General features: G+C 72.1%; 56 protein-coding genes and 2 tRNA genes (1 of these 58 cut by a window edge). 36 read left to right on the top strand and 22 right to left on the bottom strand.

Features of this window, described 5'->3' with window-relative positions; all coding sequences use genetic code 11:
• Positions 1-3: 3 nt before the first annotated feature.
• The 3 genes from AB0I15_RS40225 to AB0I15_RS40215 form a co-directional block, all read right to left on the bottom strand.
• Positions 4-825, bottom strand: a complete 822-nt coding sequence (locus AB0I15_RS40225) for an alpha/beta hydrolase (protein WP_358108058.1) — start codon at positions 823-825, stop codon at positions 4-6.
• 84 nt (positions 826-909) lie between these two features.
• Positions 910-2,208 carry an MFS transporter gene (locus tag AB0I15_RS40220; RefSeq protein WP_358108055.1) on the bottom strand — a complete coding sequence of 433 codons (1,299 nt, stop codon included), beginning with the start codon at positions 2,206-2,208 and terminating at the stop codon, positions 910-912.
• Positions 2,205-3,125 (bottom strand): alpha/beta hydrolase, encoded by a 921-nt coding sequence (locus AB0I15_RS40215; RefSeq protein ID WP_358108052.1) that lies wholly within the window; start codon positions 3,123-3,125, stop codon positions 2,205-2,207. The genes AB0I15_RS40220 and AB0I15_RS40215 overlap by 4 nt, the downstream gene beginning before the upstream one ends.
• A 124-nt stretch (positions 3,126-3,249) precedes the next feature.
• On the opposite strand from AB0I15_RS40215, the gene AB0I15_RS40210 reads away from it, so the two are divergent.
• From AB0I15_RS40210 to AB0I15_RS40190, 5 genes are all read left to right on the top strand, one after another.
• A complete protein-coding gene (locus AB0I15_RS40210) occupies positions 3,250-5,976 on the top strand; it encodes an AAA family ATPase (RefSeq protein ID WP_358108049.1) in 2,727 nt (908 codons plus the stop codon).
• The gene (locus AB0I15_RS40205) at positions 5,976-6,173 is read left to right on the top strand and encodes a hypothetical protein (protein ID WP_358108047.1); all 198 of its coding nucleotides are present in this window, start codon (positions 5,976-5,978) and stop codon (positions 6,171-6,173) included. The genes AB0I15_RS40210 and AB0I15_RS40205 overlap by 1 nt, the downstream gene beginning before the upstream one ends.
• A gap of 105 nt (positions 6,174-6,278) precedes the next feature.
• Complete coding sequence (locus AB0I15_RS40200) at positions 6,279-8,861, top strand: AAA family ATPase (protein ID WP_358108044.1); 2,583 nt, start codon at positions 6,279-6,281, stop codon at positions 8,859-8,861.
• A gap of 75 nt (positions 8,862-8,936) precedes the next feature.
• Positions 8,937-9,785 carry a hypothetical protein gene (locus AB0I15_RS40195; protein ID WP_358108041.1) on the top strand — a complete coding sequence of 283 codons (849 nt, stop codon included), beginning with the start codon at positions 8,937-8,939 and terminating at the stop codon, positions 9,783-9,785.
• A 52-nt stretch (positions 9,786-9,837) separates the two neighbouring features.
• Positions 9,838-9,975 (top strand): hypothetical protein, encoded by a 138-nt coding sequence (locus AB0I15_RS40190; protein ID WP_358108038.1) that lies wholly within the window; start codon positions 9,838-9,840, stop codon positions 9,973-9,975.
• Between the two features lie 16 nt (positions 9,976-9,991).
• Here the strand turns inward: AB0I15_RS40190 and AB0I15_RS40185 are convergent, their stop codons facing one another.
• The gene (locus AB0I15_RS40185) at positions 9,992-11,185 is read right to left on the bottom strand and encodes a cytochrome P450 (RefSeq protein ID WP_358108035.1); all 1,194 of its coding nucleotides are present in this window, start codon (positions 11,183-11,185) and stop codon (positions 9,992-9,994) included.
• Positions 11,186-11,284: 99 nt separating this feature from the next.
• On the bottom strand, positions 11,285-12,271 hold the full coding sequence (locus tag AB0I15_RS40180) for an aldo/keto reductase (protein ID WP_358108032.1): 987 nt from the start codon (positions 12,269-12,271) through the stop codon (positions 11,285-11,287).
• Positions 12,272-12,448: 177 nt separating this feature from the next.
• Here AB0I15_RS40180 and AB0I15_RS40175 point away from each other — a divergent pair, with 177 nt between their 5' ends.
• The gene (locus tag AB0I15_RS40175; protein WP_358108029.1) at positions 12,449-13,168 is read left to right on the top strand and encodes a helix-turn-helix domain-containing protein; all 720 of its coding nucleotides are present in this window, start codon (positions 12,449-12,451) and stop codon (positions 13,166-13,168) included.
• 57 nt (positions 13,169-13,225) lie between these two features.
• Here the strand turns inward: AB0I15_RS40175 and AB0I15_RS40170 are convergent, their stop codons facing one another.
• The gene (locus AB0I15_RS40170) at positions 13,226-14,224 is read right to left on the bottom strand and encodes a glycoside hydrolase family 11 protein (protein ID WP_358108026.1); all 999 of its coding nucleotides are present in this window, start codon (positions 14,222-14,224) and stop codon (positions 13,226-13,228) included.
• 292 nt (positions 14,225-14,516) lie between these two features.
• Between AB0I15_RS40170 and AB0I15_RS40165 the strand changes: the two genes are divergently transcribed.
• The 5 genes from AB0I15_RS40165 to AB0I15_RS40145 all read left to right on the top strand — a co-directional run bounded on the left by AB0I15_RS40165 (position 14,517) and on the right by AB0I15_RS40145 (position 18,934).
• Positions 14,517-15,425 carry an ABC transporter ATP-binding protein gene (locus AB0I15_RS40165; RefSeq protein ID WP_358108023.1) on the top strand — a complete coding sequence of 303 codons (909 nt, stop codon included), beginning with the start codon at positions 14,517-14,519 and terminating at the stop codon, positions 15,423-15,425.
• A gap of 16 nt (positions 15,426-15,441) precedes the next feature.
• Complete coding sequence (locus tag AB0I15_RS40160; RefSeq protein WP_358108020.1) at positions 15,442-16,146, top strand: ABC transporter permease; 705 nt, start codon at positions 15,442-15,444, stop codon at positions 16,144-16,146.
• 2 nt (positions 16,147-16,148) lie between these two features.
• The gene (locus tag AB0I15_RS40155) at positions 16,149-17,357 is read left to right on the top strand and encodes a sensor histidine kinase (protein WP_358108017.1); all 1,209 of its coding nucleotides are present in this window, start codon (positions 16,149-16,151) and stop codon (positions 17,355-17,357) included.
• Positions 17,350-17,991, top strand: coding sequence for a response regulator transcription factor (locus AB0I15_RS40150; protein WP_358108014.1), 642 nt, complete (start codon positions 17,350-17,352; stop codon positions 17,989-17,991). Before AB0I15_RS40155 ends, AB0I15_RS40150 begins: the two co-directional genes overlap by 8 nt.
• Positions 17,992-18,091: 100 nt before the next feature.
• Positions 18,092-18,934, top strand: coding sequence for an NAD(P)H-binding protein (locus AB0I15_RS40145; RefSeq protein WP_358108011.1), 843 nt, complete (start codon positions 18,092-18,094; stop codon positions 18,932-18,934).
• Here AB0I15_RS40145 and AB0I15_RS40140 read toward each other — a convergent pair.
• Complete coding sequence (locus AB0I15_RS40140; RefSeq protein ID WP_358108008.1) at positions 18,917-20,122, bottom strand: hypothetical protein; 1,206 nt, start codon at positions 20,120-20,122, stop codon at positions 18,917-18,919. The two genes, AB0I15_RS40145 and AB0I15_RS40140, sit on opposite strands and share 18 nt — an antisense overlap.
• A gap of 30 nt (positions 20,123-20,152) precedes the next feature.
• Complete coding sequence (locus AB0I15_RS40135) at positions 20,153-20,479, bottom strand: sigma factor (protein ID WP_358108005.1); 327 nt, start codon at positions 20,477-20,479, stop codon at positions 20,153-20,155.
• Positions 20,480-20,715: 236 nt separating this feature from the next.
• Here AB0I15_RS40135 and AB0I15_RS40130 point away from each other — a divergent pair, with 236 nt between their 5' ends.
• Positions 20,716-21,480 carry an AfsR/SARP family transcriptional regulator gene (locus AB0I15_RS40130; RefSeq protein WP_358108088.1) on the top strand — a complete coding sequence of 255 codons (765 nt, stop codon included), beginning with the start codon at positions 20,716-20,718 and terminating at the stop codon, positions 21,478-21,480.
• Complete coding sequence (locus AB0I15_RS40125) at positions 21,480-21,899, top strand: S26 family signal peptidase (protein ID WP_358108003.1); 420 nt, start codon at positions 21,480-21,482, stop codon at positions 21,897-21,899. Before AB0I15_RS40130 ends, AB0I15_RS40125 begins: the two co-directional genes overlap by 1 nt.
• On the opposite strand, the gene AB0I15_RS40120 is transcribed toward AB0I15_RS40125, so the two are convergent.
• The 4 genes from AB0I15_RS40120 to AB0I15_RS40105 all read right to left on the bottom strand — a co-directional run bounded on the left by AB0I15_RS40120 (position 21,785) and on the right by AB0I15_RS40105 (position 25,174).
• A complete protein-coding gene (locus AB0I15_RS40120) occupies positions 21,785-23,776 on the bottom strand; it encodes an ABC transporter ATP-binding protein (RefSeq protein ID WP_358108000.1) in 1,992 nt (663 codons plus the stop codon). The two genes, AB0I15_RS40125 and AB0I15_RS40120, sit on opposite strands and share 115 nt — an antisense overlap.
• Positions 23,773-24,336 carry a hypothetical protein gene (locus AB0I15_RS40115; protein ID WP_358107997.1) on the bottom strand — a complete coding sequence of 188 codons (564 nt, stop codon included), beginning with the start codon at positions 24,334-24,336 and terminating at the stop codon, positions 23,773-23,775. Before AB0I15_RS40115 ends, AB0I15_RS40120 begins: the two co-directional genes overlap by 4 nt.
• 16 nt (positions 24,337-24,352) lie before the next feature.
• The gene (locus tag AB0I15_RS40110; RefSeq protein WP_358107994.1) at positions 24,353-24,868 is read right to left on the bottom strand and encodes a MauE/DoxX family redox-associated membrane protein; all 516 of its coding nucleotides are present in this window, start codon (positions 24,866-24,868) and stop codon (positions 24,353-24,355) included.
• Between the two features lie 75 nt (positions 24,869-24,943).
• Complete coding sequence (locus tag AB0I15_RS40105; protein ID WP_358107991.1) at positions 24,944-25,174, bottom strand: hypothetical protein; 231 nt, start codon at positions 25,172-25,174, stop codon at positions 24,944-24,946.
• Between the two features lie 160 nt (positions 25,175-25,334).
• On the opposite strand from AB0I15_RS40105, the gene AB0I15_RS40100 reads away from it, so the two are divergent.
• Positions 25,335-26,015, top strand: a complete 681-nt coding sequence (locus tag AB0I15_RS40100) for a flavin reductase family protein (protein WP_358107989.1) — start codon at positions 25,335-25,337, stop codon at positions 26,013-26,015.
• Here AB0I15_RS40100 and AB0I15_RS40095 read toward each other — a convergent pair.
• Entirely contained in the window at positions 26,012-26,518 is a 507-nt protein-coding gene (locus AB0I15_RS40095) for an NUDIX domain-containing protein (RefSeq protein ID WP_358107986.1), read from the bottom strand. The two genes, AB0I15_RS40100 and AB0I15_RS40095, sit on opposite strands and share 4 nt — an antisense overlap.
• A gap of 80 nt (positions 26,519-26,598) precedes the next feature.
• Here AB0I15_RS40095 and AB0I15_RS40090 point away from each other — a divergent pair, with 80 nt between their 5' ends.
• Complete coding sequence (locus AB0I15_RS40090; RefSeq protein WP_358107983.1) at positions 26,599-27,687, top strand: hypothetical protein; 1,089 nt, start codon at positions 26,599-26,601, stop codon at positions 27,685-27,687.
• 6 nt (positions 27,688-27,693) lie between these two features.
• Here AB0I15_RS40090 and AB0I15_RS40085 read toward each other — a convergent pair whose 3' ends face one another.
• Both AB0I15_RS40085 and AB0I15_RS40080 read right to left on the bottom strand, forming a co-directional pair.
• Positions 27,694-28,437, bottom strand: coding sequence for an ABC transporter permease (locus AB0I15_RS40085; protein WP_358107979.1), 744 nt, complete (start codon positions 28,435-28,437; stop codon positions 27,694-27,696).
• Positions 28,418-29,371 (bottom strand): ATP-binding cassette domain-containing protein, encoded by a 954-nt coding sequence (locus AB0I15_RS40080; RefSeq protein WP_358107976.1) that lies wholly within the window; start codon positions 29,369-29,371, stop codon positions 28,418-28,420. Before AB0I15_RS40080 ends, AB0I15_RS40085 begins: the two co-directional genes overlap by 20 nt.
• 490 nt (positions 29,372-29,861) lie before the next feature.
• Here AB0I15_RS40080 and AB0I15_RS40075 point away from each other — a divergent pair, with 490 nt between their 5' ends.
• The 16 genes from AB0I15_RS40075 (at position 29,862) to AB0I15_RS40000 (ending at position 41,061) form a co-directional block, all read left to right on the top strand.
• Positions 29,862-30,824 carry a GH25 family lysozyme gene (locus AB0I15_RS40075; protein WP_358107973.1) on the top strand — a complete coding sequence of 321 codons (963 nt, stop codon included), beginning with the start codon at positions 29,862-29,864 and terminating at the stop codon, positions 30,822-30,824.
• Positions 30,825-30,865: 41 nt separating this feature from the next.
• Positions 30,866-31,384 carry an NlpC/P60 family protein gene (locus AB0I15_RS40070; protein WP_358107970.1) on the top strand — a complete coding sequence of 173 codons (519 nt, stop codon included), beginning with the start codon at positions 30,866-30,868 and terminating at the stop codon, positions 31,382-31,384.
• Positions 31,385-31,466: 82 nt separating this feature from the next.
• Complete coding sequence (locus tag AB0I15_RS40065) at positions 31,467-31,697, top strand: transposase (protein ID WP_358107967.1); 231 nt, start codon at positions 31,467-31,469, stop codon at positions 31,695-31,697.
• A 39-nt stretch (positions 31,698-31,736) separates the two neighbouring features.
• Positions 31,737-31,809: transfer RNA gene (locus AB0I15_RS40060), tRNA-Thr, on the top strand.
• Positions 31,810-31,907: 98 nt separating this feature from the next.
• Positions 31,908-33,038: a histidine kinase gene (locus AB0I15_RS40055; RefSeq protein WP_358107964.1), complete on the top strand. Its 1,131-nt coding sequence runs from the start codon at positions 31,908-31,910 to the stop codon at positions 33,036-33,038.
• Positions 33,031-33,690 (top strand): response regulator transcription factor, encoded by a 660-nt coding sequence (locus AB0I15_RS40050; protein WP_358107961.1) that lies wholly within the window; start codon positions 33,031-33,033, stop codon positions 33,688-33,690. The genes AB0I15_RS40055 and AB0I15_RS40050 overlap by 8 nt, the downstream gene beginning before the upstream one ends.
• A 54-nt stretch (positions 33,691-33,744) precedes the next feature.
• Entirely contained in the window at positions 33,745-34,464 is a 720-nt protein-coding gene (locus AB0I15_RS40045; RefSeq protein WP_358107958.1) for an ATP-binding cassette domain-containing protein, read from the top strand.
• The gene (locus tag AB0I15_RS40040) at positions 34,461-35,243 is read left to right on the top strand and encodes an ABC transporter permease (RefSeq protein WP_358107955.1); all 783 of its coding nucleotides are present in this window, start codon (positions 34,461-34,463) and stop codon (positions 35,241-35,243) included. Before AB0I15_RS40045 ends, AB0I15_RS40040 begins: the two co-directional genes overlap by 4 nt.
• A complete protein-coding gene (locus tag AB0I15_RS40035; protein ID WP_358107952.1) occupies positions 35,240-36,016 on the top strand; it encodes an ABC transporter permease in 777 nt (258 codons plus the stop codon). Before AB0I15_RS40040 ends, AB0I15_RS40035 begins: the two co-directional genes overlap by 4 nt.
• Positions 36,017-36,354: 338 nt before the next feature.
• Positions 36,355-36,428, top strand: a tRNA-Met gene (locus tag AB0I15_RS40030).
• A 71-nt stretch (positions 36,429-36,499) separates the two neighbouring features.
• Complete coding sequence (rpmG, locus tag AB0I15_RS40025; RefSeq protein WP_019632658.1) at positions 36,500-36,664, top strand: 50S ribosomal protein L33; 165 nt, start codon at positions 36,500-36,502, stop codon at positions 36,662-36,664.
• A gap of 313 nt (positions 36,665-36,977) precedes the next feature.
• Positions 36,978-37,427: a MaoC family dehydratase N-terminal domain-containing protein gene (locus tag AB0I15_RS40020; protein WP_358107949.1), complete on the top strand. Its 450-nt coding sequence runs from the start codon at positions 36,978-36,980 to the stop codon at positions 37,425-37,427.
• Between the two features lies 1 nt (position 37,428).
• Entirely contained in the window at positions 37,429-37,857 is a 429-nt protein-coding gene (locus AB0I15_RS40015; protein ID WP_358107946.1) for a MaoC family dehydratase, read from the top strand.
• A 102-nt stretch (positions 37,858-37,959) separates the two neighbouring features.
• A complete protein-coding gene (locus AB0I15_RS40010; protein ID WP_358107943.1) occupies positions 37,960-38,898 on the top strand; it encodes a hypothetical protein in 939 nt (312 codons plus the stop codon).
• A 322-nt stretch (positions 38,899-39,220) separates the two neighbouring features.
• Positions 39,221-40,258, top strand: coding sequence for a UDP-N-acetylmuramate dehydrogenase (locus tag AB0I15_RS40005; protein WP_358107940.1), 1,038 nt, complete (start codon positions 39,221-39,223; stop codon positions 40,256-40,258).
• 224 nt (positions 40,259-40,482) lie between these two features.
• Positions 40,483-41,061: a TMEM165/GDT1 family protein gene (locus AB0I15_RS40000; RefSeq protein ID WP_358107937.1), complete on the top strand. Its 579-nt coding sequence runs from the start codon at positions 40,483-40,485 to the stop codon at positions 41,059-41,061.
• Between the two features lie 48 nt (positions 41,062-41,109).
• Here the strand turns inward: AB0I15_RS40000 and AB0I15_RS39995 are convergent, their stop codons facing one another.
• Together AB0I15_RS39995 and AB0I15_RS39990 are read right to left on the bottom strand one after the other, a co-directional pair.
• The gene (locus tag AB0I15_RS39995) at positions 41,110-43,974 is read right to left on the bottom strand and encodes an AAA family ATPase (protein WP_358107934.1); all 2,865 of its coding nucleotides are present in this window, start codon (positions 43,972-43,974) and stop codon (positions 41,110-41,112) included.
• 90 nt (positions 43,975-44,064) lie between these two features.
• Positions 44,065-44,211 carry a hypothetical protein gene (locus tag AB0I15_RS39990; RefSeq protein WP_358107931.1) on the bottom strand — a complete coding sequence of 49 codons (147 nt, stop codon included), beginning with the start codon at positions 44,209-44,211 and terminating at the stop codon, positions 44,065-44,067.
• Positions 44,212-44,410: 199 nt separating this feature from the next.
• Between AB0I15_RS39990 and deoC the strand changes: the two genes are divergently transcribed.
• Genes deoC through AB0I15_RS39970 form a run of 4 tightly spaced genes read left to right on the top strand, consistent with a single transcriptional unit; the run spans position 44,411 to position 47,787 of the window.
• A complete protein-coding gene (deoC, locus tag AB0I15_RS39985) occupies positions 44,411-45,340 on the top strand; it encodes a deoxyribose-phosphate aldolase (RefSeq protein WP_358107928.1) in 930 nt (309 codons plus the stop codon).
• Between the two features lie 3 nt (positions 45,341-45,343).
• Positions 45,344-46,762 (top strand): aldehyde dehydrogenase family protein, encoded by a 1,419-nt coding sequence (locus AB0I15_RS39980; RefSeq protein ID WP_358107925.1) that lies wholly within the window; start codon positions 45,344-45,346, stop codon positions 46,760-46,762.
• On the top strand, positions 46,752-46,949 hold the full coding sequence (locus AB0I15_RS39975) for a hypothetical protein (RefSeq protein ID WP_358107922.1): 198 nt from the start codon (positions 46,752-46,754) through the stop codon (positions 46,947-46,949). Before AB0I15_RS39980 ends, AB0I15_RS39975 begins: the two co-directional genes overlap by 11 nt.
• Positions 46,942-47,787: an aldehyde dehydrogenase family protein gene (locus AB0I15_RS39970; protein ID WP_358107918.1), complete on the top strand. Its 846-nt coding sequence runs from the start codon at positions 46,942-46,944 to the stop codon at positions 47,785-47,787. Before AB0I15_RS39975 ends, AB0I15_RS39970 begins: the two co-directional genes overlap by 8 nt.
• On the opposite strand, the gene AB0I15_RS39965 is transcribed toward AB0I15_RS39970, so the two are convergent.
• Together AB0I15_RS39965 and AB0I15_RS39960 are read right to left on the bottom strand one after the other, a co-directional pair.
• Positions 47,678-49,222 carry an MFS transporter gene (locus tag AB0I15_RS39965; protein WP_358107915.1) on the bottom strand — a complete coding sequence of 515 codons (1,545 nt, stop codon included), beginning with the start codon at positions 49,220-49,222 and terminating at the stop codon, positions 47,678-47,680. The two genes, AB0I15_RS39970 and AB0I15_RS39965, sit on opposite strands and share 110 nt — an antisense overlap.
• A gap of 71 nt (positions 49,223-49,293) precedes the next feature.
• Complete coding sequence (locus AB0I15_RS39960) at positions 49,294-50,736, bottom strand: amidase family protein (RefSeq protein ID WP_358107912.1); 1,443 nt, start codon at positions 50,734-50,736, stop codon at positions 49,294-49,296.
• A 56-nt stretch (positions 50,737-50,792) separates the two neighbouring features.
• On the opposite strand from AB0I15_RS39960, the gene AB0I15_RS39955 reads away from it, so the two are divergent.
• Positions 50,793-51,974: a pyridoxal-phosphate dependent enzyme gene (locus AB0I15_RS39955; RefSeq protein WP_358107909.1), complete on the top strand. Its 1,182-nt coding sequence runs from the start codon at positions 50,793-50,795 to the stop codon at positions 51,972-51,974.
• Here AB0I15_RS39955 and AB0I15_RS39950 read toward each other — a convergent pair.
• The 3 genes in view from AB0I15_RS39950 to AB0I15_RS39940 are tightly spaced (each overlapping or abutting the next) and all read right to left on the bottom strand, a layout consistent with a single transcriptional unit that may run on beyond the window.
• Positions 51,964-52,602 (bottom strand): hypothetical protein, encoded by a 639-nt coding sequence (locus AB0I15_RS39950; protein ID WP_358107906.1) that lies wholly within the window; start codon positions 52,600-52,602, stop codon positions 51,964-51,966. The genes AB0I15_RS39955 and AB0I15_RS39950 overlap by 11 nt on opposite strands.
• Positions 52,599-55,040 carry an ATP-dependent helicase HrpB gene (gene hrpB, locus AB0I15_RS39945; RefSeq protein WP_358107903.1) on the bottom strand — a complete coding sequence of 814 codons (2,442 nt, stop codon included), beginning with the start codon at positions 55,038-55,040 and terminating at the stop codon, positions 52,599-52,601. Before hrpB ends, AB0I15_RS39950 begins: the two co-directional genes overlap by 4 nt.
• Positions 55,027-55,226, bottom strand: partial view of a helix-turn-helix transcriptional regulator gene (locus AB0I15_RS39940; protein ID WP_358107900.1) — the 3' portion only. The gene runs 154 nt beyond the window's last position; 200 of the gene's 354 nt are visible here — the last part of the coding sequence; its start codon lies beyond the right edge, outside the window; it ends in the stop codon at positions 55,027-55,029. Before AB0I15_RS39940 ends, hrpB begins: the two co-directional genes overlap by 14 nt.

The following is a 55,226-nucleotide window of genomic DNA, read 5'->3' as shown; positions in this document are numbered from 1 at the left end:
AACTCAGGAGTTCAGGAAGGCGAGCAGGTCGTCGCCGAACTCGCGCTCGAAGGCGCCGGTCAGGCCGTGCGGGGCACCCTCGTAGATCTTCAGGGTGGCGTCCTTGACCAGCTTGGCGCTCTCCAGCGCGGAGGCGACGACGGGCACGATCTGGTCGTCGTCGCCGTGCGCGATCAGGGTGGGTACGTCGAAGCGCTTGAGGTCCTCGGTGAAGTCGGTCTCGGAGAAGGCCCGGATGCAGTCGAGCGCGCCCTTGACGCCGACCTGCATGCTCCACAGCCAGAAGGCGTCGATGACGCCCTGTGACACCTGCGCCCCCGGCCGGTTGTAGCCGTAGAAGGGGACGGCCAGGTCCTTGTAGAACTGCGAGCGGTCGGCCGCGACACCGTTGCGGATGGCGTCGAACGCCTCGATCGGCAGGCCGTGCGGGTTGGCCTCGGTCTTGAGCATCAGCGGCGGCACCGCGCCCAGCAGCACGGCCTTGGCCACGCGGGAGGTGCCGTGCCGCCCGATGTAGCGCGTGACCTCGCCGCCGCCGGTGGAGTGGCCGACCAGGACCGCCTCGCGCAGGTCGAGGGTGTCCAGCAGGGCGGCCAGGTCGTCGGCGTAGGTGTCCATCTCGTTGCCGTGCCACGGCTGGCCGGAGCGGCCGTGGCCGCGCCGGTCGTGGGCGATGGCGCGGAAGCCGTGCGAGGCGGCCAGGTTGAGCTGGCCGTCCCAGGCGTCGGCGTTCAGCGGCCAGCCGTGGCTGAACACGACCGGTTGTCCCGTTCCCCAGTCCTTGTAGAAGATCTGCGTGCCGTCGGAGGTGCTCAGAACAGGCATCTCAGGTCCTTCCGAATCGGGTGTCGAAGGGATGTGGGCGTCGTTGGGCTCGACGCTAGATGCGCGGCGCCCGGCGTCAATCGGTCAGATGACTGCACCGGTACGGACGGGCGGTTCGCGTACGGCCTCGGTGAGGTCGCGGTGGCGGGTTTCCGGGGCGAACAGGACGGCGGTGAAGGCGACCGCCGCGCAGACCATGAGCAGCAGGGCGATGGGCCAGGAGGCGCCGCCGGCGCCCGTCACCAGGGCGGCCGCCACGAGCGGGGCGGGGCCGCTGGTCAGCGCGGCCGTCCACTCGCGGGCGATGGCGACGCCGCTGTAGCGGTGGCGGGTGTCGAACAGCTCGGCGAGCAGCGAGGCCAGCGCGGTGAACATGCCGATGACGAGGATGCCGTACCCCAGCGTGACCGCGAGGATCACCAGCTCGGGGCGGCCGGTGTCGATCATCCAGAACATCGGGTACGCGAACACGAGGAGCAGGAGCGCGGCGCCGAGGAAGACGGGACGGCGGCCGACGCGGTCGGCCAGCAGCCCGAACAGCGGGGTGGCCACGATCGCCACCGCGGAGGAGAGCACGTTGGCGACCAGGCCCACCGTGGCCGGCAGGCCGAGCGTCCTGGTCACGTACGACAACACGAAGACGTTCAGGATGTACGCGATCGCGCCGAAGGGGGCGTTGGCCGCGAAGGCGATCAGCATGCTCCGCGGTTGCCTCCGGAGGACCTCCAGCGCCGGGAAACGGCTCAGGCCCCGCGCGCGCTCACGCTCGAAGATCTCCGACTCCGGCACCCGGAACCTCAGGAACAGTCCGACGCCCACGCCCACGAGGCTGAGCACGAACGGCAACCGCCAGCCCCACGTCTCGAACGACGGCAGCGCCGTCACCGCGGTGAAGACCAGCGTGGCGGTCAGGATGCCGACCTGGACGCCCGCGCCCGGAAGCGAGGCCCACAGCCCCCGCCGACGCGGGTCGCTGGTCTCGGCCACCATGACCAGGGCGCCCGCGTACTCGGCTCCGGCGCCGAAGCCCTGCAGCACGCGGAGCAGCACCAGCAGGACCGGCGCCGCCACGCCCACCTGACCGTAGGTGGGCAGCAGCCCGATGCCGGCCGTGGACAGCCCCATCAGCAGCAGCGTCACGACCAGTGTGGGCTTGCGCCCGACGCGGTCGCCCAGATGACCGAAGACGACACCGCCGATGGGACGGGCCAGGAATCCGACCGCGAACGCGGTGAAGGAGCCGAGGGTGCCCGCGACGGGACTGCCGGCCGGGAAGAACTGTTCGTCGAAGACGATGGCCGCGGCCAGCCCGAACAGGGCGTGGTCGTAGAACTCGACCGCGGTGCCGATGACGGCGGCCTTGGTCACCGGTCTGCCTGTCATGACTGCCTCCTGTCGCCAGGGCGGAGCACCCGTGCCAGAAAACGTCCGGCCTGATCGATCGCCGCCTGGGCGGCGTGGGTGCCGCGCAGGGCGTTGAGCGTGAGGAATCCGTGGATGACGCCCTGGTAGCGCACCCCGGTCACGGGTACGCCCGCCCGGCGCAGCGTGGCGGCGTAAGCCTCGCCCTCGTCCCGCAGCACGTCGGCCTCGGCGGTGATGACCAGGGCCGGTGGCAGCCCGGTCAGTTCGCGCGCCGTGGCCCGCAGCGGCGAGGCGGTGCTCTCGGCCCGCCGCGCCTGGTCCGGGACGTACTGGTCCCAGCACCAGCGCATGCCGTCGGCGCGCAGGAAGTAGCCCTCGGCGAACTCCCGGTAGGAGCCGGTGTCGAACGACGCGTCGGTGGCCGGGCACAGCAGCACCTGCGCGGCCAGGCGCCCCCGGGCGGTCAGGGCCAGCGCGGCGGCCAGGTTGCCGCCCACGACCGCGATCTTCGAGGGGTCCAGGCCGAAGGCGCCGCCGTGCGTACGCACCCAGTCCAGCGCCGCCTCGCCCTCACCGAGCGCGACGGGGTAGCGGGCCTCGGGCGAGAGGCTGTAGTCGACGAACACCGTCGCCGCCCTCGACTCGTGCGCCAGTTCGCGGGCCAGCCGCTCGTGGGCGTGCTGCCCGCCGAACACCCAGTCGTCGTGGAGGTAGAGCACCGCCGGCAGCGGGCCGTCGGCGTTCCCGGGGCGGAAGAGGGTGAGCCTCGTCCCGGCGATCGGCTGCCGGATGACGCCCGGCACGCGGATGTCCGGGTGCTGCACCTCGGCCAGCGCGAGGCGGCCCGCTTTCAGCGGCATGCCGTGCAGGTAGGGAGGGTTGGCGGTGGCATCGGCGAAGGCCTGGGCGGCCGGCTCCAGCGTGGGTTTGGTCATGAGCTGCTCCAGGGACTGATGCGATGCCGAGCCGATGCTAGGAAAGAGTCAAGGCGTCAGTCATGCGTCACATGACGTACATCTGCGACAATTCGATCATGGGGGCTCCGGCGGGAGGTGCCGCATGATCACGCTCTTCGGCCGTGAGCGTGAGATGGCGGAGCTGGAAGGGCTCGTGGACCGCATTCACGAGCGCGGTGACGCCCTTGTCGTACGCGGCGTGCCGGGCATCGGCAAGTCCGCCTTGCTGGCGGTCGCCACGGCACGGGCCGAGGCGCGCGAGGTGATGGTGTCCAGCGCGTCCGGGGTGCAGAGCGAGACGCACCTGCCCTTCGCCGGGCTCCACCAGTTGCTGCGGCCGATGCTGGGCGCCGCCGGCCAACTGCCCACCCGCCAGCGGGAGGCCCTGTTCGGCGCCTTCGGGATGGCCGAGGTCGCCGACCCCGAACCCTTCCTGGTCGCACTGGCCGTCCTCAACCTGCTGGGCGACGCGGCGGCCCAGCGGCCCCTGCTGATCGTGGTGGACGACGTCCAGTGGCTGGACCGGCCCACCACCGAGGTGCTGGGGTTCGTGGCCAGGCGCGTGCGCTCGGATCCGATCGTGCTGCTGATGGGCCTGCGCGACGGCTACCCCACCAGCCTGGACGGCAGCGACGTACCCGAGCTGAGGCTGGCCCGCCTGGACTCCGCCGCGGCGGAGGCGCTCCTCGACGCCCAGGCCGCCGAGCTCAGCGTCGGCATGCGCTGGCGCGTGCTGAGCGAGGCGGCCGGCAATCCGCTCGCCCTGGTCGAGTTGCCACTCGCGCTGACCTCCGGGACGGTCACGGCCGAGGCGGGGTTCCTGCCGCTCACCGCGCGCCTGGAGCGGGCCTTCGCCGTACGGCTGGCCGAACTCCCGCCCCCCACCAGAGGGCTGCTCCTCGTGGCCGCCGCCAACGACGGTCACGACCTGGCCGACACCCTCGCGGGCGGCGGCATGGTGACGGGCGTCGAGCCGACCGCCGAGACGCTGGCCCCGGCCGTGGACGCGGGGCTGGTGGAGCTGCACGAGCAGGCCCTGCGTTTCCGGCACCCCCTGGTCCGCTCGGCGATCTACCACAAGGCCGGCCGCACCGACCGCCTGGCCGCCCACGCCGCGCTGGCCCGGGTGCACGACCGCGACCCGGACCGCAGGGCCTGGCACCGCGCCGCGGCGATCGCCCATCGAGACGAGTCCGTCGCCGCCGAGCTGGAGGAGGTGGCCGCGCGGGCCCGGCAGCGCGGCGCGATCCCGGTGGCGGTGACCGCCCTGCGCCGGGCGGCGGAGGTCAGCGAGGAGGCCACGGCCGGTGCCCATCGCCTGCTGGCCGCGGCCGAGCTGGCCTTCGAGCTCGGCCGCGGCGACCAGGCCGCCGAGCTGCTCGCGCTGGCCGAGCCGTCCGTGCTCGGCGAGCAGCCGCAGGCCAGGGTCGTCCTGCTGAGCGAGGTGCTGGGGGAAGGGCGCGACGAGGGCTCCGCGCGGATCCGGCGGCTGGTCACCACCGCCGAAACGGTGGCTGCTGCGGGTGACCGCGAGCTCGCGCTCACCATCGTCCAGGCGGCGGCCATCCGCTGCTGGTGGAGTGACCCCGGCTGGGAGCAGCGCCGGCGCGTGATCACCCTGGCCGAGCGGCTCGCGGCCGGCGAGGACGACCCGGAGCTGCTGATGGCCCTGGCCACGGCGGGGGCGGTGGAACGCGGGGCGGACGTCATCGAGCGCCTGACCAAGATGCGCGACGCCCGGCGGGACGGTGCCGTGACCCGGCTGCTGGGCGTCGCGGCGAGCACGGTCGGCGCCTTCGACCTGGTCGGCGACTTCATGGACGCCTCGATCGCCGACCTGCGGGCCCAGGGCCGGCTGGGCCTGCTCACGCGGGCGCTCAGCACGCAGGTGTGGCGGCAGATCTTCTGCGGCGACTGGGCCGGGGCGCTGCTGGCCGCCGAGGAGGCCGCGCACCTGGCCCGGGAGACCGCCCAGCCCCGCCGGCAGGCCTCGGCCCTGGGGATGCTGGCGCTGCTGGCCGGGCTCCGCGGTGAGGAGGCACGCGGCCTGGCGCTGGCCGCCGAGGGCGAGCGGGTGCTCGGCGGCTTCGCCATCAGCTCGGTCGTGGCGGTGCTGCAGCATGCCAAGGGCGTGATCGCGCTGTGCGCCGGACGGCACGACGACGCGTTCGGGCACCTGTGGCGGCTGTTCGAGCCGGGTGACGCCGCCCACCACGTCATCTGGCGGCAATGGGTGATCAGCGAGCTGACCGAGGCCGCGGTGGCGGCGGGCCGGCAGGAGACGGCCAGGCGGGCGGTGGCGGAGCTGGAGCAGGTGGCCGCCCGGAGCCCGTCTCCGATCCTGCACCTGGGGCTCCGGCACGCGCGTGCGCTGCTGGCCGACGACGCCGACGCCGAGGCGCTCTACCACGACGCGCTGAGGGCCGACCTGTCGTCCTGGCCCACCGGGCGGGCGCGCCTGCTGCTCGCCCATGGCATGTGGCTGCGCCGTCGGCGGCGGATCCAGGAAGCGCGCGTGCCGCTGCGGGCGGCCCGCGACGCCTTCGACGTGCTCGGGCTGCTCGCCTGGGGGGAGAAGGCCCGCCAGGAACTGCGGGCCGCGGGGGAGGCCAGCGACCTGCGCGTCCCGCCGGCCGCCGAGCTGCTCACCTCGCAAGAGCTGCACATCGCCCGGCTGGCCGCCTCCGGGCTGTCCAACCGCGAGATCGGCCAGCAGCTCTACCTGTCGCACCGCACCGTCAGCACCCACCTGTACCGGGCGTTCCCCAAGCTCGGCATCACCTCGCGCGCCCAGCTACGCGACGCCCTGGCGGATACGTCACGCGACTGATGCCTCTGCCCGGCATGTTCCCCGGGAGCAGGCTGGGCCACGTGCTGGTCGCCCGTCCACTGCCCGGCGGAGCCGACGTGGCCGAGCGGGCCGGCGGCGAGGTCAAGGAGGTCCACGGCGCCTCACACGTGATGATGATGTCCCGCCCCGACACGGTCGTCCGGCAGATCCTCGCCGCCCACACCGCCACCCGCTGAGATCACGCACCGAGGCGCGGTCCCACCCGGACCGGGCCTTCTCCGGCCGGGACCACTCCGCCGTTTCGTAGGGCCCGGCAGGGGCGCGGGTCTACGATCGGGGTCGTGGAGCTGTGGGAGCGCTCAGCGACACTGGAACTCCTCGACGGTCTGCTGGGCGAGAGCACGCGGGGCGGGCGGGTGGCGGTGGTGGCCGGTGAGGCCGGCATCGGCAAGTCCGTGCTGGTCACGGAGTTCGCCCGGCGGTGCGGGCGGCGGGCGCGGGTCCTGTGGGGCGGCTGCGACAGGCTCGTCACCCCACGGGCGCTGGGGCCGCTCCACGACATCGGTCGCCAGATCGGGGGCGTCCTGGCCGACCGGCTCGGCGCCGGCGCGGCCCAGGAGGAGATCTTCGCGGCCTCCTTGGAGGAGCTGTCCTGTACGCGGGGGCGGTCGCACCCCGTGGTCGTGGTGGAGGACGCGCACTGGGCCGACGAGGCCACGCTGGACTGGCTGGTGTGGCTGGGGCGGCGGATCGGCCGGTTGCCCGCGCTGCTGGTGGTGACGTACCGCGATGACGAGGTGGGGGCCGAGCACCCGATCCGCGGCGCCCTGGCCGCCCTGCCGAACGCCCTGGTGCGACGCGTACGACTGCGCCCCCTGTCGCACGGCTGCGTGACGGAGCAGGCGGCCCGGGCGGGACGGGACGCGGCGATGGTCTACCGGCTGACCGGCGGGAACCCGCTGCTGGTGACCGAGTTGCTCGGCAGCGAAGGCCCGGCGGTGCCGGACACCGTGCAGGACCTCATCCTCGATCGGCTGCGGTCGCTGCCGGGGCCCGCCAGGGACCTGGCCAGGCTGGTGTCCGTGATGCCCACCCGCGCCGACGCGGCGGTCGTGGCGGGCGCCTCGGAGCTGGTCGAGACATGCGTGGACGCGGGGGTGCTGGTGCCGTCCGGTGACGGGGTGGCGTTCCGCCACGAGCTGCTGCGCGGCGCGGTGGAGGAGACGTTGTCACCCGCGCGGCGCGGCGCGCTGCACCGGCGGGTCCTCGGCATCCTGGCGCGGGCCCAGGGGATCGACCCCGGCCGGCTGGTCCATCACGCGCTGAACGCGGGAGACGGGGCCGCCGTCCTGCGGTACGGGCGGCTCGCCGGCGCGGGGGCGGCCCGGCAGGGGGCGCACCGGGAGGCCGCGGCGCACTACCGTGCCGCCGTCGAGCACGCGGGCGGGCTGCCGGGCGGGGAGCGCGCCGCGCTGCTGGAGGCGTACGCGGAGCAGGCGTACCTGGCCGGGCTGGCGGAGGAGGCGCTGCGCGTCCGGCAGGCGGCGCTGGAGCTGCGGGAGGAGGAGGGGCGGGTCGAGCTGGTCGGCGAGAACCTGCGCATGATCTCCCGGCTGGCGTGGTGGGCGGGGCGGCGCGAGCAGGCGTGGGAGGCGGCGGCGCGGCTGGTCGCCGTGCTGGAGGACGGCGATCCGCAGCTCGCCATGGCCTACAGCAACCAGTCGCAGCTCCACATGGCGGCGCACCAGCTCGACGAGGCCGTGTCCTGGGGCGAGCGGGCCCAGGACCTCGCCGATCGGCTCGGGGACGTGGCCGCCTCCGTTCACGCGGCGATCAACGTGAGCACGGCACGTCTCGTCCGGGGCGAGGAGGGCGCTCCCGCGGCGCTGCGCGCGTCTCATGAGCGCGCCGAGGCCGCCGGGCTGGTCGACCACGCCGCCCGCGCGCTGGTCGTGCTGGCCACGGGCCCGGTTCAGCTCGCCGAGTACGGCGTCGCGGCCCAGGCCCTCGAAGAGGCGCTGGCCTACGCCACCGGCCATAACCTCGACGGCTACGTCCAGTACCTGCTGGGCGTGCGGGCGGTGGTGCGGGTGGAGAGCTGCGACTGGGACGGCGCGCTCGCCGACGCCGAGGCGTCGCTGGCCCGGGCGGTGCGAGGCGGGGTGGCCATGTTCCCCGCGCTGCTGGCCCGCGGCCGGATCCTGGCGGCCCGTGGCGACCCGGGAGCGGCGGCCATCCTGGAGGAGGCGGCCCGGCAGGCGGAACGCACCGGTGAGCCGCAGCGGGTGGGACCGGTGGCCGCCGCACGTTCGGAGCATTTCCTGTGGTCCGGCGATGCCGGGCGCGCTCGCGAGGAGGCCCGGCGCGGCCTCGACCTGGCCGTGTCGGTGTGCCATCCGGTCTTCTCCGGGGAGCTGGCCTATCGCTGGTGGCTGGCCGGCGGTGACCGGCGGCTCCCCTCCGGTACGGCGGCGCCGTACCGGATGATGCTCCACGGCGAATGGGCCGGCGCCGCCGCGGAGTGGGCCCGGCGCGGCGCCCGGTACACCCGCGTCTGGGCCCTGGCGGCAGGTGACCAGAGCGCCGCCGCAGAGGCGCTGCGGACCCTGGACGGGCTCGGCGCCGTGCGAGCCGCCCAGTGGCTGCGCGGCGAGCTGAGGAGGCGCGGGTTCACCCGGATCCCGCGCGGTCCTCGGCGGGCGACGGCCGCCAACGCCGCCGGGCTGACGCCACGCCAGGCGGACGTGCTCGCCCTTCTGGCCGAGGGCCTGTCCAACGCCGAGATCGCCGCCCGCCTGTCCCTGTCGGCCAAGACCGTCGACCATCACATCTCGGCGGTGCTGAGCAAGCTCGGCGTCACCAGCCGAGGCCAGGCCGCCGCGCTGGCCCACCGGATGAACGCGGCCGGCGAGTCGGCAATCTAGGGAGATCTCCCGAATCGCCCCATAGGGCGGCGGCTCTAGCGTTCTTGACGGGCACACCGACCGCCGGAGGATGTCGTGAGCATCGCGTACCGCCTGGAGGAACGCTTCTCCCCGGAGGCCGAGTGGGCGCTCGGCATCGACGACGACCCGGTGACGGAGCGGGTGCGGCACACCGTCGACCTGCTCAGGTCCGGCGACCCGCGAGCCGAGGACTGCCTCAGGGGGCTGGCCGACCAGTTCGCCGCCGGCGACCACCTGGCCGTCCGGCTCGTGCTGGAGGCGATCGGCGTCCTGCTGGCCGTACGGGCCGGGCGGGAGGACACGGCCGGCCTCGACACGCCTGCGAGCCCGATGACCTACGTCGACCTGGCCCCGGGCCGCTGTCCCCAGCCCGAGCGGGGTGTCGTGGTCTGCCGGCGCGAGGACGACCGGTGGCGGCTCTCCTTCGGCGGCCGTACCGCTCTGGCGGAGGACGGCGTGGGCATGCGCTCCCTCGCGGTGCTGATCGCCAACCCCGGCCGCGCCATCGACGCGGTCGACCTGGCCACCCACCCGGCGCTCCCCGATGAGCCCGCCCGTGACGCCGGCGGGACGTCCTCGATGCCGGACGACCGGACCACACACGTCTACCGGGAACACCTGTCCTGGTTGCGGGCCGAGATCGACGACCTCGAATCGGCCGGCGCCACCTGGCGTACCGGGGCCCGCCGCGCCGAGCGCGACCGCGTCGCCGCGGCACTCGCCGCCGCCACTCGCCTGGGCGGGGACGCTCGCCCGCGTACGGACCAGGAACTGGTCGGGATGGCGATCGGCCAGGCCGTCCGCCGCACCCTGACCCGCATCGCCACCGCCGACGCGGTGATCGGCGACGAACTGCGCGCCACCGTTCGCGTCGGCGTGCGTTGCTCCTATCGGCCCCGTTGAATCAGGACGATGACGATGCGGGGGTCGTCACTAGTGGTGGCTTGTCCTGCCCGTGCGGATGTGGTTCGCCGCGCTGGGCCCGCTGCGTGTCCTGCGGGAGGAGGACGACCTGCTCGGCGAGTTGAACGGCGCGCGTGACCACGACCGCCTGACCGCCCTCCTCAAGCGTTATCGGGCCATGCGGCGGTAGGCGGTGTCCCGGGCCGCTACCAGGTCACCGGTAACCGGTGCACGCCGTAGACCAGCATGTCCGACCGCATCGGCACCTCGTCGGCGGGGACCGCCAGGCGGAGCTCCGGCAGGCGGTCGAGCAGGGCGGGCAGGGCGATGCGCAGCTCGTTGCGGGCGAGTTGCTGGCCCAGGCACTGGTGGATGCCGTGCCCGAACGTCAGGTGGCCGGTCGCGTCCCGGGTGAGGTCCATGGCTCCGGGGTGGCTGAACCGCACCGGGTCCCGGTTGGCCGTGGGCAGGGAGACCGTGACCGTCTCGCCCGCCTTGATCGGGTAACCGTCGATCTCCATGTCCTCCAGCGCGGTCCGTACCAGGAAGTCGACCACCGTGAGATAGCGCAGCAGCTCCTCCACCGCGCCCGGCACCAGAGCGGGGTCGCGGCGCAGCGCGGCGAGCTGGCCGGGCTTGGAGAGCAGGGTGTACGTGCCCAGGGCGAGCATGTTGGCCGTCGTCTCGTGCCCGGCCAGGAGCAGCAGCATGGCCACCCCGGCCAGCTCATCGTCGGTGAGCTCCCCGCTGGACGACAGGCCACTGATCAGGTCGTCGCCCGGCCGGGCCCGCTTGCGCGCCACCAGGGCGCGCACGTAGGTGTTCACCTCGTCGATCGCCTTCTGCTTCTGCTCGGTGCTGACCTCCAGCGACACGACCGTCGACGCGTGCTCCTGGAAGTTGTCGCGATCGGCGTACGGGACGCCGAGCAGCTCGCAGATCACCAGGGCCGGGATCGGCAGCGCGAAGTCGCGCACCAGCTCGGCGGGCGGGCCGGTGCGCCGCATCGCGTCGAGCGTGCCGGCGGTGATCTCGGCGATCCGCGGCTCCAGCAGTTTCATCCGGCGAACGGTGAACTGGCCGGTCAGCAGCCTGCGGAAGCGGGTGTGCTCGGGCGGATCCATGCGTACGAAGAACCCGGGCGGACGGCGGATGGCGTCGTGCCGCCCCATCAGCGGCGTCGTCGGATGGTGGAGGTCGGGCCGGGCGCTGAAGCGGTTGTCGCCCATCACGGCACGGGCCGCCACCCAGCCGGTCACCAGCCAGCCGAGGTGGCCGTCGGCGTACCGGAGTCTGCGGATCGGGGCCTCCTCACGCCACTTCTCCAGCTCCTGCGGGGGATCGAGGGGGAGCTGACGCTGGGTGGGCATCGTGACGGGAGGGGACGCCGAATCGCTCATGTCGGACTCCTCATGGATCGCTGCCGGCCGCCTGTCCCACCCAACATCCATCACCGAGGTCGGCCCATCAATGGCACCCGTGCGGGCGAATCGAGAGACCTAGTGGACCGAGTCCAGGCGGGAACGCTGGTCCTCGGTCAGTTCCAGGTCCACCGCCGCCAGGTTCTCCTCGAGCTGCGCCACCGACGACGCCCCGGCCAGCGGGATGATGGGCAGCGCGGCTCCGATCTGCCAGGCCAGCACCACCTGGTTCATGCTCGCCCCGCACTCCTCGGCGACCTGGCGCAGCACCGCCAGCCGAGCCGGGGTCCCGGGGTGGTCGTAGTCCGGCGGCACCGGCTTGTCCTGCCGGGTGTAGGCGCCGCTCAGCAGCGGTGAGTAGGCGACCAGGGTCAGGCCGGTCTCGGCGCGCAGGTAGCTCAGCAGCTCGGGCCCCGCGGCCCCGAGGCTGCCGTCCTCGAAGATCGACTCGGGGACGTCGAGACGCGGCCGCAGCAGACTGTGCTGGTACTGCAGCACCTCGTACGCGGCCGCTCCCGCCGCGGCGGCCAGGGCGCGGGCCCGCTCCACCCGCCAGATCGCGTGGTTGCTCACCCCGAGCAGACCGACCGTGCCCTCGGCCACCAGTTCGCCGAAGCCCTCGACGGTCTCGGCGAGCGGCACCCGGTGGTCCTCGATGTGCGCGTACAGCAGGTCGATCCGGTCGACGCCGAGCCGTTCCCGGCTGCGCTCGGCCGCCTCCCTGATCGTCTTGGCCGACAGCCCCTCGGCGTTGTCGGCGTAGCCGGTGCCCGGCGCGAGCGGCCGCGCGCCCAGCTTGGTCGCGATCACGATCTCGTCACCCACGCCCCGGCTGCGACGCCAGCGGCCCAGCAGCTCCTCGCTCTGCCCGCCCTGGCTGCCGTCCGTCCAGAAGGCGTAGTTGTCCGACGTGTCGATGAACGTCCCGCCGGCCTCGACATAGCGGTCAAGGATGGCGAAGGACGTCTGCTCGTCGGTCACCGAACCGAACAGCATCGCGCCGAGGGCGAGCACGCTCACTTCGCGGCGGGTGGCCGGGCCGGTGCCGATCGATCGGTATCTCATGCCGTCTCCTTACTCCGTCCCGCGCTCCGCGGGTCTCGGACAGGAGTCTCCGTGCTGGAGCGAACTCCAGGTCAAGGCGGATCCGCGAGCGCGCCGCGCGGGATAATGGCGGCAAAGAACGCGGGCCGGGAGTGGCGACGTCGCCGGCCCCGTACACGAAGCAGGAGGCCGGCACCGGTGAGCCACTTGGTCGAAGTCCACTCGCGCAAGGCCGCCCGCATCCTCGACAGCGCGCGTGAGCTGGTGCTCGACCACGGCGCGGGCAAGGTCACCGTGTCCGAGATCAGCCGCGCGGCCGGCGTCGGCAAGGGCACCGTCTACCTCTACTGGCCCAGCAAGGAAGACCTCATTCGCGGGCTGTTCGCCCGCGACCTGCTGACACTCCTGGAAGAGGCCATCGCCCGCGTCACCGCCGACCCCGCCACGGTGCTGCCGCACCGCCTGGCGCCGCTGCTGGCGCGCACCGCGCAGAGGGCGCCGCTGGCGCGCCGGCTGCAGAGCGGCGACCAGGAGCTGGTGCGGCTGCTCACCCAGGAGGCCGGCGATCGCGAGCTGTACGCCCGCGCCAAGCCCGCCGCCATGTGCGACACGGTCATGCCGATCCTGCGCCGCCACGGCCTGATCCGCGACGACCGCCCCCTGGCCGCCCAGTCCTACGCGGTGCACGCCGTGCTCAACGGATTCCTGATCGGCATCTTCGATCCGGACACCGCGCCGCCGGGTGTCGCCGATCCGTACGCGGTGCTCGCCGACACGGTGGCCCTGCTGATCGAGCACCCCGATCCGCCCGCGGCCCCGGCCGTCGCCGCGGCGGCCGGGGAGATCGTCGCCGTCTTCCGCGGGATCCGTGACGCCGTCCTCGACCTCATCGACCGCAGCCAGACCGCCGAACAATGATCTGAACAATGATCCGCACGCGGGCCGGCGCGGCGGCCCGCGTGCGGACACCGGCGGTCAGCTCGCGCTGCAGGAGACCGTCGGCCAGGTCCAGTTGCCGTTGTGCTGGACCGTCACCCCCCAGTTGTTGCCGTTGCCGTTCGGCCGGGCGGTCAGCACCTGGGCGCTGGGGTAGCTCGCGCTGATGTTCCAGGTGGACAGGATCTGCGCGGGGGACGGAAGGTTCATCGTCACCGTCCAGTTGCTGGAGCCGCTGACCGAGACGTTGAGGTTGTAGCGGTCGGACCACTGTTGCCCGGCGGACAGCGACGCGGTGCAGCCCCCGCCGCCGCCACCGCCCCCGCCACCACCGCCGCCGCCGCCGGAGCCGCCCACGGTGATGTTGGAGTTTCCGCTGCTCTGATATCCCTCGGTCGCCAGGATCATGTAGTCATGGTTGCCCAGGTTCATGCCATTGCGGGCCCAGGCGTCGAAATGGTTGCCGGACGTGATGGTGCCGCCCGTCTTCTTGGACTGCCGGACGCTCCAGTATTGGTTGAACGTCCTGGTGCCCTCGATGGAGGGGGCGTTGTAGCGGGTGGTCTGGTAGATGTCGTACGTGCCGCCGTCGCTGGTCACGGTGCCCTTGTACGTCCCCGTGGGCCGATAGGTGCCCCAGTTGTCGACGATGTAATACTCCACGAGCGGATTTCTCGTCCAGCCGTAGAGCGTCAAATACGCGTTGCCGGACGGGTTGAAGCTGCCCGAATAACTCACGCTCCTGCGCCCGCCGGGATTCCAGCCCTTGCCGGCCACGAAGTTCCCGGTGTTGCGCCACGAGGTGCTGTAGTTGCCGCCGGATCCCAGCTCCATGGAGACCGACCCGGCGCTGTCGGTCCAGAAGGAGTAGAAGTAGCCGTTGTTGGTGCCGGTCTGGTTGGAGGTGATGGGGGCCGCGTTGGCGATGCCGGGCGTCATCGTGGTGGCCGCGACCAGCGCCACGACGCTGGCACGGCCGATGAGCCGCCTGATGCGGCCGCGTCCGCGGCTCGTCGGATGGGCGGGGGCGTCGTTCATCTGCGCTCCTCGGGAAGGCCGGAGGGCTTCGAAACTATCGGTACAGTTGCGAAAGTATCGGACCGACTTCGGCGGTCTGTCAACGAAACCTGTCAGACCCTGTTGAGGGGTAATGCCGAAAGCCTGGTCAACGACGCTGTTTGGCCGGCCTGGGCCCTCTGAAACTTTCAAGCCGCATCCGAAATTTGCCGTGTCATCAACCGAACGGTGGATTCTCGGATCAACCCCATCCACCCCTCGTCATGGCCGGCAAGTCGATTCGCCCGGAGCGGCGCCGAAAGATCCTTGAGCCATGGCAGTCATCGAAGTCACCGACCTCACCAAGAGGTACGCCGGCCTGACGGTCCTGGACAGGGTGTCGTTCTCCGTCGAGGAGGGCGAGATCTTCGGCATCCTTGGCCCCAACGGCGCCGGCAAGACCACCACCGTCGAGTGCGTCGAAGGTCTCCGGCGGGCCGACAGCGGATCCATCAAGGTCCTCGGGCTCGACCCGGTCAAGGACGGCAGAGCGCTGCGCGAGCGGCTCGGGGTGCAACTGCAGCACACCCAGCTCCCGGAGAACATCAAGGTCTGGGAGGTGCTCGACCTGTACGCCTCCTTCTACTCCGCCCCGCGCGACTGGCGGGAGCTGGTGGAGCAGTGGGGGCTGGCCGACAAGCGCGACGCCCGCTTCGGGAAGCTGTCGGGCGGCCAGAAGCAGCGGCTGTTCATCGCGCTGGCGCTGGTCGGGAACCCGCGGGTGGCCTTCCTCGACGAGCTGACCACCGGGCTCGACCCGCAGGCGCGCCGGGCCACCTGGGAGCTGATCAAGCGGGTACGCGCCGACGGCGTCACCGTGGTGCTCGTCAGCCACTTCATGGACGAGGTCGAGGAGCTCTGCGACCGGGTCGCCGTGTTCGACCGGGGCGGCATCGTCGCCCTCGACACCCCGGGCGGGCTCATCGAGGGCATCGACGCCGAGCACCAGATGCGATTCACGCTGATGACGGAGGCCGACCCGCGGGCGCTGCTCGGCGACGTGCCCGGGGTGTCGGGCGTGGTCAGCGACGGCGACCGGGTGGTCGTCACCGGCAGGGGCGACTTCGCCACCGCCGTCACGGCCCGGCTCGCCCGCCACCACGTCCTGGTCAGCGACCTGCGGATCGACAAGCGCACGCTCGACGACGCCTTCCTCGCCCTCACCGGCCGTTCCTTCAACTGACCCAGGGAGTCCTGACATGACCGCGCTCGCCAAACTCACCACCGTCGAGCTGAAGCTCCTCGTCAGAGAGCCAGGCTCGATGTTCACGGTGCTCATCCCGCTGTTCATCCTGGTGGTCTTCGGCAGCTCGATCGAGCCGGGTGACACCGTGCTGCTCCCGATGGCGCTGGCCATCGCCGTGGGGCTGGTCGGGCTGTACATGGTGCCCACGACGCTGGCCACATACCGGGAAAGGGGCATTCTGCGCCGGCTCTCCACGACCCCGCTCCGGCCGCTGAACATGCTGGTGGTGCAGGTCATGATGCAACTGGTGCTGGCGGTCGTCGCCTGCGGGCTGCTGCTGGCCGTCGGGGGGACGGTGCTGGGGGCACGCCTGCCCGGCGGGGTGGGGGCGGTCGCGGTGACGTTCCTGCTGGGGACGGCGGCGATGTTCTCGATCGGGCTGCTCATCGCGGCCCTCGCCGCGAACGGGCGCAGCGCCAACGGGATCGGCGTGCTGCTGTATTTCCCGATGGCGTTCCTGGCCGGGCTCATGCAGCCGGCGAACCAGATGCCGGTGATTCTCGCGCGGATCGGTGAATACACTCCATTGGGCGCTTTCCGGCAGTCGTTGCAGGAGGTCTGGGCGGGCGGCTCGCCGAGTCTGCTGCTGCTGGGCGTGATGGCCGCGTACGCGCTGGTCCTGAGCGCCGCCGCGGCCAGGTTCTTTCGTTGGGAGTGAGCGTGACGAGGCTGGACCGGTGGGAGCGGGACCTGCAGCGGTACCTGGCCGCCGTCCCGTACGTCCTGCTCGCCGTCTCCACCGTGCTCTACCTGCTCGCCGGGGAGCAGGGGCCGTGGTACGACCGGCTGGTCACGCTCGGCCTGGCGCTGCTCGCCGCCGCGTGGATCGCGCTCATGCAGCGCGGCTCGATGAAGGCCCTGTACGTCACCGGCCTGGTCGTGCTGATCGCGGTGCTGAGCAGCCGAGGGGTGTGGTTCGCGAGCTTCTTCGGCTTCGTCGGCTACCTCCACTCGTGGAGCTACCTGCCCGGCAAGTGGCGGTTCGCGGGAGTGACCGCCACGGCGGCCGGCACCGTCGCGGCCTACATGGGCGGCCCGCCCGAACCCACCCTGACGGGGATCCTCACGTACGTGCTGCTCACCGGTGCCATCGTGGCCGCGGTCGGCCTGTTCAGCTTCGTCGGCGAGGTCACCGCCGAGCGCAGCGCCGAGCGGAAGAGAACGGTGGCCCAGCTCGAAGAGGCCATGCGGGAGAACGCGGGACTGCACGCCCAGCTCCTGGTCCAGGCGCGGGAGGCGGGGGTCATGGACGAGCGGCAGCGCATGGCGGGGGAGATCCACGACACGCTCGCGCAGGGCCTGACCGGCATCATCACCCAGCTCCAGGCCGCGACGCACGCCAAGGACGACGAGGACGCACGCGAGCGCCACCTCGGCAACGCCATGCACCTGGCCAGGGAGAGCCTGGCCGAGGCCCGCCGGTCCATCCACGCCGTCGGCCCCGGCGCGCTGGAGTCCGCCCCGCTGCCCGACGCGCTGGCGGCGGTCGCGGCCGAGTGGTCCGAGCTGAACGGCGTACGGGCCGAGGTGACCACCACTGGTACGGTCCGTCCCATGCATCCCGAGGTCGAGGAGACCCTGCTGCGCACGGCCCAGGAGGCGCTGGCCAACGTGGCCAAGCACGCGGGCGCGGGCCGGGTCGGGCTGACGCTGTCGTACATGGAGGACGTGGTCGCCCTGGACGTACGCGACGACGGCGCCGGATTCGACCCCGAACGCGTACGCGACGGCGGCGGCTTCGGCCTGCCCGCGATGCGCAGGCGGGTGACCCGCCTGGCGGGCGCCCTGGAGATCGAGTCGGAACCCGGCGCCGGCACCGCCGTCTCCGCGAGCGTCCCCGTCGTCCTCCGGGAGGCCCCGCGTGCCTGAGACCCCGATCCGGCTGCTGATCGCCGACGACCATCCCGTGGTCCGCGACGGCATCCGCGGCATGTTCACCGGCGACCCCGGCTTCGAGGTGCTGGGCGAGGCGGGCGACGGGGCCCAGGCGGTGGACCTGGCCCGCGTGCTGGACCCCGACGTGATCCTCATGGACCTGCGCATGCCCAGGATGGACGGGGTGAGCGCCATCAAGGAGCTCGCCAGGCTGGGCCTGCGGGCCCGCGTCCTGGTCCTGACCACGTACGACACCGACAAGGACGTCCTGCCGGCCATCGAGGCGGGCGCGACCGGCTACCTGCTCAAGGACACCGGCCGCGACGAGCTGATCCGCGCCGTCCACGCGGCGGCCAGGGGCGAGGCCGTGCTGTCGCCGTCGGTGGCCACCCGCCTGCTCGGCCAGGTGCGGGCCCCCGCCGACCCGTTGAGCGCGCGTGAGCTGGAGGTCCTGCGCCTGATCGCCGACGGCGCCACCAACCGCGAGGCCGCCGCCCGCCTGTTCATCAGCGAGGCCACGGTCAAGAGCCACGTCCTGCACATCTACGCCAAGCTAGGCGTCAATGACCGCGCGGCGGCGGTCGCGGTCGCCTTCCGCCGCGGCCTCCTCGGCTCCGACAACGACTGAAAATCCGGTTATCGAGACGATCGCGTATGAATTCAGGACTCCAGAGCATTGGTCATCCCGTCCAATCCTTCTAGATTGACGATCGATGAAGGAGGATCGGATGACACAACGCATTCTGGTCACCGGGGCGACCGGCACGGTCGGCCGCCACGTGACGGCGCTGCTCGCGGAGAGCGGGGCCGAGGTCCGGGCGCTGGCCCGCAGACCGGCCGCCCTCCCGCCCGCCGTGGAGGGCGTGCCGGCCGACCTGTCGGCGCCCGGCTCCCTGCGCGCCGCGGTCGAGGGCGTCGAGGCGGTGTTCCTGGTCTGGCCGTTCGCCTCGGCCGAAGGGCTGGAGACGGTGCTGGCGGCGGTCGCCGGGCATGCCCGCCGCGTGGTCTACCTGTCCTCGGCGGCGGTACGCGACCACGAACGGCAGGCCGAAGAGCTGATCGAACGGTCGGGGATGGAGTGGACGTTCCTGCGCCCGCACGCCTTCGCGGCCAACGCGCTGCGCTGGGCCGAGCGGATCCGGGCCGGGCAGGCGGTGCGGGAGCCGTACGGCCGGGCCGCCATGGCCTTGGTGCACGAGCGGGACATCGCGGCGGTGGCGGTGCGGGCGCTGACCCGGGACGGGCACGCCGGCGCCGTCCATGAGCTGACCGGGCCGCACTCACTGACCCAGACCGAGCAGGCACACGTGCTCGGCGAGGTGATCGGCCACTCGGTGCGCTGGGAGGAGGCCTCCCCGGACGAGGCCCGCCGGGGCATGCTGGCCCGCGGCTGGCCGGCCGCGGCCGTGGACGGCGTCCTGCGCGCCCAGGCCGCGATGACCGCCGGTCCCGCCCGGGTGACCACCACCGTGGAGGAGGTCACCGGGCGGGCGGCGCGGACGTTCCGCTCATGGGTGTCCGAGCACGCCGACGCCTTCCGTCCCGCCGCGCGGCTATCGGATCTTGGATAGGTCGATCAGGTACAGGTCCTTTCCAACCGCATAGTGGAGCCTCCGGCCGGACGACTCCAACGACGGCATCGACATCGACTGTCCTTCCGGCTTGATGTGGAAGGCACCCGACTTGCCGGTGACCCGGTCGTACAGGCCGACCCCCTCAGGACCGCGCTCTCCGAACGCCGAGACGTAGAAGCGGTCCTGGGCCGGCGGCCGCAGCGAGAGCCCGAGCGAGGCGCCACCCGTCCGCTTCTCCTGCGAGCCGTCCCGCTGCCGGAAGAAGCCTTCACCGTCGGCGTTCCGGCCCGCACAGATGTCCACGCCACAGCTTTGGACCTGCTCGCCGGGGTGGCTGACGGCCGTTCTGGTCTCCCCGGTCTCCACGTTCCGGATCCGCTCGAACCGGATGCCCGTGGGCTCGCCGCCTGTTCCCGGCGCGCCGATCCAGGGCCAGGACAGCAGGTGCATCCCGGCACCGCCCTCGACCTGCGTCACCGTCCCGCCCCCGAGAGGGACGGTGTAGACGCCACCCGTGTACAGGGAGAAGACGAGCCGGCCGTCGGCCACGGCGAGCCCGTCGATCCCGCTGCCGTCCCCACCGGCGACGCTCCGCTCGGCGACGAGCCTGGGCGCACCGCCGTCCAGCGGCACGGTCCAGAGGTTCACCATGTCGTCCTTCGTCATGGTCCACCACGCCACGAGGCCGTCGCCCACGGCGTACTCCATGCCGGGCGACGTGGTCCCCTCGGGCTGCGGCAGGTCGGCGATCTTGCGCTGCTCGGCGGTCTCGACGTCGTAGGCGTAGATGGCGCCCTTTCGCTCGCCTTCGATCCAGCTCTCCACGAGCAGGGTGCGGTCGTCGACGAACGTCTCCGGCCGCCACCGCGCGCTGTCGGCCCCCTGGAGCGGGACCTTGCGCACGGCCTGCGGCCAGACCTCCTCCAGAGGCGCGGGCGGCCTCGGAGAGAACGACTGCGAGGCGGCCTCACCCTGCGTGACCGTCATGACGTCGCCGCCACGCAGCACGGCCAGGGTCCCGCCCGAGCTCACCACGGCCGCCGCGGCGGCCAGCGCCATCCCGGCGCGCCGCCTCCTGCGCGCGTGAACCCGTTCGAGCCGCTCGGGCAGCATCCCCGGCAGCCTGGGCGCCTGCTCGGCCGCCCGGCCGAGCGTCCTGCGCAGTGTCTCCTCGACCTCGTTCATCGGCTCTTCTCCCTGCTCATCGGCTCCGGCTCAGTCGGCATGGCGGTACGCAGCTTGTCCAGCGCGCGGGCGGCCTGGCTGCGTACCGTGGTGCTGACGCTCCGGCAGGTCCCAGGCCGGCAGCTCCCGCCGGCGCAGCCGCCACGTGGCGATGTGCAACCTGGCCATCGTGGTGCGGGCGTAGCTCTCGGCGTTCTCCTTCAATCGCAGTCGCGGCCAGGCGCCGCGCAGCTTCAGCAGCGCCTCCTGGACCAGGTCGGCCGCGTCATGCGGGTTCCCGGCCAGGACGTAGCCGTAGCGCAGCAGCGCGTCGCCACGTCTGGCCACGAACTCCGCGAAACGGGGATCGCCTTCCAATGCTTCTCGCCTTTCGTCGTCGCTTCACCTCCGAGAGGAGCCAGGTGCGAAAACTGTTGCACGTGAGGCGTGGGGCTCCGCCCGGTGGCCGGCGCCTGGAGTTCCACGCCAATTCCGCGGAATTGCCGAGGGATTGACACGGTGGATATTGGAGTGATAATCGGCTTGGGGTGCTTTACGGTCGGGGACCGGCCGTTTGATCGCCTACGGGGGCGAAGGAGACTTCAGTGCGTTTCATGGTGCTCGGTCCGCTGGAAGTCGTCGATCAAAATACACCGATAAAGATAACCGCGTCCATGCAGCGACTGGTGCTCGCCGTCCTCCTGCTCAATGTGGGCAGACCGGTGAGCGTCCCGCAAATGGTGGCCGACTTCTGGGGCGAGCGGCCGCCGCCGAGCGCGCGCAAGACCGTCCACGGATACGTCTGGCGCCTGCGCGGCCTGATCGACCGTTCCTGCCACCGGCACATCGAGACCGTGGACTCCGGCTACCGCCTGCGGGCCGACGACGTCGACTTCGTGCGGTTCGAGCGGCTGGTCGGGGCGGGGAGGCGGGCGTCGGCCGCCGGCGATCTGCCGGCGGCGGAGCGGCGGCTGAGCGAGGCGCTGGCGCTGTGGCGCGGGCCCGCCCTGACGAACGTGCCCGCCACGCCGCAGATCGCCGTTTCGTGCACGCGGCTGCGGGAATTGCGGCTCAGCGCATTGGCCGCCCGGTTCGACATAGGGCTGGAAATGGGCCAGCATCGCCTCATCACGCCGGAGCTCCAGGTCATTGTCGTGGAATATCCATTCAATGAGGAATTTCACGCGCAGCTCATGCTCTCGCTTTATCGCTGCCATCGTCCGGCGGAGGCGCTGGAGGTGTTCTATAAACTGCGCTCGTATTTGGTGGACGAGCTCGGTGTGGAGCCCAGCCCGTCCCTGCAACGGCTCTTTCTGCGTATTCTCGCCAATGACTGCGCGCTGGCGGCTGCCCGGCCCGTGAACGAGATGGTGCTGTGATGACGGCGGCCGTGCTCGGGGCCGTGCTGGCCGTGCTGGCGGTGCGGGCGGCGCTCGTGGTCGTCACGGTGCGGGGCGGCAGCATGGAGCCGGCCCTGCGGGACGGTGACCGGGTGATCGTCGCCCGGTGGGCCCGCCGGCGGGTCCGGCGCGAGGCCGTCGTCGTGTGCCGGGCGCCCGACGGCCTGGTGTTGCCGGGCAGACGGCCCACAGTCGCCGCCGACGGCGTACTCCTGGTCAAGCGCGTGGCCGCCCTCGCCGGCGATCCCCAGCCGGGCGGGGGCGTCGTGCCCGCCGGGCACATCTACGTGCTCGGCGACGCGGGACCGGGGCTGGACTCCGGAGAGTTCGGCCCCATCCCCGTCGCCGCGGTCGTCGGCCCGGTGATCGCGCGCCTCGGCGGATCGCACTCGTCCTGAGCGCCCGCTCCTCGCACGGCGTGCTCGTCTTGACGACCGGTCGCCCGCATGGCGTGCTCACCCTGGGGATCGGTCGCCCGCATGGCGTGCTCGTCCTGGTAGCCGGCCGCCTGCAGGTGGAACAGGTCGGCGTAGCGGCCGCCCGTGCGGAGCAGGTCGGCGTGCGAGCCCGTCTGTGAGATCCGGCCGTCCTCGACGACCACGATCCGGTCGGCCATCCGTACGGCACTGAGCCGATGCGACACCAGCAACCGGGTGACGCCGGTCGCGTGCTCGTGCACCACCCGGTGCACCCGGTGCTCCGCCTCGGGATCCAGCCCCGCGCTCGGCTCGTCGAGGATCAGCAGGTCGCGGCCGGCCCGGAGGAGCATCCTGGCCAGCGCGATCCGCTGCCACTGACCGCCGGAGAGCTGCGCCCCGGGTCCGTCGTCGCCCTCTTCGCCGGTGCCGAAATGCATGAGGCTGAGCATGGTGTCGTACCCGCGGGGGAGCCGCCCGACGGCGTCGTCCACCTCCGCCAGCCTGGCCGCTTCCCGGATCCGCGCCGGGTCGAAGCGGGTCTCCAGGTCGCCGACGCCGATGTTCTCCAGCGCGGTCAGGTCGTACGTCATGTAGTCCTGGAACACCATGCCGATCCGCCGCCGCAGCGACGCCGGATCCAGGCGACCCATCTCGACGCCGTCCCAGAGGATGCGGCCCTTCGTCGGCTGGTACAGCCCGGCCAGCAGCTTGACGATCGTGCTCTTGCCCGCCCCGTTCGCCCCGACCAGGGCCACCGACCGGTGCAGCGGGACGCGGAAGCTCACGCCGCTGAGCACCCAGGGCAGGTCGTCGCCGTAACGGAACCACACGTCGTCGAAGACGATCTCCTTCCTGAGCGCCGGGGCGGGTTCGCCGACGGTGACCGGCCCGCTCGCGGCCATGATGTCGAGGTAGTGGCCGATGGACAGCAGGGCCTCCGATCCGGCAGCGAGTTGGCGCACCACGGAGGTGGCGGCGCCGGCGGTCACGGGCAGGGCCGTGAGGACGATCGCGAGGTCGCCCGGCGTGCCGCGCGCGGTGGCCGCGTCCATGACCACGACGGAGACGGCGAGCGCCATGGCCACCACCGCCGCGGCGTCCAGCACCGCCTGTACGCGCAGGATCCGCAGGTCGAGCTCGCGCTGTGACACGTGGATGGCGGCGAGTTCGGCCCGCATGCGGTCCTGGAAGAACCCGCCCAGGCCGAACACGCGCAACTCCTTGGCCGCGCGCGGCTCGTACTGGAGCCGGCTGTAGAAGTAGCGGCGGCGCTGGGCCGGGCTCAGCGCCGCCAGGAGACCGACGCGGTCCTTCGCCAGCCGCCGCTCGGCCAGCAGGCGCGGGATCGCGGCGGCGGCCAGCAGCAGCGCCGCCGTCCGGCTGACGGCCAGCAGGACACCGACGAACCCGGCCAACTGGATCGCGCCCTGGAGCAGGGAGCGGCCCGCGCCGATCAGTTGCTGCGGGGCGCTCTGACCGGCGCGCAGGGCGAGCTGGATGCGGTCATGGAAGCCGGGCCGCTCGAACAGCTCCAGCCCGGGCAGGCTGTTGAGCTTGGCGAACAGCCGGTCCTGCACGGTCATCTCGATCCGCCGCGCGTGCTGGTCCTCCAGGTAACGTACGGCGGCGTCCCCGACGTACGTCACCAGCAGCGTCCCGCCCAGCCCCACGGCCGGCAGGACCAGCGGGCCGGGCACGCCGGAGCTCAGGTGGTCGATCAGCAGCTTGCCGCACAGCGCCGCCACCACCGGGCTCGCCCCGAGCACGAGGGTCGCGCCGAGTACCACGACCGTCGCCACAGGGGCGGCGTGCCAGGCCAGCCCCACCGCGGTCACGAACCGCCGGGAACCGGTCATGGACCCGAGGAGACCGCGGACGCCCGCGACTCGACGGCTTCCGGCCCGCCCGCGGGCGCCCGCAGTTCCACGGCCGGGAGCTCGCCCGCGGAGCCGGGCGTGGCCATGACGGTCGCGTCCGGCCCGACCAGGAAGAAGCTCGGGTACCGCTTGACGCCGAACGCCCGCTGCAGCTCCCCGCCGAGCTCCTCCTCGACCACGCCGCCCGGCCCCGCCACGGCGGCGACGAGCTGGTCGGCCTCCTCCCGCTCACCTCTCACGTTCACCACGACCGTCAGCGCCCGAGCCCCGCCCGCGACCGCCGCCTCGGCCTTGGACCGGATCGTGGGCAGTTGCTCCTCACAGCTATGGCAGCCGGTGGCGACGAAGGACACGAGGGTGAGCGAGTCGCGCAGGCCGGGGACGCCCGCCACGGGGTCGCCGACGCGCAGGCCGCTCGCGGACGGGTTCTCCAGCGCCGCGAACCGCGTGGTGTGCTCGCGGAGCCGGCGGACGACGCCGAAGGTCAGGAACAGGTTGGCCAGCAGCAGCACGGCCAGGACGGCCTCGGGAAGGGTCATGAGGGCCTCCTTCTGGTCAGATCCGGAACAGGGCGTGCACGTCGTCGGCGAACGCGGCCATCCCGACCCCGAACGCCGCCGCGACCAGCGTCACCACGACCTCCCCCGGCTGGAGCGGGTTCGCCGGCACGTATGCGGTGGCCGCCGCCCCGAAGGCCGCGACCGCGCCCAGCAGGACGTTGCGCACCACGTGCACCGGCCCCAGCGGGGTCCGCGACGGCCCGAAACAGGGGCACGGAACCCGCCGGCGCCCCCGTACGGTCACCGCCACGAAAGCCGCGAACCCCCACATGAGCGCGGCGGCCAGGGCCAGCCCGGCCGGCGCCGTAGCGGGTGCGATCACGAGGGCCGCGACGGTCAGTTCGGCGGCGACGAGGAGGCGGGTCAGGCGGCGGCCGGTCGGGTGCCGGGCGACCCGCAGCAGTGTGCCGACGGCCGCCTCGACGTCCGCGGGCGCGCGCAGCTTCGACACCACGGCCAGCACCAGGACGCCGGCGATCAGGCTCTGGGACAGCAGCGCGAAAGAGGTCATGGGGTCCCTCCTGGTGACACGCGCCGGGCCGGTGGAGGGGTGCCGTGCGCCCGGCCCGGCGCGTGCGGGGGCGGATCAGCAGTAGTCGTAGATCTCCACCTGGCAGGTGCACTGCAGGCTGCCGTTCATGCAGCAGCTCCAGAGGTGGACGCGCGAGGCTATGTGACCGCAGCAGAAGTAGTTGCACCGGTAGGCGGCCGACGGGCAGTTGACGCAGTGCGACGCGCCGGCCGTCGCCTTCGGCAACAGGGCGCTCACCGTGGTGTCGGCCAGCCGTCCGGCGAGCCGCTGGAGTGTTTGGACCATGGGTTTCTCCCGAGACAGGGAACGATCTTCTCCTTGTCCGACTCTGTCACCGCCGGGTGTGCTGCCGGTGTGGCTACGGTGTGGCAGGCCGCGGGCGAGGGGAAAGAGACGTCCGAATCGCGCCAGCGTCGGCCTTCCACCTGCGGCGACAGTGGAACCCATGAATATCGACGTCGGCCCCCACACCTCTATCGAGCCGAACATCCTCTACTTCGGCACCCCCGTCGTCCTGATCTCCTCACTGAACGAGGACGACAGCGTCAACCTGGCACCCATGTCGTCGGCCTTCTGGCTGGGATGGCGGGCCGTGCTGGGGCTGGGGGCGCGGGCCAAGACGGCGCAGAACCTGCTGAGGGCCCGTGAGTGCGTGCTGAACCTGCCGTCCGACGCGCTCGCGGACGCCGTCGACCGGCTGGCCCTGACCACCGGGTCCGATCCCGTGCCCGAGCGCAAGTGGGACCGGGGATACCGGCATGTACGCGACAAGTTCGGGCGTGCGGGGCTCACCCCGGTGCCCTCCGAGACGGTGGGGCCGCCCCGCGTGGCCGAGTGTCCCGTCGCCATGGAGGCCGTGGTCGAAGGCCATCACCCCGTGGACGACGACGGCGGCGTGCTGGCCTTCGAGGTGCGCGTACAGCGGGTGTGGGTGCACGAGGACATCCGCATGGCGGGGACGAGCGACCGCATCGACCCCGACGCGTGGCGGCCGCTGATCATGAGCTTCCAGAAGTTGTACGGCCTGGGCCCCCAGGTGCGCCCGTCCACCCTCGCCCGCATCCCCGAGCGCGCCTACCGCAGCGCCGACCTGGAGCGCGCCCGGACCATCCCGGCCGTCCGCTAACGCTCGCCCAGCAGCGCCAGCCAGGTCTGACCGGGGCAGTGGCGCTCGATCTCGGCCCGTGGGAGCCAGTCCGCGCGGGTGCTCTCCGAGCCGGCCGGCGGGCGGGTCGGGCCGCCGGGACCGGGCAGCACGGCCCGGAACATCGCCATGTACGTCAGCGCCGGATACCGGTAGCCGGCCGGCGGCGGGTCCAGCAGTTCGATCCGCTGCCAGGCGAAGATCGTCAGGTCGGAGGGGAGCAGGCGCAGGCCGGTCTCCTCGTACAGCTCGCGGACGGCCGCGTCGGTCGCGGTCTCGCCCGGCTCCAGATGCCCGCCCGGGATGTCCCACCCACGGCCTTCGCGGTCCACGCAGGTGAGCAGCGTCCGGTCGGCCTGGTCGGACACGAACGCGAACGCCGACGTGGTCCGCTCGGCGGGCGGCAGGGCATCGGCGAGAATCACGTCCAGGCGGTGCGTCACCGGGATCCAGGGCACCGTACTCGTCGCGACCAGTTGTGTCATGGCCCCTTCATTCCCACCTAAAACGGATGCCAAGGCATTATCAGGGTGAAACCTAAAAAGGATGGGACTGCGTAGAGTACATGATCCGAAACGCTGCGAAGTGGACCGTTGTCATCCCCTGGCTGGCGCTGCTGGCCCTGGCGGGCTCGTGGGGGCGGGCGCTGCCGGCCGTGGTGGTGGCCCTGGTGGCCCTGCTGCTGGCCGGCGCCGTACTGGCGGCCGTGCACCACGCCGAGGTCATCGCCCACCGCGTCGGCGAACCGTTCGGATCCCTGGTGCTGGCCGTGGCCGTCACGGTGATCGAGGTGGCGCTCATCGTCAGCCTCATGATCTCCGGCGGCCCCCAGACGGCGACGCTGGCGCGCGACACCGTGTTCGCGGCGGTGATGATCACCTGTAACGGCATCGTCGGGCTGTCCCTGCTCACCGTCACGCTGAAACGGCGCATCGCCGGCTTCAACGCGGAGGGCACGGGGAAGGCGCTGGCCACCGTGGCCACGCTGGCCACGCTCAGCCTGGTGCTGCCCACGTTCACGACGAGCGCGCGGGGGCCGGCCTTCTCCCCGGGGCAGCTCGCGTTCGCGGCCGTGGTCTCGCTCGCGTTGTACGGGCTGTTCGTGCTGACCCAGACCGTCCGCCACCGCGACTACTTCCTGCCCGTCGCCGTGGAGGGCCGGCCGCCCAGCGAGGAGGAGCACGCGCCCCGGCCCTCCGCGCGCACGGCGCTGGCCAGCCTCGGGCTGCTGCTGGTGGCGCTCGTGTCCGTGGTCGGCCTGGCCAAGGTCGAGTCGCCGGTGATCGAGTCGGCCGTGTCGTCGGCGGGGTTGCCGCAGGCCGTGGTCGGCGTGGTGATCGCGCTGCTGGTGCTGCTGCCCGAGACCATCGCCGCCGTGCGCGCGGCCAGGCGTGATCAGGTGCAGATCAGCCTCAACCTGGCGCTCGGGTCGGCGATGGCCAGCATCGGGCTCACGATCCCGGCCATCGCCGTGGCGTCGATCTGGCTGGAGGGCCCGCTGCTGCTCGGGCTCGGCGGCACGCACATGGTGCTGCTGGCCCTCACGGTCGTCGTCTCGACGCTGACGGTGGTGCCGGGACGGGCGACCCTGCTGCAGAGCGGGGTGCACCTGGTGCTGTTCGCCGCGTTCCTGTTCTTGGCGATCAGCCCCTGATCCGGGTCAGACGCCCTGGCGCAGGGCGCGGTTGCCCAGGTAGAGGCCGATCGCGGCCAGGGCGCAGGCGCCGGCGGTGCCGTACAGGATCGAGGGGTCGGTCAGGTCGCCCGAGAAGAGCGCGCGCTGAGCCTCGACGATGTACGCGACCGGGTTGACCCCGGCGACCACCTGCATCCACCCAGGAGCGCTCTCGAGCGGGAGCAGCACCCCCGACAGCAGCAGCAGGGGGAAGAGCACGGACTGGGACACGATGTAGAACAGGGTGCCCGACGGGGCCGACTTGATGGCCAGGACGAAGGAGAGCGCGCCCAGCCCGACCCCGAAGATCACGAGCTGGGTCAGCCCGGCCAGCACCCCCACGGCGTGCAGCTCGAAGCCCAGGGGCAGCGCCAGCAGGATGATCAGCACCGCCTGGACGAGCAGCGTGAGCATGGCCTTCGCGCTCAGGCCGACCAGCATGGCGGTCCGGTTCAGCGGAGTGACCAGCAGGCGCTCCATCGAGCCGCCGATCAGCTCGACCAGCAGCGTGTAGCCGGCGCCCATGGGCCCGGTCAGGCACATCATGACCAGGATCCCGGGCACGAACCACTGCCACGACGACCCGACCGCCCCGTCCAGCAGCGCCCCGAACAGGAACAGGAACAGCAGCGGCTGCCCCATCTCGAACAGCAGCGCGGTGGGGTTGCGCAGTGCAGGCTTGAACTCGCGGGAGAAGATGGTGGCGGTGTCACGCAGGAATGTCGTCATCGGTGAGGCTTCTCCCGGTGAGAGTGAGGAACACGTCGTCGAGGGTGGGTCGGGCGGTCTCGGCGGCGACGACCTTGACCCCGGCGCCGTCCAGGGTCCTGAGATAGTCGGGCAGCGCGGCGGCGGCGTTGGCCACCCGCAGGCGCACGGTCGTGCCCTCCACGTGCTCGGTGCCGATCCGGGCGGCGATCCGGGCGGCCGTCTCCGCGTCCCGCTCGGTGCCGGTGGTGATCGTGATGTGGTCGCCGGCCAGGTCGTTCTTGAGCTGCGCGGCGGTGCCGTCCGCGATGATCCGGCCGCCGTCGATGATGACGACGCGCTCGGCCATGCTGTCGGCCTCCTCCAGGTAGTGGGTGGTCAGGAAGAGCGTGGTCCCGTACGTCTCCCGCAGGCGCAGGATGTGCCGCCAGACCTCGGCGCGGCTGGTCGGGTCGAGTCCGGTGGAGGGTTCGTCGAGGAAGAGCAGGTCGGGGCGGTGGATGAGGCCGAGCGCGATGTCCAGGCGGCGGCGCTGGCCGCCTGACAGGGTGCCGGGGGTGCGCTTGGCCAGCGGCTTCAGGTCGAGCAGGTCCAGCAGTTCGTCGGCCCGGGCGGCCGAGGCGCGGGCGGGCATGCCGTAGCAGCGGCCCTGGGTGATGAGCTCGTCGCGGACGAAGAAGTCCTCGCCCGCGCCGTGCTGCTGGCCCACGTAGCCGATGCGGGCGCGCACGCCGCCCGGGTCCGTCGTGACGTCGTGGCCGGCCACCGTGGCCGTGCCCGAGGTGGGCGGCAGGAGGGTCGTGAGCATGCGCAGCGTGGTCGACTTGCCCGCGCCGTTCGGGCCGAGGAAGGCCACGAGCTGGCCGGCCTCCACATCCAGGTCGATGCCGCGGACGGCGGGTACGACCTCCTTCTTGACTTTGAACTCTCGGGTGAGGCCCCGGGTATGGATCATGGTCGGTCTCCTCCGGGCATGGCGAAGAAACCCCTGGTCGGGGCGGCTTTCGAGGATCGAGCCCAGTTTGCGCAGGTGGAAGGCGGTTTTGCAAACGCGAATGTGACGTTCATATACGGCTCTGACCTGCGGAAACGACGTCCCGGACGGTGCCCGCGTGTGAGCGATTTCAGGGCTTTGAAGTGCGGTTTTCCGTTACGTCCGCAAGTTTTCCGCGCCGGCTCCCCGCACGGCTCTGCCGGCATGCCCATCATGTGCGAACTGGTCGTGCTCGTGAACGGGTTACCGGGGTCGGGGAAGACCACCACGCCACGCGCTCAAGGAGAGCCCGTGGCCGGGCTCGAGCGCGCCCGCTGGGGCTCGGGCCGGTCTATTGGCTGGATACGTTAAAGAAAGTAGATATTGCTGGACTTGCGGAATTGTGCAGGGCTCCGCAATGATCTCCCGCGTGAAACGTCTTGGGTTATTTGTGGTAATTGCCATGTTGGGAATGTCCGGGGTCGCCGAAGCCGCCGACGGGGTGCCCGGGGTGGACGTCAGTAACTGGACGGGCGACATCGACTGGGCGACCGTGGCCTCGGGTGGTGCGAAGTTCGCGTTCGTCCAGGCCACCGAGGGCACGAACTACCGCAACCCACGTTTCGACGCCCAGTACGGCGGCGCCGCCTCGGCCGGACTCGTACGAGGCTCCTATCACTTTGCGCAACCGCACGAGTCCGACGGGACAGCCCAGGCCGACTATTTCCTTCAGAACGGCGGCAACTGGGTCAGCGACGGCCAAACCCTGCCGGGGGTGCTCGATATCGAGGACAACCCGTACAAGGACAAGAACGGCAAGAACCACTGTTACGACCTGTCCACCGAGGACATGGTCACCTGGCTCAAGGACTTCACCAAGAAGTACCGCGAGGCGACCGGCCGGCACGTGATCATCTACACCACCACGAGCTGGTGGCGGACCTGCACGGGGAACTCCGGCAAGTTCACGTCGAACCCGCTGTGGCTGGCCCGCTGGGGTGCCGACCCGGGTGAGCTGCCGAAGGGCTGGAAGCGGCACACGTTCTGGCAGTCGGCGGACAAGGGGCCGCTGGTCGGCGGCGGGAACTCGTTCAACGGCTCGGAGTCCCAGCTCAAGTCGCTGGCCAACCCGCCGGCCGAGGTGCGGGTGTCGGGCCAGGCCGGCAGCAGGAAGACGTACCGGGTCACGATCTCGAACACGGGCCCGCATCCCGTCAAGGACATCAAGGTCTCGGGGCGGACGTTCGGCGGGCAGCGCGTGGTCAAGGCGCCCGGGTGCAGATACAGCGGCACGGCGGTGCTGTGCACGATCGACGAGCTGCCGCGCGGGCAGAAGGTGACGCTGACCTTCACCACCAAGCCCAAGAAGACGAGGGGCACGGTGGGCGTCAACGTGACGGTGGGGTCGGTGAAGCTCACCCTCAAAGCCGGATGATGCAGGATAAATCCCAAGACTGATTGTTTTGGGGGTCCTGGATGAGGCGGCGGTTAGCCGGAGCGATGGTGCTGCTCCTACTGACCGCCACGGCCTCCGTGCCCCTGAGCCTGCCGGTGCCGCCCCGGATCGTGCGCATCGCGCTCGAGATCGAGCAGCGCGGGATCGTGTACTCGTGGGGCGGTGGCCACAGCGAGGACCCCGGCCCGTCCAAGGGCACCTGCCGGGGCTATCGGGGCAGGGTCAAGCCCTGCCCGGCCGCCAGGACGCGCGGGCTCGACTGCTCGGGGTTCACGCGATGGGTGTACGCCCTGGCACACGGCGAGGACGTGCTTGGGCCCGGGAACACCGACGACCACGTACGGAAGATGCGCCGGGTCAAGTCCGCGCGCCCCGGGGACCTCGTGTTCTTCGGGAAGATCACCAAGAGGTCGGTCAGGACCCACCACGTGGGCGTCTACCTGGGCGACGGCAAGATGATGAACGCCCCCGAGACCGGGGCGGTGGTGCGCATAGACGACATCGCCAAGAAGGACTTCGCGGGCTTCTACCGCTACTGAGGTCGTTCGTACCGATTCGGTATGCCTGTAACGCATGTGGCGTGGCAAAAATTGAGAGACCCGGGGGCTACTGTGTGCCGCTATGGACAGGCGATGGGTCGGTCTCGACGGCTACGAGGTCGTAGGGGCGGTGCGCGCGGGGCGGCAGGTGCTGCGGGTGCGCAGAAACGGGCGGATGGTCGCCGACTGCACCTCCGTGGCGGAGGTCGCCAGACACGTCGATCTGGCCGATCTCTGCGAGGTCGTCGAGTTCCCCGCCCGGCGCGGGGCTGCGGCGCCGGCGACGGGCCGAACCAGTTCGCATCATCGCTGAGTGCCGTGTATGGTTACACCTGTCCGCAGCGCCGGACAGGCCCCTATAGCTCAGTCGGCAGAGCGTCTCCATGGTAAGGAGAAGGTCAACGGTTCGATTCCGTTTGGGGGCTCGCACTCTACGCCCGGTCCAAGATCTCTTGGAGCCGGGCGTTCTTCGTTGCCGGGAGCTTTCGCCTCGGCGCTTTCGGGGCTGGCTAGGGTTCGACCTATGAACCGGCCCTGGTTCGACTCCACCGAACCGAGCTCCGTCCGGTGGGACGTGGGCGCGGGGCTGCTGTGCGTGCTGGTGTTCTGGCTGCCGGTCGACGCCACGCGTGCCCCCCTGGCGCACCTCGGGCTGATCGCGCTGCTGGTCGTCGGCATGGCGCTGCGCACCCGGAGGCCGCTCGCCGCGTTCGCCGCCGTCACCGCCGCCACCCTCGCGGGGGCCGCGCTGGGCATGACGCAAGATCCGTTCGTGGCCGCGGCCTGGGTGCTCCATCGCGTGGCCCTGACCCGGGGCACGGCCCGATCGCTCAACACCGTCGCCGGGCTGACCGCGGTGACCATCGCGGCCGTCGCGTTCCTGGGCACCGCCGACGCCGAGAGCACCGTGCGCTACACGATGCTGAGCCTGCTCGCGCTGGCCGCGGCCTGGGTGCTGGGCGGCACGACCCGTCGCGCAACGCTCGAGACCGAGCACGCGATGCTGGCCGAGCGGCAGGGCGCGGTGACGGCGGAACGGCTGCGGGTGGTGCGGGAGGTGCACGACGTCGTCTCCCACTCGCTGGGCACGATCGCCGTGACGGCCGGGGTCGCGGTCCGCGCGGACGACCTGGCCCGCATGCGCGACAGACTGGGACAGATCGAAACGGTGAGCCGGCAGGCGCTGGAGGAACTGCGTACGACGCTGGGCGCCGTACGCGCGAGCGACGAGGCCGCCGAACGCCGGCCCCAGCCGGGCATCGGCGACCTGGCCGCCCTGGCCGGTCGCATGCGGGAGAACGGGGTGCCGGTGACGCTGGACGTGGCGGACGTGGGCGCGGTGCCCGCCGGAGTGGGGCTGGCGGCGTACCGGATCGTCCAGGAGGGGCTCACGAACGCCGCCAGGCACGCCCCTGGCGCGCGCTGCACGGTCACGGTCCGCGGCGCGCCCGGTGAGCTGCGGGTCGCGGTCACGGACGACGGCCGGGGCGCCGCGAAGCAGGCGGCGGCCTCCGGCGAGCCGGGGTACGGGCTGGTCGGGCTGCGGGAACGGGTCGAGCTGCTCGGCGGCGTGTTCACCGCGGGCCACCGCCCCGGGCCGGCCGGCTTCGAGCTGTCCGCTGTGCTTCCCCTCCCGGAGGCGACGGGTGACTGAGCGGGTCAAGGTGCTGGTCGCGGAGGATCAGGAGTTGCTGAGGGCCTCCCTGCTGGAGCTCGTCGCGAGCGACCCGGAGTTGACGGCGGCGGGCGAGGCGGGCGATGGCCGCGAGGCCGTCGAGGCCGCTCGCAGGCTGCGTCCCGACGTGGTGCTGATGGACATCCGCATGCCCGTCATGGACGGCCTTGAGGCGACCCGGGCCATCTGCGCGGCGGACCTGTCGGCCAAGGTCGTCATCCTGACCACGTTCGACCTGGACGAGTACGTCTACGAGGCCCTGCGCGCGGGCGCCTCCGGATTCCTGCTGAAGAACGCGGGCACGGAGGAGATCCTCCGGGCCGTCCACATCGCGTACGAGGGCAACGCGATGCTCGCCCCCGAGGTGACCCGGCGCATGATCGCCGAGCTCGCCGTCAGGCGGCCTCGCCCGGAGCCCGCGCCCCTGACCCGGCTGACCGAACGCGAACGGGACGTCGTGGCGGCGATCGTCCGCGGCATGTCCAACGAGGAGATCGCCGCCGCGCTGTTCCTCAGCCGCGCCACCGTCAAGACCTACCTGAGCAGGCTCTTCCTCAAGCTCGGCGTACGGGACCGCACCCAGCTCGTCATCCTGGCCTACGAGTCGGGCTTCGTGAACGACCTGCGCTAGCTGTCAACCTTTGGCCGACGCGCCGTCCGGGCCTGCGCTGCGACGCTGGAACCCGTGATCGAAATCACCGGACTCACCAAACGTCACGGCAAGAAGCTCGCCATCAGTGACGTCTCCTTCACCGTCGCCCCGGGCCGGGTGACCGGGTTCCTCGGGCCGAACGGCGCGGGCAAGTCGTCGACGCTGCGCATCCTCCTCGGCCTCGACCGCGCCGACGCGGGCACCGCGCTGATCGGCGGCCGGCCGTACCGGCGGCTGCGCGACCCCTTGCGCACGGTCGGCTCGCTGATCGAGGGCAGTGGCGCGCACCGCTCCCGCACCGCCCGCGCCCACCTGTCCTGGGTGGCGCGCAGCAACGGCCTGGCCAGGAGCCGCGTGGGCGAGGTGCTGGAGGAGGTCGGGCTGGCGGACGTGGCCGGAAAGCGGGTCGGCACGTTCTCGCTCGGCATGGGGCAGCGGCTCGGCATGGCGGCGGCCCTGCTCGGCACGCCCGACGTGCTGGTCCTGGACGAGCCCGGCAACGGCCTCGACCCGGACGGCATCCGCTGGATCAGGCGGCTGCTCAAGGAATACGCCCAGGGCGGTCGTACGGTCCTCCTCTCCAGCCACCTGATGAGCGAGATGGCCGAGACCGCCGACGACCTCATCGTGATCAGCGGGGGCCGCGTCGTCACCTCCGGCCCGCTCCACGAGGTCACCGCCGGGCACGCCTCGCTCGAAGAGGCGTTCTTCGCCCTGACCGACCCCGCGCACCGCGCCGGACGTGCGTCATGAGCCTGCCGAACACCGTCGCCGCCGAGTTCAGGAAGATCGTCACGCTGCCCGCGGCCATCGTCGGGGTCGTGCTCGGCACCGCCATGACGCTCGTCTTCACCGCCATGGCCGGCAGCTCCCGGCGCGCCAAACTGGACGCGGGCATGGCGGACGACGGCTCGACGTACGACCTGGGCCTCGAGATGGCCGCACCCGGCGTCGTCGGCGTGATCGTGACGGCCATCGTCATCATCAGCAGTGAATACACCGCCACCAGCAAGGACGCGGGCGGCGGCCGGCAGATCCTGGTCAGCCTCACCGGCACCCCGAGGCGCGGCGAACTGCTCGCGGCCAAGGCCGTCGTGGTCGCCCTCGTCAGCGGCGTGGCCGGGGCCGTCACGATCGGCGGCGGGCTGCTGATGACGCAGGTCCTGCTCGGCAGGCACGGCCATCCGATCGGTGAGCTGATGGGCGTGCTCGGCTGGCGGCCCGTGGGGGCGGTCGCCTACTGGGTGCTCACCGCGCTGATCGCGTTCGCCGTCGCCGTCATGGCGCGCAGCGGCATCGTGCCGATGGTCGCGTTCGTGGTCAACACCACGTTCGTGTCGGTCACCTTCCTGCTGACCAGGGTGACGTCGCTGGCGAAGTACCTTCCCGACGTGGCGGGGGCGCAGATGTTCGCCACCGGCTACCCGGCGGAGAGCATGGTGACGCCGCTGACCGGCGCCGTCGTCATGACCGCGTGGACGGTCGCGCTCCTGGGGGTGGCCGCGGGCCTGTTCGTCCGGAGGGACGCGTGACCAACGGCGCCTGGAACACCCTCGCGGCCGAGCTGATCAAACTCAGGACGCTGCCCGCCGCGCTCATCACGATCTGCGTGACGGTTCTGGCCGCCGCCGCGTTCGCCGCCGCACTGGAGGCGGCCCCGTTCGACCGGTCGCTCACCGTGGCGGAGGCCACGCTCGGCAGCGTCGAGTACGTCCAGGCGGGCTTCATCGTGCTCGGCGTCCTGTCCGTGGCCTCCGAGTACGCGGGCAGCCAGGCCAGGACCACGCTCACCAGTGTTCCCGGGCGTCTGCTGCTCATGACCGGGAAGGCCGGCGCCTACCTGCTGACCGCCACCGCGACCGCTCTGCTCACGGTCACGGCGTCCTGCGCCGGAGCCTGGCTCGCCGCCTCCACGCAGGGGACGGTGGCCGTGGGTGGTGTGGACACCGGGCAGGGGGCTGTCGGCGGTGCGGAGGTCGTCGCCGGGCCTGCCGGAGGGGACCTTGCCGCGTTGGCGCGCGCGGCCGTCTATCTCGTGCTGATCGGCCTGCTCGCCCAAGCGGTGGCCGCCCTGCTCCGGGACGTCATCGCCTCGCTCGCGACCGTGCTCGCGCTCGTCCTGGTCGTGCCCCGGTTCCTGGCGGGCGTCACCAGCCTGGCCGACTATCTGCCGGGGGCGGCGGGGGCACGGCTGTACCAGGCGGGACCGGGGCTCACGCCAGTGGAGGGCGGGCTGGTGCTGGCCGCCTGGCTGACCCTCGCCCTGACCGCCGCCACCATCTCCTTCACGAAACGCGACGCCTAAGCCTCCACCCCACTCGGCTCACCACCCTGCTCGGCTTGCCACCCCGTTCGGCCTGCGTCGTCGTGGCAGGCGTTTGCGTCCGGGCTGCCGGCGCGTAAGGGCGCGTGGGTGGTGGGCGTGGGTGTCCGGTCTCGGGAGATTCGCGACGGCGGGAGCCCGCTGCTACGCTGAGATCTCTCCCACTGCGTTCTGCGGCAGGTGGGGCTCCTGTTTATTCGATTTCGGTTGTCGGGGGTTCCTGAGGCATACTGGGGAGCACCCCACCCGAACGGGTGAGTTACTAATGTGCTCACCGCGTCGGGTATCCTCTACGGGGCCGGGGTCGTTACCGGCTCAAAGGCGGAGTAGCTCAGTCAGGCAGAGCAAACGGCTCATAATCGTTGTGTCGCCGGTTCAAGTCCGGCCTCCGCTACTGCCCAATCCCAGGTCGACCGGCCTGGGCACGGGCGTGTCCATGTCCCGAACGTAGAAAGGCACTCCCAAGTGGCTGCCACCGACGTTAGGCCGAAGATCACGCTGGCCTGCCAGGAGTGCAAGCACCGCAACTACATCACGCGGAAGAACCGGCGCAACGACCCGGATCGGCTTGAGCTGAAGAAATACTGCCCCAACTGCCGCTGCCACCGCGCGCACCGCGAGACCCGATAGGTCTCCGGGCAGGCCCCAACGTTCATATCGCACAACCGGCGTCCCATAGCAGGGCGCCGGTTTGTCGTGTCTGTAGAGCGTCCTGTGTGACGGGTGCCCGTTTCACCACCTCGCCGGTCAAGTGAGCGCGCGTGACGGCGGCCCGCCCCGTGGCGGTCAGCGGGCGTGTTCCTGGAGGTCACCGGCCACGTGCGGCGGGTGGCGGTGCCGTTGGCCTTGCCGTACGGGATGGGCTTAAAGGAACGGCCATCACTAGGGACAACGGAACCTTGTTCTGTTACCGTCGGCCTCAGACAGCTACGAGGGAGCACTGATGGCCTTGAATCGTGACTTCGTGGGCAGGAGTTATCCGCCCAGCGCCCCCTACGAGGTCAGCCGCGTGAAGATCAGGGAGTTCGCGGCCGCGATCGGTGACAACAACCCGCTCTACCGGGACAGGGAGGCCGCGCAGGCCGCCGGATACCCCGACGTGATCGCCCCGCCCACGTTCCCCATCGTGTTCGGCCTGCAGAGCGGCGGCGAGGCCCTGGTGGATCCCGACCTTGGGCTGAACTTCGCCATGGTGGTCCACGGCGAGCAGCGCTTCGAGTTCATCCGCCCCGTCCACGCCGGCGACGAGCTGGTCACCACCGCCACGATCACCGACATCCGCAGCGCCGGGCGCAACGAGATGCTGACGCTCAGGAGCGAAGTGACGACCGTCGCGGGTGAGCCGGTCTGCGTGACCTACAACACGATCGTCGAGCGCGGAGGGGCCGCCTGAGATGACCGCCACGGTGAAGTACGACGACGTCGAGGTCGGGCAGGAGATCCCGGCCGTGGACTACAACGTGCGCAGGCTCAACCTGGTGATGTACGCCGGCGCCTCGGGCGACTACAACCAGATCCACTGGAACGAGCGCTTCGCCAAGATGGTCGCGCTGCCCGACGTGATCGCGCATGGGATGTACACCATGGCGCAGGCCGGGCGGTTCGTCACCGACTGGGCCGGGGACCCGGGAGCGGTGGTCGACTTCGGGGTGCGGTTCTCGTCGATGGTGGTCGTCCCCGACGACGATCAGGGGGCCACGCTCTCGGTGAGCGGCGTGGTGGAGGAGAAGCTCGAGGACAAGCGGGTGGTCATCCAGCTCACCGCCAAGGCGGGCGACGCACGCGTGCTGTCGAAGGCGCGCGCCGTGGTCCAGCTCTCCTGAACCGCGCATGATAGGCCGGGCGGCTCCCGGGTAGCGCGTGTCCCTATGAGTGATGCTGCGCGACAGGTATGGCCCACGGTCCGATCGATCCCCGTCTCCGCCGTGACCGACACCAATCCCCCCGGGCACCTGCGGGCCGCGCGGCTCGAGCAGGTGGCGGGTGGCACCGGCACCGGGCGGGACACCACGGGCAGCGCGGCGACCGGAGTCGGCACGGCCGGGACCAAGGGCACGCACGCCCGCCAGAACCCGGCCGCCGAGCTGGGCTTCTCCGGCGACCCCGGCCAGCACGGCGACCCGGGCGACAACATGCTGCACTCCCAGCGCGTCTGGGACGGCACGCTCGCCACGAACCGCCTCGACGAGCTGGGCGTCAACACCGAGCGGCAGCGCATGGAGACCAAGGACGTCACCGCGAGCGTGAGCGTGCTCGTGGACGGCTGGCCCGAGGACGTCGAGAAGTCCCTGCAGTCGGTGATCGACCACACCGACGCCCGCGTGCTGGCCCTCGACCTGGGCAACGTGGACGGCGCCGGTGACGTGCTGCGCGGGCTGGCGGAGCGGTACCCGGAGCGGATCGCCGCCTGGCACGTCGCCGAGACACCGCTGTGGCGCGGGGGGACGGCGACCTGGGGCGAGAGCCGGATGAAGCTGATGCGGCTCGACCAGTCCGAGGTTCATGTGCTGATGGAGACGAACGTCGTGCTGCGCGGCGACGCGCTGACCCCCTTGATCGCGGTCGTCGTGGAGGGCGCGGTGGCGGCGGGGTGGAAGGGGCTCGAGCCCGAGGACGACGGGGCCCGCTGGCGGGAGGCGGGGCCGGGCAAGGTGCGGGCGCTGAGCGGGGAGCTCCTGGCGGTACGCAGGGCGCAGGCCCTCAGTGCGCTGCCCGAGGACGCCGAATACGGCGCGAACGCCGATGTGGCGCTCTCGCAGGGTCTGCGCGGGGAGCTGGTCGTGCCGAGCGAGACGCTGCCGGTGACGCTGACCGGGACCCACGAGACCTCCCCGGGGGACCAGGGGCACTCGGCCCGGCTCTGACCTCCCTTTCCCCGCCTTGCCAAGGCCCCCTCACGCCTCACTTCGGCGAGGGTCTCTTTGGGGGATTGGGATGGGATGGGGCGCCGATCATGGCACGGCACCGCGATGCCGATGCCGCCGTGACGGTGTGACGGGGCGACGGCGTGACGGCGTGAGGGGCGAGGGGACGTCGTGACGGTGCGCGTCACGAGGGTCGTGACGGCCGGGGCGTGAGGGGAGCCGGTGAAGGGGTGGGGTGGGTGGTTACGGAGTGTGAGCGGGGTTGGTCAGGGTGTGGGGAGCGGGTGCTGCGCATGCTGCGCGCCTCATAAGCTAGTTGCCCATGGAGATGCTCGCGCCGTACACCACCCTGCGCCTGGGCGGCCCCGCCCAGGATTTCGCCGAGGCCACCTCGGCGGAGCAGCTCGTGTCCCTGATAGCCGAAGCCGACATGAAGGGCCTGCCCACGCTGGTGCTCGGCGGGGGCAGCAACCTCGTGGTGGCCGACGAGGGGTTCGACGGTCTGGTCATCAAGGTGGCGACCGAGGGCGTGTCCGTCTCGCGCGACGGCGAGGAGGCCGTCGTCACGGTCGAGGCGGGCGAAGACTGGGATCGGCTCGTGGTCCGCGCCGTGGCGGAGGGCTGGTCGGGCATCGAGTGCATCTCCGGCGTCCCGGGCCTGGTCGGTTCGACGCCGATCCAGAACGTGGGCGCCTACGGCCAGGAGGTGGCCCAGACCATCCGGTGCGTGCGGGCCTACGACCGGCTCACGCGGCAGGTGGTGGACCTGGAGGCACGGCAGTGCGGATTCTCCTATCGCGACAGCCTGTTCAAGCGTGATCTGGCGCGTTATGTGGTGCTCGCGGTGACGTACGCGCTGGACATCTCGGAAATGTCCGGCCCGGTGGTCTACGAGGAGCTGGCCCGGCGGCTCGGCGCCGAGCCCGGCGGCCGGGTGCCGCTCGCGCGGGCCCGTGAGGCCGTGCTGGCGCTGCGGCGCGGCAAGGGCATGGTGCTCGACCCGGACGACCCCGACACCCGCAGCGCGGGCTCGTTCTTCACCAACCCCGTCCTGTCGCCGGAGCAGGCCGCGAAGCTGGCCGGCCGGGCGCCGGGGCATCCGAGCTGGGACCTGCCCGGCGGGATGGTGAAGGTGCCCGCCGCGTGGCTGATCGAGCAGGCCGGCTACCCGAAGGGCTACGAACGCGGCCCCGTACGCATCTCCACCAAGCACACGCTCGCGCTCACCAACCCCACGGGCGCCGCCACGACCGGCGACCTGCTGGCTCTGGCCAGAGAGGTGCGCCAGGGGGTGCGCGAGAAGTTCGGGGTGACGCTGGTCAACGAGCCGGTGCTGGTGGGCTGTTCCCTGGAGGAATAGGCAGCCCGGTGAGGCTGTTAAGGTGTTTTGGAATTACCGAGGGGGAGTAGTCCTAATCGTGTGATCGACATACTGGCGCGTTATCGCGCCCGGTCACACGGGCCTCAGACGGGCGGACGAGACCTTCGGCCTGGCAGTCATGGACAAGACGCTGCCGGGCCGAAGTCGTGCCCGAAAACTCCCCGGGTGCCTGCTTCCGGCTCGGTCGCGCGGAAGAGGACCGTTTGGAAGCATTCTGGATCAGCCTCGCCGTCATCTTCGTGGCCGAGCTCGGTGACAAGAGCCAGCTCATGGCGATGACGTTCGCGACCCGTTTCAAGATGTGGCCCGTGCTCCTGGGCATCACGATCGCCACGACCGTCGTGCACCTGGTCAGTGTGGCCGTGGGCGGCCTGATCGGCGACGCCCTGCCGACGACGGCCATCTCGGTGGTGGCGGGGTTGGCCTTCCTCGGGTTCGCCGTGTGGACGTTGCGCGGGGACGAGCTGACCGAGGAGGAGTCGCGCAAGGCCCAGCGCGCCACCAGGAACGCCGTGATCGCGGTGACCGTGGCGTTTTTCCTGAGCGAGCTGGGCGACAAGACGATGCTGGCCACGATCACGCTGGCGACGAGCCACGGCTGGCTGGGCACCTGGATCGGCTCGACGGTCGGCATGGTCGCGGCGGACGCGCTGGCCATCCTGGTCGGGCGGCTGCTGGGCAAGCACCTGCCGGAGAAGGCCATCCGGTACGGCGCCGCCGCCGCGTTCGCCGTCTTCGGCCTCGTCCTGCTGGCCGAAGCCCTCCTCCTGGGCAACGGCTAAGGCGACAGCGCCAAGGCGACGGCGACGGCGGGCGGTGGCCTGTGGCGGCTACGACAGCAGCGACAGCCGGTGGGCGGCTGCGGCCGCCTCGCCGCGCGTGGTGACGCCGAGCTTGGCCAGGATGTTGGACACGTGCACGCTCACCGTCTTGGCCGAGATGAACAGCTCAGCCGCGATGTCCCGGTTGGTCCGGCCCTGGGTGACCAGGCGCAGCACCTCCAGCTCGCGCGGCGTCAGCAGCTCCGACGGCTCCTGGGCCTCCTGGAGGCCGCCCACGCGGCGAGACAGGGCCTCGATCTCCGCCACGAGCGGGGTCGCGCGCAGCGCCTGTGCCAGCGGGAGCGCCGCCTTCAGCCGGGTGGCCGCCCCCTCCCTGTCGCCGCTCCGCGCGGCCGCACCGGCCGCCCGCAGCAGGCACTTGGCCTGGTGGTGCGGCCGCTTGAGCCGCTCCCAGGACGCCGCCGCGGCGTCGAAGTCCCCCGAGGACGCCAGCCGGTACGCCTCCGCCACCGGCCCGATGACCGACAACTGGGCGATCGCCTCGGCGGCGCTGGCCCGCAGCGCCGCGGTCCGCTCCGGCTCGGTGGTCTCGGCGGCGTCGCAGACCGTGCGCATCGAGGCGAGCAGCCGCCATCCGAGCATGGGCTTGCTCGACAGCTTGGGCTGCGCGAACACCCGCTCGGCCACGGCCAGCGCGGAGCCGGGTTCGCCCCTGGTCAGATGCCAGTTGATGCGCAGGCGGGCGTTGTTGGTGATGTCCTGCAGGAACTCCTCCGGCCGGTCCTTCAGCACGCCGATCTCCGACAGGATGGCCTCGACGAGCTGCAGCTCACCTCTGGCGAGGGCGATGTCGGCGCGGACGCGGAGCAGGGCGTAGCGGTTGCGCAGGCCGGGGCCGAGGTTCAGGGCCGTCTCGACGGTCTCCATGGCCTCGTCCCAGCGGCCGAGCGTCTCGAGCGCCTCGGCCCAGTTGTTCATGATGAACAGGCCGCTGCCGCGGATCCGGCCGTATTTCTTGGCGGTCCGCCAACCGTCCTCCGACAGGCGCAGGGCCTCGTCCTCGTGGCCCATGTCGAGCAGGGCGTCGATGGTGTTGCCGATCGCCCTGGTGATCAGCCGGCCGGACTGCTCCTCCCTGCCGATCTTCAGCGCCTGCTCGTTGATCTGGATCGTGGTCTCCAGGTCGCCGCGGAGCGAGTGGCCGAGCGCCAGGTTCATCAGCAGGTCGGATTCGAGGCAGCGGTCACCGTACTGCCTGACCAGGTGCAGGCCCTCCTCGATGAGCTCGCTCGCCTCCTCGATGTGGCCGCGCAGCATCAGGTGACGGCTCAGCGTCGTGACCACCTCGGCCCGGCTGACGCTGGGCTCGGGGACGAGGCGCAGCGCGTGCCGGAGGTCGTCGATGACGCCGGCCTGGTTCTTGGAGTTCTTGAACGCGGTACGGCGCACGATGAGCTCGGCGACCCGGGCCGGCTCCTGCGTCTCGTCCAGTTGGGACAGGGCGGCCTTGACGAACTTGATGCCCTTGTCCACGTCGCCGCCGGCGTTGGCGGCCTCGGAGGCCCGTTCGAGCACGGCGGTGTGGTCGGCGCCGATGAGCTCGGCCGCGTCGGGCACGCGGTCCCAGAGCGTGAGGACGCGTTCGAGCAGCGGCACGGCCTCGGTGTAGGCGAACGCCTTGAACGACTTCTGCGCGGCCTCCCAGGCGGCGATGAGGGCCCAGTGGTCGTTGCGGGCGCCGTACCAGTGGTGGGCCAGCTCGACGGCGGCGCGGCCGGGCGGGACGAGCCGGCGGTCCTTGGAGATCTCCTCGGCGAAGCGGGAGTGCAGGCGCTGGTGCTCGCCGGGCAGCAGCTCGTCGTGGACGGCCTCGCGGATGAGGGAGTGGCGGAAGACGTACGCGCGGTTGTCGGCGATCTGCAGCACGTTGCCCGCGATGGCGGGGCGCAGCGCGGTCTCCAGCTCGATGTCGGACAGGCCGCTCACGGCCGCCAGCAGCGCGTGGCCGACGCGCAGGCCGCCCGCGGCGGCGACGCGCAGCACCCGCTGGGTCTCCTCCGGCAGCCGTTCGACGGAGCCGAGGATGAGGTCCTGCATGGAGTCGGGGAACGTGCACTCGTCGCCGCTCTCCAGCATGGCCTCGACGAAGAGCGGGATGCCCTCGCTGCGCTCGTAGACCTTCTCGACCTTGGCGTATTCGGGGGTCCTGCCGAGGATCGCGGTCATCTGCTGGGCGACCTCGTCGCGCGACAGGCGCGGCAGGTCGAGGCGGTGCACGCCGTGGACGCGGCCCAGCTCGGCCAGCACCGGCCGCAGTGGATGCTGGCGGTGCAGGTCGTCCGAGCGGTAGGTCATGACGATCAGCACCTGCGGGGCCTGCAGGTTGCGGCTGAGGAAGGCGATGAGGTCGCGGCTGGACCGGTCGGCCCAGTGGATGTCCTCGATGAGCAGGACGGTGGGACGGTGGTCGGCGAGGCGTTCGAGCAGGGTGAGGAACTGCTCGAAGAGCCGGGCGCGGCCGGTGTCGGTCTCGCCGTCGCCGCTGGGCTCGCCGAACTCGGGCAGCAGCCGGGCCAGGTCGCGCTCGGCGCCGTCGGGCAGCAGCCCCGCGACGGCCGCGGGGCCCTGCTCCCTCACGAGCTGCCTGAGGGCGGCGGTGAACGGCGCGTAGGCCAGGCCCTCGGTGGACAACTCGACGCAGCCGCCGAACAGCACGTGCGCGCCCCCGCCGGCGCAGCGCTCGGCGAACCGCTGGACAAGTCTGGTCTTGCCGACTCCCGCCTCGCCGCCGACCAGGATGGCCGTGACCGCGCCCTTCCTGGCCTCGTCGAAGGTTTCGGACAGAGCCGCGAGCTCCTCTTGCCGTCCGACGAAGACGGGACTTACCGAACGCCCCCGCATGTCATCCAGCATGTCATGCCCCATTGATTGCTTTCGACGTCTTTTACGGGGGTATCGAGGCCCGGCCACGAGGGAGGTCGTGGCCGGGCTCTCGTGGGACGGTCATGACGAACGACGCTTGCCGAACAGGGAGCGGCGCCCCGCCTTGTTGTGCCGCTCGGCCTCGCGTACCCGCCGGTGCTCGGCGGCGGCCCTGCGCAGCTCGTTGGCGTTGCTCCTCATGAGCTCGTACTCGATCTCGGGATTCATGGCGTTTCTCCTGAAATTTGGTGCTTCTTCCTGACACCTTTAAGACTCGGTCTAAGGCCCGGTACGCCACATCAGGTGGATGCCTTATCTCTGGCGCGCGAGCACGTACGGCATACCTAGGACCTGGGCCTCGATCGCCCTAAGGTGGTCCGGTTTGGAGGTAGAGGCCCTGGTCGGCGATGCTGTCTAGGTGTCAACTGTGACTACCTCGCTCGCGGGCGTCGCCTCGTCCGACGCGGCGCTGCGAGCATTTCTGCACGGCCTCCCCGGTGTCGACCGGGTCGGCGCGGACCAGCGGGCGGCGATGCTGGGCACCCGTTCGATCAAGACCACGGCCAAGGCTCAAGCGATCGACCTGGCCATTTCCATGGTGGATCTGACCACTCTCGAAGGTGCCGACACGGCCGGCAAGGTGCGCGCGATGTGCACCAAGGCCGTCCACCCCGGCGGTGACGCGCCCCGGGTCGCGGCCGTCTGCGTCTATCCCGACCTGGTGGCGGTGGCCGTCGAGGCGCTGGGCCGCTCGGGGGTCAAGGTGGCCTCCGTCGCCACCGCGTTCCCCAGCGGGCGCACCTCGCTCGAAGTCAAGGTGACCGACACCGCGCTGGCCGTGGCGGCGGGCGCCGACGAGATCGACATGGTGATCGATCGGGGCGCGTTCCTGTCCGGCCACTACATGAAGGTCTACGAGGAGATCGTCGCGGTGAAGGCGGCCTGCGGGACGGCCCACCTGAAGGTGATCCTGGAGACGGGCGAGCTGGCCACCTACGACAACGTGCGGCGGGCGTCCTGGCTGGCGATGCTGGCCGGCGCCGACTTCATCAAGACCTCCACCGGCAAGGTGTCCCCGGCGGCCACGCCGCCCGTGACGCTGATCATGCTGGAGGCCGTGCGCGACTTCCGCGAGGCGACCGGCCGTCAGGTCGGCGTCAAGCCGGCGGGCGGCATCCGCACGACCAAAGACGCGATCAAGAACCTGGTACTGGTCAACGAGATCGCGGGCGACGACTGGCTGAGCCCCGACTGGTTCCGGCTGGGCGCCTCCTCGCTTCTGAACGACCTGCTGATGCAGCGCCAGAAGCTGGCCACCGGCCGCTACGCGGGCCCCGACTACTTCACCTTGGACTAGACGATGTTTGAGTATGCACCGGCACCCGAGTCGCGCGACATCGTCGACCTGAAGTCCTCCTACGGGCTGTTCATCAACGGTGAGTTCGTCGACGGCTCCGGCACCCCGTTCAAGACCGTCAACCCGGCCACGGAAGAGACGCTCGCGGAGGTCGCCACGGCCTCCTCCGACGACGTGGACCGCGCCGTCCAGGCGGCGCGCAAGGCGTTCGGCGCCTGGAGCGCGCTGCCCGGCGCCGAGCGGGCCAAATACCTGTTCAGGATCGCGCGCATCATCCAGGAGCGGGCGCGGGAGCTCGCCGTGCTGGAGTCGCTCGACAACGGCAAGCCGATCCGCGAGTCCCGCGACGTGGACCTGCCGCTGGTGGCGGCCCACTTCTTCTACTACGCGGGCTGGGCCGACAAGCTGGCCTACGCCGGGTTCGGCACCAAGCCGCTGGGCGTGGCCGGGCAGGTCATCCCGTGGAACTTCCCGCTGATGATGCTGGCCTGGAAGATCGCCCCGGCGCTGGCCTGCGGCAACACGGTGGTGCTCAAGCCGGCGGAGACCACGCCGCTGACCGCGCTGCTGTTCGCCGACATCTGCCGCCAGGCCGACCTGCCGCCCGGCGTGGTGAACATCGTCACCGGCGCAGGCGAGACCGGCGCGGCCGTGGTCGCGCACCCCGACGTGAACAAGGTGGCCTTCACCGGCTCCACCGACGTCGGCCGGATCATCGCCAGGGCGGTGGCCGGCACCGGCAAGAAGCTCACGCTGGAGCTGGGCGGCAAGGCCGCGAACATCGTGTTCGAGGACGCCGCCATCGACCAGGCCGTCGAGGGCATCGTCAACGGCATCTTCTTCAACCAGGGCCACGTGTGCTGCGCCGGGTCGCGGCTGCTGGTGCAGGAGTCGGTCGAGGAGGAACTGCTGACCGCGCTCAAGCGCCGGCTGAGCACGCTGCGCCTGGGCGACCCGCTCGACAAGAACACCGACATCGGCGCCATCAACTCGGCCGAGCAGCTCGCCAAGATCCGGCGGCTCAGCGACATCGGCGAGTCGGAGGGGGCCGAGCGGTGGTCGCCCGCGTGCGAGCTGCCCGGCAAGGGCTTCTGGTTCCCGCCGACGCTGTTCACCGGGGTCGCGCAGTCCCACAGCATCGCCAGGGAGGAGATCTTCGGGCCGGTGCTGTCGGTGCTGACCTTCCGCACCCCGGCCGAGGCGGTGGAGAAGGCCAACAACACCCCCTACGGGCTCTCCGCCGGCGTGTGGACCGAGAAGGGCTCGCGCATCCTGTGGATGGCCGACAGGCTCCGCGCGGGTGTGGTCTGGGCCAACACGTTCAACAAGTTCGATCCGGCGTCGCCCTTCGGCGGCTACAAGGAATCCGGGTACGGCCGCGAAGGCGGCCTGCACGGGCTGGAGGCCTACCTTGACGTGTGAGCACCGCCGTCCCCGGCGGGCCCGGCGCCGGGCCCAGGCCACCAGGGACCACGCCTTCGCCAGGGCCGGCCGTCCCGTACGCACCGGCTGGTACGCCCACCGCTGCGGCGTGAGCCGGTGCGGGCAGGTCTTCGTGCCGGTCCAGATGTCGCAGGAGTCCATGTGGAGGGGGCGCGGCGATGAGTAGGTTGTCCGTCAGAAAGACCTACAAGCTGTACATCGGAGGGGCGTTCCCACGCTCGGAGAGTGGGAGGTCCTACCCGGTGACCTCGGCCAAGGGCGAGTTCCTCGCCAACGCCTCGCGGGCTTCGCGCAAGGACGCCCGTGACGCCGTGGTGGCCGCCCGCAAGGCGTTCCCCGGCTGGTCGGGCGCGACCCCGTACAACAGGGGGCAGATCCTCTACCGCGTCGCCGAGATGCTGGAGGGGCGGCGCGCGCAGTTCGCCGAGGAACTGGGCGTCGGCAAGCGGGCGGCGCTGGAGCAGGTGGACGCCGCGGTCGACCGGCTGGTCTGGTACGCGGGGTGGTCCGACAAGATCGCTGCCGTGCGCGGGGCGGCCAATCCGGTGGCGGGCCCCTACTTCAACCTGTCCTCGCCCGAGCCGACCGGTGTGGTGGCCGTGGTCGCGCCCGACGATCCGCTGCTCGGGCTGGTGTCCGTGGTGGCCCCGGCGATCGTGACGGGCAACACCTGCGTCGTGGTCGCGTCCGAGCCGTCCCCGCTCGCCGCGATAACCCTGGCCGAGGTGCTGGCCACCTCCGACCTGCCCGGCGGCGTGGTCAACCTCCTCACCGGGCAGCGGGCCGAGCTGGCCCCCTGGCTGGCGGCGCACATGGACGTCAACGCGATCGACCTGACCGGGGTCGCGGACGACGACCTGGCGCTGCGCTGCGAGCAGGCGGCGGCGGAGAACCTCAAGCGCGTCCTGCGGCCCGCCCGGGAGGAGTGGACGGCCGATCCGGGCACGGGCCGGATGACGAAGCTCCTGGAGACGAAGACGGTCTGGCACCCGATCGGGATCTGAGCACCGGTCCGGAGCCGGGCGCCGGTCCCGGCCTGAGCGCCGGTTCCGGGGTCGGTTCCGGGGTCGGTCCCCGCGTCGGTTCCGGCGTCGGTTCCGGACGGGTTTCGCGGGCGGTGGCGCGCCACAGCAGGCCGCCGCCCGCCGTTCCCAGCAGGGCGATCGCGCCCGCCACCACGAATGCGGTACGCAGGCCGTCCAGCAGGCCGGTGTGCGCGGAGGCGATCGCGGTCAAGGCGGCCACGCCGATCCCGCCGACGAAGGCGGGCATCTGCGCGAGGCCGCCCGCCACCCCCTGGTCGGCCGGGCCGAGCCCGGAGGTGATCGCGGTGACGGCGGCCACCACGGTCAGCACGTGACCGAACCCCATCGCCGCCGACGTGGGCAGCAGCACGCCGAGCCCCGCCTGTGCCGGCAGGAACGCCATCGCCGCCGTCCCCGCCGCCTGCACGCTCAGCCCGAGCACCACGGCCGGCCCGGCGCCGCGCGCGCCGATCACCCGGGCGGCCACCCCGCCCGCCAGCAGCGCCGCCACGCCCTCCCCGAGGAAGGCGAGCCCGCTCCGCAGCGCGGACCACCCCAGCACGTCCTGCATGTACACGCTGAGCAGCAGTGTCGCCCCACCACACATCGCGTACGTGACCAGCGCCGTCCCCATCCCCCACAGCACGGTCGGCCGCCGCAGCAACCGCGGGGGCACCAGCGGCGCGGCATGCCGGGCCTCGACCGCGAAGAACACCCCCAGCAGCAGCCCGGCCGCCACGACGCTCACCCAGGAGCCCGCCGAGATGCCGTAGACCAGCGCGAACAACCCGGCGCTCGCCAGCACGGCGCCGGGCACGTCCAGCCGGGCCACGCCCGCGCCCCCGGCCCGCGGCACCACGGTGAACACCCCCGCCAGCACCACCAGGCCGATGACGACCAGGACGATCATGGTCCAGCGCCAGCTCAGCCCGCTGGTGACCAGGCCGCCGCCGATCGTGCCGGCCACGAACCCGAGCGACAGCAGCGCGCCGTTCACCGCCATGGCCCTCGTCCGGCGCGGGCCCTCGGCGAAGGCGGTGGTCATCAGGGCCAGCGCGGCCGGTCCGATCGCGGCCGCCGCCACGCCCTGCCCCGCGCGGGCCCCGACCAGCACCGCCGGCGCCGGGGCCAGGGCCGCCAGCAGTGAGAAGCCGGTGAACGCCGCCACGCCCAGCGCGAACGACCTGCGCCGCCCCACCACGTCCGACACCCGCCCGAACAACGGCATCAGCGCGGCCGTCGGCAGCAGGCAGGCCGTCACCACCCACTGCAGGTCACCCCGTGTGGCGAAGCCCAGGTCGCGGCCGATCTCCGGCAGGGCGACCGTGATGATCGAGTAGTCGAGCCCGGTCATGAACGTCGCGCCGCAGAGCGTGAGGAGGACCGGCCACTCGCGCACTCCAAGTCTTTCCATGCGGCCCAGGTTGTGCCAGGCGCGCGATCGGAGGCAGCACCCTGTCGGGGGTACACCTGCCAGGTGCAGGCTCAGAACGAGAAGCCGGGCGGGCGCAGCGGCGGGTGGGCGGCCTGGAGCTGGGCGGCCAGGCCGAGCAGGTGCGGCTCGCCGCCGGGCGGGGCGATGAGCTGGACGCCGATGGGCAGCGCGGTCGAGTGGGTGGCCAGGGGGACGGTGATCGCGGGCCAGCCGCACATGTTCCAGGCGCCGGTGGCGGGGGCGTAGCGGATGTTGGTGAGCGCGTTGCGCAGGAAGCCGCGCTCGCCCCAGCGTTCGGCCTTCGGCGGCACGGCGGCGAGGGCGGGCGTGATCAGCACGTCGGCGTCGCCGAACCACTGGTCGGCGCCGTAGCCGCTCCAGCGCTGACGGCCGCGTACGCCGTCGAGCTTGAGCGCGCCCAGCACGCGGCCGACGCGGGCGAGCCCTCTGGTGCGGGGTTCGAGGCGCTGCCGGTCGAGCCCGTCGGCCGACAGGCCGGCCCGGACGAGCCAGGTCGCGATCGTGGCCGGGCCCAGCCAGGCCGGCAGCCTGCGCCCGTGCTCGACCACCGTGTGCCCGGCCACCCGCAGCGTCTCCGCCGCCCCGCGGACGGCGGACCGGAACTCCTTGTCCATGGACAGCCCGTGGGGCAGTGGCTGGGGGGCGTAGGCCACCCGCAGGTCGAACGGCTCCGGGCCGCCGGGCGGCGGCTGGGGCTCCCACACCTCGTCGTCGTCGGCCCAGACCGAGCGCAGCATGCGCGGCGGCGGTTCGACCCGACGGCCGCCGCGCCACGCCTCGGCCAGCGCCGGGTCGGCCGCCAGCACGGACAGCGCGAGTGACAGGTCCGCGGTGGTCGTGGCCAGCGGGCCGTTCTCGGTGAGCCGGTCCCAGTCGTCCGTGGGCGCGGGCACCAGGCCGGTGCCCGGCTTGATGGCCAGCACGCCGCAGCAGGCCGCCGGGATGCGCAGCGAGCCCATGCCGTCGTTGCCGAGCGCGATCGGCACCATGCCCGCCGCCACGGCCGCGGCGCTGCCCGCCGACGAGCCGCCCGCCGTACGGGAGGTGTTCCACGGGTTGCGCACGATGCCGTAGGCGCTGTCGCCGAACGCGACGAGCCCCAGCTCGGGCAGGTTGGTCAGGCCGATGACGATCGCGCCGGCGGCACGCAGGCGGGCGACCGTCACGTGGTCCTCGGGCGCGGGCGTGTCCGCCGTGACGGCCGACCCGCCGCGCGTGGACTCCCCGGCCACCTCCAGGTTGTCCTTGACGGCCACCGGCACGCCGGCGAGCGGCAGCTCCGCCAGGTCTCGCCGTTTCTGCAGCGCCTCGGCCTCGTCCACGGCCTGCTCTCTGACCAGCCGGAACGCCTCCACCATGGAATCCCGCTCCGAGATGACGTGGAGATGCTCCTCGACGACGGTCGCGGCCTTGACGTCTCCATTCCGGACGGCCGTCGCGATCTCGATGGCGGACCTGCCTGCCCACAACATGACTAGAGTGTGCAGCTTTTCACTCTTGGTTGCGAGGCTCGATAGGGTCGATCCACGTGAACGGACCTTCGCTAGCCCTCCGCCAGCGCTCCCTGGGCGACCCATCGGCCGAGTTCCGGCTGTTCCCGCCACTGACGCGGGGCTGCCCCGTGACCAGCACCGCCGAGATCGCCTACCCGCTGGAGGTCGTCTACGACTACGCCCGGGTGGACAGGGACCTGTTCACCCAGGAGCCGGGCACGGACATCGCGCGATGGTCGCCCCTGCTGCCGCCGCTCGACGTGCCCACGCTGGGGGAGGGCGGCACACCGCTGGTCGCGTTCGACGACGTCTACATCAAGGACGAGTCGCGCAATCCGACCTGGTCCCACAAAGACCGGCTGAACCGCGTCGCGGTCAGCGCCGCCGTCCGTGCCGGCGCGCCGGGCGTGGTGGTGGCCTCCTCCGGCAACCACGGGGCCTCGGCCGCCGCCTACGCGGCCCGCGCAGGGCTGCCCGCGATCGTGCTGACCTCGGCGGATTCGCCGCCGGCCGCGCAGGCGTTCGCCCGCGCGTACGGCGCCAAGGTCGTCTCCATGCCCGCCGACGCCCGCTGGCCGCTGCTGCGGGAGGTCGTGGACCGGCTCGGCTACCACTCGGTCAGCAACCAGACCGTCACGCACACCGGCCACCCGTTCGGCCCCGAGGGCTACAAGACGATCGCGTACGAGTTGTTCCTGCAACTCGGCCGGATACCCGCGGCCGTGTTCGCGCCCACCGGCTACGCCGAGTTGCTGTTCGGGATCTGGAAGGGGTTCACCGAGCTGCGACTGCTCGGGCTCGCGGAGCGGACGCCGCGGATGTTCTCCTGCGAGACGGCCTCCGGCGGCCCCCACGCGCGGGCGCTGGCCACCGGCGCGGACGCCGCGGTCGTCGAGCTGGGGCGGCCCAGCGACGCGTACGGCATCGCCGGCACGGTCGGCGGCTACCGGGGTGTGCTGGCCGTCCGCGACAGCGGCGGCGAGGCGGTGCTGGTCACGGACGAGGAGATGCGCAGGGCCCAGCGCGACCTGGCCCGGCAGGGGCTGTGGCAGGAGCTGTCGGGCACCGCCGGGCTGGCCGGCTACCGCAGGCTGCGGCGGGACTTCGGCGGGCCCGTCGTGTGCGTCACCACGTCGAGCGGGTTCAAGGACGTCGGCGTCGGGACCGAGGAGCATCCCGTCGTGGAGAACCCGACGCTCGACGATCTCATGCCTTGAGCCAGACCCTGAGCGGGCCGATCGTGCTGAAGCCGTGCTCGACGGCGGGGGCCGGGTCGCTCTCGTAGCCGACCAGGGGGCGGCCGGGGAACAACCTGGCCGCCATGGCCAGCGTGCCCGGCCAGGCGTCGTCGCCGAACACGTTGGAGACGCCGACCGATGCGCCGTTGGGGGTCAGCACGGCGCCGCAGCCCTCCCGTCGTCCGTACACGACGGTGGCCTCCGCCAGCAGCGGCGGCAGGAACAGGCCCCGCACGTCGCCGCCGAAGCACTCCTGCTCCCATGCGGTGAGCGTGGCGGCGTCCTCGACCACCTCCCACCCGGTGGCCGCCGACGCGGGGGCCGGGCGGTGGATCCACCGGGCCTCGAACAGCACGTCGAAGCCGGGCAGGTCGAGCGTGGCGAAGCTGTCCTTGACCGAGGCGCCCGCGCTCGCGTCGATGTGGCCGAGCACGTCGGCCGCGCTCGCGTGGGGGGAGAGCGTGACGGCGTCGGGGTAGAAGGGCGGGGTTCTGGCCGGGTTGGTCCACGCCCTGGTCGCGAACGTGCCGGGCCGGCCGTGGGCGCGGCACATCAGGTCGCACCAGGCGGCGTTGTCGCGGACCGCCTCCGTCAACGGGTCGGTCATGGCCTGCCTTTCGTGCGGCGGGTGGGCGGGGCCGTCAGGGGGTCCTCCGGCCAGGGGTGCTTGGGGTAGCGGCCGCGCATCTCCGCGCGTACGGAGCGGTAGGCGTCGCGCCAGAACGAGGCCAGGTCCGCCGTGACGGCCAGCGGGCGGCCCGCGGGGGAGAGCAGGTGGACGAGGACCGGCACGCCCGCGATCCGCGGTGTCTCCTGCCAGCCGAACAGCTCCTGCAGTTTCGCGGCCAGGACCGGCTGCTCGCCCGAGTAGTCCACGCGGATGTTCGAGCCGCTCGGCACCTCCAGGCGTTCGGGGGCCGTCTGGTCCAGGCGTTCGCTCCACGGGATCAGGCGCTTGAGCGCCGCCGCCACGTCGATGCGCTCCACGTCGGCGCGGCGGCGGGCCCTGGACAGCTCGGGCTCCAGCCACTGGTCGGCCAGGTCGATCAGCGCGTCCATCGGGGGCCAGGGAGCGCCTATCGCGCGGTGGCAGAAGGCCAGGCGGTCGCGCAGGTCCCTGGCCTGTTTCGTCCAGGTGAGGAGGTCTTCGGCGCGCAGGCCGTACAGGATGGCCTCGCGGACGTCGGCGTTCCTGAGCGGGGTGGCGGACAGCTCGATCGCGCCCAGGCGCTCGACCGTGCGGGCGGACACGTCGCCGCGGCGCTCGCCCGGCGGGACGCGCCAGGTGATCTCGTCCTCGACCGTGGTGCCGGTCGCGAGCCTGGCGGTGGCCTCGTCGATCACCACGGCCTGCCGGACGCGCGCCGAGGCCGAGCCGGTGGGGCGGTCGGCGATCGCGATGGCCAGCCATTCGGCGGTGCGCAGCTTGGAGTTGTCGGGGAGTTGGGCCTGGGTGCCGGAGGCCATGAGATGGCCGCCGCCCCGCCGGCGCGCCACGCGCTCGGGGAACGCCAGCGCGACCGCCATCCCGGCCAGCTCGTCGTCGCTCCTCCGGGCTCCCGTCGCCGTGGCCGTGGCCGTCGCCGTCGCCGTCGCCGTCGCCGTCGCCGTGCGGCGCAGGCGCTTGGTCTCCTGACGCCAGCGGGCCGCGAAGCCGGTGCCGCCGCGGCGGGCGGCGCGCCAGACCTCCACCAGGTCGTCGGGCGCGTCGCGCGGGAGCTGCTCCGACAGCAGGGCCACCACCTCGGCGGCCTCCGGGCCCAGGTCGAGCAGGGCCCGCGCCAGCCGCGGGTGCACGCCCGCGAGCGCCATCCGCCGCCCCCGCTCCGTCACCCGGTCCTGCCCGCCGAGCGCGCCGAGCGCCTCCAGGGTGCGCGTGGCGGCGGACATCGCGGCCGGTGGGGGCGGGTCCAGCAGGGCCAGGCCGGTCGCGTCGGGCACGCCCCAGCAGGCCGCCTGCAGCGCGAACCCCGTCAGGTCCGCGAGCACGATCTCCGGCCGGGCGTGGTCGGCGAGGCGCTCGTGCTCGGCCTCCGTCCAGCAGCGGTAGACCGCCCCGGGGGCCTCCCGGCCGGCCCGCCCGGCCCGCTGGCCGGCCGACGCCTTCGACACCCTGACCGTGGTGAGGGAGCCGAGGCCCCGGGCATGGTCGGTACGCGGCTCGCGGGCCAGCCCGGAGTCCACCACCACGCGCACCCCGGGCACGGTCAGGCTCGACTCGGCGACCGACGTGGCCAGCACCACCCTCCGCGCGGTCCCCGGGGCCAGGACGGCGTCCTGGACGTGCGGTGGCGCCTGGCCGTGCACCTGGAGGACCTCCACGTCACCCGCCAGCATCCCGGCCACCCTGGCGATCTCGCCCACGCCCGGCAGGAAGCACAGCACGTCGCCGTCGCGTTCGGTGAGCGCGCGGCGGACCACCGAGGCCACGTGCGACAGGAGCGCGGGGTCGACGCGCAGGCCGTGGGGCGGGGCGACCGGGCGGCCGGGCGGGGCCCACACCGTTTCGACGGGATGGGTGACGCCGGTGGCGGCGACGACGGGGCCGCCGAGCAGCTCGGCCCACGGGGCGGCGTCGGCGGTCGCGGAGGTGGCCAGGAGGCGCAGGTCGGGGCGGAGCGTGTCGCGTACGTCGAGCAGGAACGCCAGCGCCGTGTCCGCGTCGAGGTGCCTTTCGTGGCACTCGTCGAGCATGACCGCGTCGACCCCGCCGAGCTCCTGGTCGCGCTGGAGCCGCTGCAGCAGCACGCCGGTCGTGACGACCTCGACCATGGGGTTCGCGCCCGTGTGCCGCTCGCCCCTGATCGTGTAGCTGACGCCCATCCGCCGGGCCGCCGCGCGTACGGCCAGCCGGCGCGGCTCGGCCACCAGCACCCGCAGGCCCGTCTCGGCCAGGGCGAGCGGCACCACCGTCGTCTTGCCGGTGCCCGGCGGGGCGGTCAGCACCGCGCTGCCGTGCCGGTCGAGGACGGAGAGCAGCTCGGGCAGCACGTGCCGGATGGGCAGCGCGCCGGTCGGGTCGGCGGGCGCGTCAGGAGCCCGCATGGGCCTCGATCCCGAAGCCGGGCCGCAGCGCGGACGGGGTCGCGGACAGGATCGAGCCGAGCAGCCCGGGGAAGCGGGCGTCGAGGGCGTCGCGGCGCAGGCTGATGTACTTGAGCCGCCCCTCCTGCTTGGACATGATCACGCCGGCCTCCCTGAGCGCCCGGTAGTGGTGCGAGGCCGTCGACT

This window comes from Nonomuraea sp. NPDC050643 (assembly GCF_040654715.1).
Classification (GTDB): Bacteria; Actinomycetota; Actinomycetes; order Streptosporangiales; family Streptosporangiaceae; genus Nonomuraea.
This window is presented reverse-complemented; position numbering and strand designations above follow the sequence as displayed.

Coding starts and splice junctions, on each gene's coding strand:
- AB0I15_RS40180 (WP_358108032.1), bottom strand. CDS start 12,271: ATGAGATACCGATCGATCGGCACCGGCCCGGCCACCCGCCGCGAAGTG.
- AB0I15_RS40105 (WP_358107991.1), bottom strand. CDS start 25,174: ATGGTCCAAACACTCCAGCGGCTCGCCGGACGGCTGGCCGACACCACG.
- AB0I15_RS39990 (WP_358107931.1), bottom strand. CDS start 44,211: ATGAATCCCGAGATCGAGTACGAGCTCATGAGGAGCAACGCCAACGAG.
- AB0I15_RS40140 (WP_358108008.1), bottom strand. CDS start 20,122: ATGAACGAGGTCGAGGAGACACTGCGCAGGACGCTCGGCCGGGCGGCC.
- AB0I15_RS40205 (WP_358108047.1), top strand. CDS start 5,976: ATGCCTCTGCCCGGCATGTTCCCCGGGAGCAGGCTGGGCCACGTGCTG.
- AB0I15_RS40160 (WP_358108020.1), top strand. CDS start 15,442: ATGACCGCGCTCGCCAAACTCACCACCGTCGAGCTGAAGCTCCTCGTC.
- AB0I15_RS40020 (WP_358107949.1), top strand. CDS start 36,978: ATGGCCTTGAATCGTGACTTCGTGGGCAGGAGTTATCCGCCCAGCGCC.
- AB0I15_RS40225 (WP_358108058.1), bottom strand. CDS start 825: ATGCCTGTTCTGAGCACCTCCGACGGCACGCAGATCTTCTACAAGGAC.
- AB0I15_RS40110 (WP_358107994.1), bottom strand. CDS start 24,868: ATGACCTCTTTCGCGCTGCTGTCCCAGAGCCTGATCGCCGGCGTCCTG.
- AB0I15_RS40080 (WP_358107976.1), bottom strand. CDS start 29,371: ATGATCCATACCCGGGGCCTCACCCGAGAGTTCAAAGTCAAGAAGGAG.
- AB0I15_RS40040 (WP_358107955.1), top strand. CDS start 34,461: ATGAGCCTGCCGAACACCGTCGCCGCCGAGTTCAGGAAGATCGTCACG.
- AB0I15_RS39980 (WP_358107925.1), top strand. CDS start 45,344: ATGTTTGAGTATGCACCGGCACCCGAGTCGCGCGACATCGTCGACCTG.
- AB0I15_RS40065 (WP_358107967.1), top strand. CDS start 31,467: ATGGACAGGCGATGGGTCGGTCTCGACGGCTACGAGGTCGTAGGGGCG.
- AB0I15_RS40070 (WP_358107970.1), top strand. CDS start 30,866: ATGAGGCGGCGGTTAGCCGGAGCGATGGTGCTGCTCCTACTGACCGCC.
- AB0I15_RS39960 (WP_358107912.1), bottom strand. CDS start 50,736: ATGTTGTGGGCAGGCAGGTCCGCCATCGAGATCGCGACGGCCGTCCGG.
- AB0I15_RS40100 (WP_358107989.1), top strand. CDS start 25,335: ATGAATATCGACGTCGGCCCCCACACCTCTATCGAGCCGAACATCCTC.
- AB0I15_RS40120 (WP_358108000.1), bottom strand. CDS start 23,776: ATGACCGGTTCCCGGCGGTTCGTGACCGCGGTGGGGCTGGCCTGGCAC.
- AB0I15_RS40085 (WP_358107979.1), bottom strand. CDS start 28,437: ATGACGACATTCCTGCGTGACACCGCCACCATCTTCTCCCGCGAGTTC.
- AB0I15_RS40125 (WP_358108003.1), top strand. CDS start 21,480: ATGACGGCGGCCGTGCTCGGGGCCGTGCTGGCCGTGCTGGCGGTGCGG.
- AB0I15_RS40055 (WP_358107964.1), top strand. CDS start 31,908: ATGAACCGGCCCTGGTTCGACTCCACCGAACCGAGCTCCGTCCGGTGG.
- AB0I15_RS40185 (WP_358108035.1), bottom strand. CDS start 11,185: ATGAGCGATTCGGCGTCCCCTCCCGTCACGATGCCCACCCAGCGTCAG.
- AB0I15_RS40075 (WP_358107973.1), top strand. CDS start 29,862: ATGTCCGGGGTCGCCGAAGCCGCCGACGGGGTGCCCGGGGTGGACGTC.
- AB0I15_RS40115 (WP_358107997.1), bottom strand. CDS start 24,336: ATGACCCTTCCCGAGGCCGTCCTGGCCGTGCTGCTGCTGGCCAACCTG.
- hrpB (WP_358107903.1), bottom strand. CDS start 55,040: ATGCGGGCTCCTGACGCGCCCGCCGACCCGACCGGCGCGCTGCCCATC.
- AB0I15_RS40005 (WP_358107940.1), top strand. CDS start 39,221: ATGGAGATGCTCGCGCCGTACACCACCCTGCGCCTGGGCGGCCCCGCC.
- AB0I15_RS40145 (WP_358108011.1), top strand. CDS start 18,092: ATGACACAACGCATTCTGGTCACCGGGGCGACCGGCACGGTCGGCCGC.
- AB0I15_RS40220 (WP_358108055.1), bottom strand. CDS start 2,208: ATGACAGGCAGACCGGTGACCAAGGCCGCCGTCATCGGCACCGCGGTC.
- AB0I15_RS40210 (WP_358108049.1), top strand. CDS start 3,250: ATGATCACGCTCTTCGGCCGTGAGCGTGAGATGGCGGAGCTGGAAGGG.
- AB0I15_RS39965 (WP_358107915.1), bottom strand. CDS start 49,222: ATGGAAAGACTTGGAGTGCGCGAGTGGCCGGTCCTCCTCACGCTCTGC.
- AB0I15_RS40090 (WP_358107983.1), top strand. CDS start 26,599: ATGATCCGAAACGCTGCGAAGTGGACCGTTGTCATCCCCTGGCTGGCG.
- AB0I15_RS40015 (WP_358107946.1), top strand. CDS start 37,429: ATGACCGCCACGGTGAAGTACGACGACGTCGAGGTCGGGCAGGAGATC.
- AB0I15_RS40215 (WP_358108052.1), bottom strand. CDS start 3,125: ATGACCAAACCCACGCTGGAGCCGGCCGCCCAGGCCTTCGCCGATGCC.
- AB0I15_RS39950 (WP_358107906.1), bottom strand. CDS start 52,602: ATGACCGACCCGTTGACGGAGGCGGTCCGCGACAACGCCGCCTGGTGC.
- AB0I15_RS40165 (WP_358108023.1), top strand. CDS start 14,517: ATGGCAGTCATCGAAGTCACCGACCTCACCAAGAGGTACGCCGGCCTG.
- AB0I15_RS40130 (WP_358108088.1), top strand. CDS start 20,716: ATGGTGCTCGGTCCGCTGGAAGTCGTCGATCAAAATACACCGATAAAG.
- AB0I15_RS39970 (WP_358107918.1), top strand. CDS start 46,942: ATGAGTAGGTTGTCCGTCAGAAAGACCTACAAGCTGTACATCGGAGGG.
- AB0I15_RS40095 (WP_358107986.1), bottom strand. CDS start 26,518: ATGACACAACTGGTCGCGACGAGTACGGTGCCCTGGATCCCGGTGACG.
- AB0I15_RS40170 (WP_358108026.1), bottom strand. CDS start 14,224: ATGAACGACGCCCCCGCCCATCCGACGAGCCGCGGACGCGGCCGCATC.
- AB0I15_RS39995 (WP_358107934.1), bottom strand. CDS start 43,974: ATGCTGGATGACATGCGGGGGCGTTCGGTAAGTCCCGTCTTCGTCGGA.